Here is a 57671-nt window from a genome sequence, read left to right as displayed (position 1 = left end):
TTGTTGTGATGGCTGCACTACGTTGATAGGTAGAAAGCCTTTGAGCAACTAATGGGTCGGCTTGTTCCAAATCTTTAATAATCTCGACTTGATAGTTCTGTGTACGATGTTGTTGATAGGTCGAGAAAAAAGATGAGCCGACAAGGCCACCAAATGTTTGGGTTGCAGAGAATAAGACAATAAAAGTCACTACATACGAAGGACCTTTAGCCAAAGTTTGTGCAAATCCAATCAACAATAAAGGACCGATAAACAGGCCGCCGGCAAAGCCTACTAAAAACTGGCTTGCAAAGAAGTTTGAAGGCCGTACATCGCTCGTAAGGTGATAATCTAGTCCACAGGCAATGAGAATCAAAAACTCTGCAAAAAGTAAGTGAAAAATAATTCGTTCACGCGAGAAAGTAAGCGCACTGAATAAAGTTCCGCTTAAAATCCCCACCAATATGACCACATAGAGTGGAACAAATTGGTCTGGACCCATTCCCATAGTTTTTAGGAAGTTAACGGCTGCATAGCTTTGTTCTGACATTAAAAGACGAATGGCAAAAGCACCAAAGATAAAGCGTAGGGTTGAGGAGGCGCCTAACCAACGTGTCATAATTAATGGATTGGCACGATAATGTTCATAGAGCAAACCTAAAACAACTAAGCTAAAACCTGCAATTAATACATAAGCAAGCCATTCACTGTTAAACCACCATAAGATTGGGCCTTGTGTCAGCACAATACATAGACATGCAAAACCTGGTGCCAATAAAGCAAAGGTGAAGAAATCCTGTTTTTCGAAAACATAGATTCGTAAGCTACGTGGTAATTTCAACGAAACCACCATCGCTAAACAACAAAGTGCTAAGCCGAGTTCAAAGGTGTAAAGAACAGACCAACTATCTGTGCTCACAAGAAAAGGAGAAATAATCCAGGCGAGGGGTACACCTAACTGCTGAAAACCAAAGGCAATATATATACCTTTTGCCATGTCGGCTTTTTTAAAAGCTTGCATGGTGTAATACATACCTAAAGAGCTGAGTGGTGCACCAGCTAAACCTGCCACAACCCGAGCGAACAAGGCCATTTCATAGGTATGCACAAAAATGTGCAAAACCAGCACGGCAATAAAAATAACAAGTCCTATTTCTGAAAAGACTCTCAGACCATATTGTTGCCTAGCTTTAAACAAAATCAGATTAGAACTGACATTGGCCATTACATAAGCAGCAGGAAGCCAAGCGGCTTCAGAAGGCGTCAGGCCATACTCACCTTGTATTAAGGGTAAATTTGCCGTAATGAAACCATTACTTAAGCTTGCTGAAATAGCGACAAACAGACCAATAAAAAAATAAAGAAATCGCTTAGGTACAGAATGCGCAATCGCTGCTGGTGAACCAGGTAAAGTCGGTTGTTCTTCTGGCGTCCAGTCAGGTGGCGTTTCTAAATAACGAGGCGTTTTACTCATTCTATCCCTCGAATTTTTTGTACTTGAATACCATGAAATAGTAATTCAATTGCTCGTTTCGCTAAGCAGGTTTGTTCTTCAGGTTCATGTCCTTGAAATGAAGAACCCAACATTGCTGTGACCATTGCATAGTCATCAGCAGTTAGATCAGCTCGGCACAGTTTTTGTTCTATTGCATTTTCAATCAGTGGCTTAAGTGCATTATTCCGCCGTTCATAAATTTTTAGCATAATTGGATCTTGTCGATCAATCACTCTCCAAAAATCTTGCAAAATTGCGAGCTTGGGAAGTTGTGCAATATGTCCTTCAATTAAACGAAATAAACCATCTTCGAATTGTTGAAAATGAGCAGCTTTTTGCTCTAGCTGTGTAATCGCACGCTCTAAAAGGGCACTAATTAAAGCCTTTCGGTCACAAAAGTTGCGGTAGAACGTCGCTCTACCTACACCTGCATGATCAATCACGACTTGTAGGGGGACATTAATACCATGAATACGAAAGCATTCCTCGGCTGCATTGAGTAATTCATCCCGATTATGGGCTGCAATTTTTTGACGTTTACTCATGTGACTGATTTGGGAGGTTTAAAGATGATATATTTAACGGACATTTTTGTCCGTTGTGAATAGTTAAATTGTAAAAACATGAAAATTCAATTTTTATAATTTATCTCTTTTCCATTTTTATATGTGTCATAAAAAGCTGCTAGAATATCGCGCAATTGCATGATGCTAGGTCAATACAATGTTTGAGTCCCTTATTCCTCTTTTTTCAATTGCGATGGCATTGATGCTTGGAGCAATAAGTCCTGGGCCAAGCTTTATTTATGTAGCGCAAAATTCAATATCTAAATCACGTAAACATGGTTTGTTTACTGCTTTAGGGACGGGTACAGGTGCAGCTCTTTTTGGCTTTTTAGCGGTTATGGGGTTACAGGCAGTTTTATTGGCAGTGCCTTCAGCTTATCTAATTTTAAAAATTGGTGGTGGGCTGTATTTGCTTTGGCTTGCTTTTAAAATTATTAAACATGCCAAAGAACCAATTGCCATGGAAAATGATGCCAAATCGAAAATGACTTATAAACAAGCCTACCGATATGGTTTGATTACTCAGTTAAGTAATCCGAAAATTGCTGTTGTACTAGCGAGTGTTTTTACTGCTTTACTGCCAAAAGAAATTCCAAATTATTACTACGTCGCATTACCGCTCGTTTGTTTTATGATTGATGCAGGTTGGTACTCGTGTGTAGCAATGCTTTTATCTTCAGAGAAGCCTCGAAAAATGTATTTAAAAGCAAAAACAGGTGTTGACCGAGTGGCTGGAAGCATTGTTAGTGTATTGGGCTTAAAGTTAATCTTCTTCAAATGATAAATCTTTAATTAAAATATCTAAAAAATATAAAGCCAACTCTTTGTAGTCTGGCTTTATTTTTGCGCAAAATATATACAAATTGAAATATCTTTTTTAGCAATTAAATATTTAAAAAGTGGTAACTTAATTAATAAAACAAAAAGAAATGAGGATCACGTTATGAAAAAACTAATGGTGAGCATTTCGGTTGTTTTTTTCATCTTAACTACAGGATGTGAGATGAGAACAACAAGTAAACAGCAACCTTCAAATGAACGGGCGATGAGTATTGCTGGTTCTCCGGTTTATGAAAAAGACTACAAAATTCCCGATTTACAAGCCAATAATCATGAGCAATCTAATTATTAATTGATGGATAGAATGTCTCACATATAGCACTTTAAATGTACTCAGTACAGATAAGCCTGCTTATTTTAAAAAGTAGGTTAGAAATAAAAAAAGCTCCCAATTTAGGGAGCTTTTTTTATATGTAGGCGGATTAAGAAACTTTATCGCCAGGTTTTGCACCGCTATCTGGTGAAATAATGAAAATGCCTTCACCATTTCCGGCAGCAAGTACCATACCGTTTGAAACACCAAAACGCATTTTACGTGGTGCAAGGTTAGCCACCATCACGACCAATTTACCTTTTAGGTCTTCTGGCGCATATTGACTACGAATACCACTAAATACATTACGTGGTTCAGCTTCACCTACGTCTAAAGTAAGTTGAAGTAATTTATCTGAACCCTCAACTGTACCTGCCTCAACGACCTGAGCAACACGTAAGTCAACTTTTAAGAAATCTTCAATACCGATAATTTCAGCTTCACCAACTGCTGGAGTAGGAGCTGCTTTTTTCTCGGCAGATTTCTCTTTTTTCGCTGCTTTAGTTGCTTGTGGCGCAGGAGTACCTAAAGACTCTTTAGAAGCATCGACCATGGCTGCAACAGCTTTTGGATCAACACGTTGCATAAGAGGCTGGAACTGCGCAATCTCATGGCTTACAAGAATTTGTTTACGTGACTCGAAATCAAAGCTTTCAAGTTTTAAGAAATCTTGAACTTGCTGAGCTAAAGTTGGCAGAACTGGGGCTAAGTACACTGCTAATTGACGGAATAAGTTGATACCGACAGAGCATACATCAAGAACTTGTTGTTCTTGACCTTCTTGTTTAGCAAGAGCCCAAGGTTTTTTCTCATCAATATATTGGTTTGCGCGGTCAGCAAGCGCCATAATTTCACGGATTGCCGTAGAGAATTCACGCGCTTCATATGCAGCAGCAATTGAATCACCAGCATCAATAAAGCTTTGTACTAAGTCAGATTCAGCACATGTACTTGATAGCGTATTGTTAAAGCTGCTGTTAATGAACTTAGCACAGCGACTAGCAATATTAACTACTTTACCGACTAAATCTGAATTTACTTTCTGAACAAAGTCATCAAGGTTCAAGTCAGAGTCTTCAACTTTATCTGAAAGTTTAGAAGCAAAGTAATAGCGTAAATACTCTGGGTTTAGATGTTGTAAGTACGTCTCGGCTTTAATAAAAGTACCGCGAGACTTAGACATTTTTTGTCCATTTACAGTCAAGAAACCATTTACGAATAAGCCTGTTGGAGTGCGATAGTTCGCCCCTTCAAGCATCGCAGGCCAGAATAAAGCATGGAAGTAAACAATGTCTTTACCAATAAAGTGGTAAACCTCATTTTGACTATCTTTCTTCCAGAAATCATCAAAGTTCAAGTCTGGGCGCTTAGTTTTGATGTAGTTTTCAAAACTAGACATATAACCGATTGGGGCATCTACCCACACATAGAAATATTTATTCGGCGCTTCCGGAATTTCAAAACCAAAATAAGGAGCATCACGAGAAATATCCCAGTCTGCTAATCCTGCTTCAAACCATTCATCCAATTTGTTAGCAATTGAAAGAGGTAAGCGACCTTCATCGCGGGTCCATTTTTGCAAATATTCAGCAAAGTTTGGAAGCTTGAAGAAATAGTGATCTGATGATTTTTCAACTGGTGTTGCACCACTTAAAGTCGAACGCGGGTTGAGTAACTCAGTCGCATTATAAGTTGTACCACACACTTCACATGAGTCGCCGTATTGATCTTCTGACTTACATTTTGGACAGGTACCCTTAATGAAACGGTCAGACAAGAACATACCTTTTTCCGGATCAAATAATTGAGTTACAGGTCGAACTGCAATATTTCCGGCTTCACGGTTTTTAATATAGATATCTGTTGAACGAGCTTTGTTTGCATCACTATGAGTTGAATCATAATGATCGAAATGTACGCCAAAACCGTCAAAATCACGGATGTGTTCTTTTTGAACATTCGCGATTTGCTCTTCTGGGCTAATACCATTTGCTTCGGCACGTAGCATAATTGCTGTACCGTGAGCATCATCCGCACATACATAAGTCACGTCATGACCCATTGCCCGCATGGCACGAACCCAGATGTCTGCCTGGATATAACCGAGTAAATGACCCATATGAATTGGACCATTGGCATAAGGGAGGGCATTGGTGACTAAAATTTTACGCACGGATCTCATTCTCTCATTCGTATTTATAAGGTGGAAGATTTTAACTGATGCAGGAAGATAAGCAAAGATTAATAATCTTTGACTAAATATAAGAGGTATCTACAAAAATGGACTTAAAGCCAGAAGTTATTTCTCTTTAGAACAGATAAACAAATCAAAAAATATTTGAATCTTCCTGTATTGTCTTTGTTTCAAATTGCAGTTACGGTCAGAAAATAAGCCATAACGATGTATAACTAATAACTTATTCAGGTAATTTTTTTAATTAACGATGAGGATAACAACGATGACTACTGAAAATAAATTAGATGAATTAAAGGCAAAAGCGGCTGATGCAAAAGTACAAGGTGAAAAAGCTTTGGACGATTTAAAAGAAAATGTAAAAGAGAAACAAACTGCGGGTAAAGAAGCAGTTGCAGATAAAGTAGATGAGCTAAAGACCAAAGCGGCCGATGCAAAAGTACAAGGTGAAAAAGCCTTGGAAGATTTAAAGGAAAATGTAAAAGAAAAACAGGCTGCTGCAAAAGAGGCAGTTGAAGATAAAGCTAGTGATTTGAAAGGCAAACTTGATGATGCTCAGCATAGCCTGCAAGACAAGTTTGATCATTTACGTACTGAAGCAGCGCATAAACTTGATGATGCTAAAGCCAAAGCTGCAGAATTAAAGGAAGAGGCGGCTACAAAATTTGATGAGTTAAAAACTCAAGCAACTGCGAAATTTGATGAGTTGAAGAAAACAGCTACCGAAAAACTTAATAAATTGAAAAATCATGATTCTGCTGAATAAGCTGATTTAAACTAAAATCCGTACTCCTTACCTAAAAGATGAGTTCTGAAGATAGTAATTATTCATCCCAAGGTGAGCGAGTGCGGAGCAATACTGTTACACTATCTCCATTAAGCTGTAATGATCTGTTTTTGGAGTAAACAATATGTCTTGGCTTTCTTCATTAAAATCCGTTTTTTCACCCGCACAAGAAGTGAAAGAAGAGGAAATCCAAACCGTACTCCAAAATTATTTATTGCCAGATTCAAAAGATGCTTTAAAAGAGCGCATTAGTCAGCTTCAAGTGCAAGGTCGTGTTTTACAACTCACCATTAATACTTTCCCAGACGAAAAAGAATACTTGCAGCAAATTCATGATGATTTAGCTGGTGCTTTGCAAAAGTGTGGTATTGAAGAACTTAATTTACATGTAGTTCAACAAAAGCGCCCTACACAAGAGAGTTCGGGTCAAGGTTGTTCATCTAAAGCACCGAAAGAGAATTCGAATTTACCTCCTGTGCTTGATGCTTCACCTAAGTCTGAACTGGATCCAAATAACCCACCAATTCAGAAAGCGGCGCCGCAACAGAGAGATGTGCCACTTCATCCTCGAATCAAGAATGTTATTTTAGTTTCATCAGGTAAAGGTGGTGTTGGTAAATCGACAACTACGGTAAATTTAGCGCTTGCCTTACAAAAAATGGGACTTAAGGTTGGAGTATTAGATGCTGATATCTATGGGCCAAGTATCCCGACCATGCTAGGTAATGCTAGTAAAACTCCTCTGATTGAAAGTGAAAATTTTGTGCCTTTAGATGCTTACGGTATGGCAGTACTTTCTATTGGACATTTAACAGGTGATAACAACACACCTGTTGCATGGCGTGGACCGAAGGCTACAGGCGCTCTAATGCAATTATTTAACCAAACGCTTTGGCCAGATTTAGATGTACTCATGATTGATATGCCGCCGGGTACAGGCGATATTCAGCTGACGCTTGCTCAGCGTATTCCAGTGACTGGCTCAATCATTGTGACGACCCCACAAAATGTTGCTTTGCTTGATGCGACTAAAGGAATCGAGTTGTTTAATAAAGTTGGTATTCCGGTATTAGGTGTCGTTGAGAACATGTCGACCCACATTTGTTCAAACTGTGGTCATGAAGAGCAAATTTTTGGTATCGGTGGTGGTGATAAGCTTTCCGAGCAATATCATATACCATTGCTAGGTCGTTTGCCTTTAAATGCTCAAATACGTGAGCATGCTGATCAAGGTAAACCGAGTGTTATTGCAATGGATGATGCAGCTGATAGTTATATTGATATTGCGAAAGCAGTCTGGCAACAGATTGAAAAAATCCCTCAGCGCACACGAGATGACAAACGAATCTTTTGATTCATCTGACCCGACTTTAAGTCGGGTTTTTATTGGCTGGTTAAAAGAAAAATTTAAATTACTGAATCTAAATAACAAAGCTAAACTTGAAATTGGCATGCAGATTGCTACTTTACGCTTCTTTTTCAAAGAAACAGGTGGAAAATGCAATTTAAGTATAGTTTGGGTGTTATCAGTTTATGTAGCGCTTTATTTTTAGTTGGATGTAATGATGACAACTCATCAGTTTCACAAACACCAACAGTTCAGGAACAAAAACAGAAGTTACAGCCGATTATTATTCAGGGTGCTTTACCCGTAGAGTCGGAAAGAATGGCTTCAAAGTTAGAAAATAAAACTGTTGAAACAATAGGTGGCTGGACCTTTTGGAAAGGAACCTACAATGGCTATCCAATGATTATTTCTAAAACACGTATGGGAATGAGTAACTCTGCTGCCGCAACCGCTTTGGCAATTGAACGGTATAAACCGATTGCGATTATTAACCAAGGAACAGCAGGGGGGCACGATCCTGATCTCCATGTTTATGATATTGTTTTAGGAAAATATGCAACCAATATTGGCGCTTTTAGAACGCCTAAACAGCCATTAGGTGGCGGTTCAAACTCACTAACATGGGTTGAGGCTTTCGACGTTTTACCAACAAAAGAATCTGATCCTGAACCTATTGCAATTCGCAAATTTGAAGGTGACCAAGAGCTATTAATGGCGGCACATAAAGTACGTTATGACAAAGGTGAAGTGGTTGAAGGAACAATTGGCTCGGCAGATGTGTGGAATAATGAACTTGACCGAATTCAATTTTTCCATGAGCGTTATGGTACCTCAGTTGAAGAAATGGAAGCGGCTTCTGTTGCGCAAATCGCAAGCCAGTTTAATGTTCCGTTTTTAGGAATTCGAATTTTATCTAATAATATTACCAATAATGGAGCTTATGACCCTGGTACAGGAGAAGCTTGCCAAGACTACGTGCTTAACGTAGCTGAAGAATATATGAAATCTAAACTACCAAAATAACAATTTAATTTTAGGCAAGAAGATGAATTCTTATAGAGCGTCTTCTTGTTTTTTATGTCCTGTTCTATTTTTCCAGTTTCGAATGACCATCCAACGCCAAAAAACCTCAGTCACTATATATAGTATGGTTGCAAATACAAACGCTTCGACAATGAGACCTGATATTAAAATTTTAGCGAGGCTCAAATCGATATGACCATGACCAAAATGCGTAATCCAACGTGAAATCTGGTGAAGCACCCCTAAAAGCATTTTCTTATTTATCATATGCACATGATAAATATGGGCACCAAACCAGAAACCAATATACAAAATAGGCGCTAATGTAAGAGGATTGCTGAGCCAAGCAAGCATTAAGCTAATAGGTAAATTAACTTCAAACAGTAAAACTGCCATAACAATAAATACACTATGAAAGGGTATAGGCAGTAAACCGAAAAAAGTCCCTACAAAAATGGCGCGAGTAATAGATTTACGGTTGACATACCAAAGCACAGGATTAAGGGTTTTTTGCCCGAAAATCCTTAAAAATTTCATATTTGAAACTTTCTCTGGAGAAGGAAGCCAAGATTGAAAAAATTGCTTTGCCATAATCATAGGATAGTAGAGCTTAGGGGCTCATATAAACACAAAGAAACAATATATTAATTGAAACTTATTAAAAGCTTAAAAATTAAACTTACTGCGGTAATAATTTATTATAGGCCTTTTTAATGTAAAAATAGATTTAAAATAAAAATACTTATATTACTTAAATACAATTTGGTACGTAAAACGCTGTGACTGACTCTGTAGTTTTTTAGCTTAGAATTAATAAAAATTTAATAAATTATTGTTTATAAATAATTTTTAAATTTTATTTCTTAAGATGTTAAAAAATTGTCTTACAATTAGATTTTGCCTTCTAGAATAATATCTATTAATCTGAGATGACTACATTGTGAGGTCATTCAATGATTTCATGGCTTTTTATTGGCTTGGTTGCCACTATTTTACTTACCCCTGGCCCAACAAATACTTTACTTGCATCATCAGGAGTACAAGTAGGCCTTAAAAAATCTGCTAAATTAATTCCGGCAGAGGTTCTAGGGTATGTGATTTCGATTTCAGCTTGGGGAATGTTAATCGGGAAAGTTTCTGCAACGCTTCCTTTATTACCTCCTATACTTAAATTGCTCAGTGCTTGTTATATTATTTTTTTAGCAATTAAATTATGGCACACGGCAAATCAACAGTTTGAACTAGATCAGCCAACTATTCGCCCACGTGAATTATTTTGTGCAACTTTACTAAATCCTAAGGCATTACTTTTTGCTTCAGCGATTTTCCCTGTTGCAGCGTGGACTAATTTTCATATTTATCTCATTCATATGTTGGCTTATTTAGCTTTAATTACCCCAATTGCCTTATTCTGGATTTTTTTAGGGTCAGTCTTGGCTGCAAATAAAGTACGTTGGTTAAATCAATCAAATTTACAAAGAACGGCCTCGTTGGTTTTAGTTAGTTTCTCAATTCCAATTAGCTATTCTGCTTTATTAAATCTTTAAAAATTTATTCCGGGCTATTCTTAGCGATAAGAGTAGCCGCCATTGTTTTCATAATTGCTTTTTTACGTTAAAGTACGTCGCAATCAATGAAATTACCTTTTGGATAGAAAATACATGGCTATTAAGTCTGATCGTTGGATTCGCGAGATGAGCGAAAAACACGGCATGATTGAACCTTATGCAGAGAATCAAGTCCGTTTTGATAAGAATGGCGAAAAATTGATTTCCTACGGGGTCTCTAGCTATGGTTATGACGTACGCTGTGCCCGCGAATTTAAAGTTTTCACTAACGTACATTCTGCAATTGTTGATCCAAAAAATTTCGATGAAAAAAGTTTTATCGATATTGAGTCTGACGTTTGTATTATTCCGCCTAACTCATTTGCTCTAGCGCGTACAATTGAATATTTCCGTATTCCACGTAATGTTTTGACTGTGTGCCTTGGTAAATCAACTTATGCACGTTGCGGTATTATTGTAAATGTCACTCCTTTAGAGCCAGAATGGGAAGGGCACGTTACTTTAGAATTTTCTAATACCACGAACTTGCCTGCGCGTATTTATGCGGGTGAAGGTGTAGCACAAATGCTATTCTTCGAAAGTGATGAAGTATGCGAAACCTCTTATAAAGATCGTGGTGGTAAATACCAAGGTCAAACTGGGGTTACACTTCCTAAGACATAAGTTGTTATAAATAGATGAGCTTTAAAAATGGGTCACTTTAAGTGGCCTATTTTTTATATACACCTTAAAAAGTGACGTTTATCGGAATATTAATAAGGTACGTTTTCTTTTGTAGAAAATGATATAAAATGATCAAGAATTGATTTTTTTCTTTGATGTGGATCACACAAATTAAAAAGAAGCGAAATCGTAAATATCGGTATTTTTCTTATGTATTTAGTTTAAGAGTACACTAAAGAAAGAGAAGCCAAATAAAAAGAAATTAGATTATGCCCCCAAGGATACGGAGGTCGGTCATGCGACAGTTTACGTCTCTTCAGGTTGCGATATTAGCACTCGGAAGTTTATGCTTTTCTACAGCCTATGCTGATTCTACTTTAGTTCCAATGTCAGATGCTGAGCTGTCAGCTACTCGTGGTCAGGCATTAATGAGTATGTCTTATATCGCGCCTAATGATTCGGCAAATCTGGAAAAATTGCGTGATAGTAGTAGTAATGTAGGATTTTATAAATTAGGTTTAGAGGCCGAGTTAGAAATTAATGCCAATATTCGTAAGCTCCAACTAGGTTGTGGTGGGGTAAATGGTGCAGGCGGCTGTGATATAGATTTTGATAATGTTAGTTTAAGTGGTGTAGCAGATACACGCGAGGGCCGCGTAGCAAGCGATGCGAAGCTGACAAATCCTTTTCTTGAATTTGCCATAAAGAATCCAAATAGTGCTTCGACTCGTGAAGTAGCTGGTATTCGCTTGAGTGCTGAAGCAGTTGAGGGGCTTTTAACTATTGGTACAGAAAACTCAGCCACACCAAATGGTATTAATAGTTTAAGTGGTTATATGGTAGTAGCACCGCAAGTAGGTGAGGCGACTGTTGATGCTGCACGCATCACGCAAACGGGTAGTCCTGCTTGTGGCGTATATCCATCTCCTGCGGGTTGTGGTGTTAATCAAGCAATTACAGGTAAAGCTAGAGGCGAGATTGCATTAGGAGCTGGATTCAATCTTGATTTCCAGACCAAGTCCTATGATATAACATTGACTCCTACACAAAAAGCACAGTTATCATTACCACAATCAGTTGTATCCGGACAAAGGATGAGCAGTGTAAATTTATTAGCCTCTGCTATAGTTAATGGTATTGATTTGTCGGGTACACTGGCAGCTGATGTCGATATCCTTGGGGGAATTACGTTAAATGGTAATCTTCGTGGGACCATTAATAATTTGCCGGTAACAGTACCATTGTTAGAAAATTTAGGTTATATCCATAAAATTAATTTGAGTGGTAGTCCATTATCATTATCGATGCAGGGACAAGATATACGTTGGCCTGGAACAGTATCAACAGCAATGCGTGGTTGGTGGCTAGAGTTATCAAATCCAATCGATATTGGTCGAATTGACCCGACTAATAGTGTAGTTATTAAAACAGATACTATTAGAGATGCACTTACTGAGGTGAGTAAAGAATTAACCCAGAATCCATTAAATTGTGGTTTCTTGGCTGTCAATTGTATTGGTGGTGATTTTAATGTTGGGACAAGGGATTTATCAAATGCAAGACCAGCATTATTAGAATTACAGAATTTACAATTAGCTAATCAGTCTTTTGCTCCAAACTGCTATGGAAGTTTAAAGTTTTGCTAATTATGAATGTGTAGTTTTAAATTTTGCATTCATCGGAAAAGTAAGTTTTTAAGCTCTTTTTTTTGCATTTGTGCAAATATTGCGCATAATGGAAATGTGGAAGGGTTGGCAATATCTATTTAGATTTGCCTTCTAGTCTAGGGTGAAAAGGAAAAGTTCACCTAGCATCAAGGATTGTTAAAGAAAAATAAATATGGTGCGCGGCATCGTATAAACAGGAAGGTCAAGATGACTACACTTAATTATACGGTAAGGTTTCAAAAAACCGTTCTGGCAAGTTTAATTGGCTTTTGTATAAGCCAGCCAAGTTTTGCTCTTGAAGAACTTTCTGATGCAGGTTTAAGTGAAACTACTGGTGAAGGTATCGCTATTTTGCCTCAAAATACTTATATGGTATTTCGTGGAGCTGGAGCGAATGAAACCACCAACCAAATTTTAACCGATCGCACTAAAGATACGGGTTATATCAATTATGTACCTGTTGGTCCATTAAGTATGACTTCGGCAGACACCAATAAAAACGGTACAATTGATTCGGGTGACCGTGCAGTGGGTAAGGCTGATATTTATCTTTATGGCCTTGCTTTATCCAAATCTGATAATAATACCAATACACGTATAGCTCCCACTGAGGCTGCAGCAATATCAAGCTGGGGTACAGCTGTTAACCCGTGGATATTTAAAGTTGCAACTGAAAACTTAGTACCGAACTTCACTACAACAAATTGTACTGGAGCTACTGATCCAACTTGTCAGGTGACGTATTTAGCTTTAGAAGCTCCTTTATATGAGATGGGGACTAAAGATGCTGCAGGTCTGGATGCATATAAGCTTAAATTAGGCTTATGGTCAGATATTTTTGTTCGTAATCCTAATAAAATAAATGGAGCAGCAGATCAATTTAACTATGGTGACTCTAATGGTTTAATTGGTACAAGTACTGATGCGAGCCGTGCGAATCGTTTACGTTTGCAAGGTATTTGGAATAATTTTAGTTTAAACGGTAGTCGTCTACAGGTATTTCAAACTTTAGGTGGGGCGACGACTAGTGGGGGCATGAGTCCTTTTTATAATAATACATTGGGGATTGCCGGAGTTATACGTTTGAATAGCGGAGACAGCAAGGATGTTAAGGCTATTACTACAAGTTCTCTAACCGAGGGATCTACTACTTCTCCGTGGACTCTTATTCATGCGGGTGCTAATTCGACATTAAGTACAAGCACAACAGGTGATTGTAATAATGGAGGAACAGGAAGTTTTGGTACCTCAGCGGGATGCCGTTATTATGTAGAAAAACGTACACGTACAGATAGTAAAACCGCCACAAAAACGTGGGATGCCTCAGGCTTATCGAATGCTGGAGTTTTACGTTTGAGTACACGTGAAACGAGCGATACTGGAAATCTTATTACACCTGCAATTAATGGTGGTGTAGCACCGACTTTTGATGCTAATGAGGGAGTTTACCTTTATAACCCAAATATTAATCTTGTATTAGGTACTTTATACCAGCCTCTGGTGCTAGGTTCTGATGGTAAAAACTTTAGTTTAGAAATTGCCCGTATTGCGAATAAGCCAGAAATTTATAAACAAATTTATACTGACTATAGCGGTGCAGATACCTCTTACAAAGGCTCAACTTGTAATGTTTATCAATGTGGTAGCCAATTAACTTTAGGTGGTAAAAATTACCAAGGCTATAATGCAACACACAGTAGTATTTCTATTGGTACTGCCTATAGTGAGGATGGTGGAAAAACTCTAAGAGCTTCAACCGATGAAGGAGCAGTGGGTATTTCGTTTGGTAAGTTAAATTCAGGTACGATTTCACAAACAACTTATTCAAACCAGATGACTGAAGTACATTATAAACAACGTGGAGTAAATACTCAGACGTGGGTTCAGTCTTATAGTTGTACTCTATTTATTTGTGGCGCTGGTACAACAGGATATCTATATCAGTGGGAATATAATAATGGCTCTACACCTTGGGCAATTTTAGCCCCAACAACAAAGCCTGCAGATGCTACATGTTCTCCAACTATTGGTTGTAGTAGTACTTCTGGAACTACACCTATGTATGGTTCCATTGCAAACCGTGTTTGGGCGAACTCATCAGCTGTTTGGTTAACGGCAGCAAATAACGAAGTAAATAATTTAATTGGTGCCAATAATGGAATGACAGGTACAACTTTCCCAACATTAAATCAGGCACCTACACCTGTTATAAACTCTAGTCCAATAAATAACATGGGTTCAGCTGTTATTGATGGTGTTTTAATTCAGCATTTAAAACTGACAACGAAAGGTCTCTAAGGGGAGGGTAACGCGATGAAAAAAATAACTGCTTTACTCTTTGCTCTTTGTGCAACTGTGACTCATGCAGAGTTACAGACCTTGGATAATGATGCATTACAGGCAATCAATGGCCAAGCAGGTGCTGATTTATCACTCATGCTTAATTTAAACCAAACCAGTAACGGTATATTTGATAATGGCAGTGGTGGAGTTTGTGAAAACGTAGAGTTCTGTCACATTGGTTTAGCAATTAACAAACGTTTTGTGCAAGCAGACACGACTAAGCCAAGTGGTTGGGCTGAAAATAGTGATAGCGGTAATAAACTTTGGTTAGTATTTAAAGGCGTACAAGGCACTTTAAATATTCAAAAAATGGGTTTAGATGGTGCTGATTTAAAGTATCTTGATAAAAGTAATACTGAAATTATAAAACCGGCTATTCAACTTAGTTTTAGTGCAGCACAGCCAATTTTAATTCGTAATTTTGGTTTTAATGCTTTGTCAATTGAGCAAGATAACTTTACGAGCTCAACAACAACGCAAGGCTCGAGTGCAAATATGTATGATTATGCATATTTCAAAAAACCAACCTATGCAGCGACTGCTAATAGTGCGAACCAGCAAGTAGCTACTGCGACCCCATCGGCCTATGACTATGGTCGTGAAACAGGTTTTATGGGCTTAATGATGAACGGTAACATGGCAATTCAAGGAAAAGTCATGGTCTTTAGCTGTGATGGTAGCCATCCACGTTGTTAAAGGTTAATGTAGATTTCAAAGGAACTGAAGTGATGAACAAAAATAAAGAAAGTCACGGCTCAAAGTTTATTTTAAATACATTAACAGCCAGTATGTTGTTAGTGAGCGGACAGGTTTTTGCTTTAGAAGCGTTAACAGACGCTGATTTGAGTGCCGTGAATGGCCAAGATGGTATATCGATCCAGACGACTTATAATGAAATTAATATAGACAATGCCTATTGGGACGATCATGCAGGAACTTCAAATAGTGCAGATCAGGTTTTGAGAGCCCAAGCTGGTGGAATAAAAGTACAAAAGAGTAATGCTTCCACACAAACATTAGGAACAAACTACCGTTTGGATGTGGGCAGTAATCCAACGACAGGAAAAACTGGTCTAGATTTCTCCTTACAGAGTAATCCTTCTCTTATTACTGTGAATAGTTTTAAGGTCTGTAATAGTTCGTCAATTTGCTCACCTACAATGGGACAACTGGCTATTCAGACTTCTTCACCTTTGAGTTTGGCCCTTACTACACAAGATGGCTTATTTAATGCAAATAGCCAGTCAAGCATGAGACTTGGCCTAAATAATGCGAATATTTATTTAGGACAAGTAGATGCACGTACGCAACTTAACCAATTAATTTTAAAAAACTTTAATTTTAATTTTGTTGGTAAAGGCGCTATGTTAATTGACCCTAACCGAGGTCTGGTTTTACAAACCAATACGGGGTCTAATACTGCTGCGGTTGGGCAAACTCCAAATAGTACCTATGGCTATGTCGATTTTAATCGTGTCGCCGATTCTGCTTCTGGTTTAACTGCTGGTACATATGTAGACAGTAGTGGGAAAGTAACCAATTCAGGTCTAAATATTGAGGTAATGCTTAGCTCAAATGTTGATAAGTCAAATCCTTATGCCCTAGACACGACAAATAGCCCACAGAATTCTAAAGGCTTGATTCGTTTAGGTGCTAGCGGCCGTATGGTCAATAGTTACTTACAAGTCCGTGGTATGGATGGCTCTTCAGATAAAACAACATTAGGTACTGCCAATACGGCTTCAGGTACGGGATCAAGTAATAGTATTTTAGGTAACTCTGGAATTGCCTTTCGTATGAAAGGGGAGTTCACTAAAGATAATGATTCGATGTTAGGTTCAGATGGCAAAGCAACTACCTTGGAAATTGGTGGTGCAGGTCTGAATGCTTATGGTTTTGAATTCGGTAATTTAACGGGGCTGAACTCGGCTACACGCGGTTATTTTGACAGCGGAAATATTTATCTAAATCTTGCTGATACAAAAACTTTATTAATGCCAAATAACGCAACGTTAAATGCAATTCGTTTAGGATCCGGCACTTTAACCACTGCTGCCGATTATCAGCATAATATTCATCGTGATACGGTGACTAATCCATTTAGCTTAATTCTTGCCATGCGTGGAGCAGAGTTCCAGGCATTCTCAAGACGAGGTCGTTTTACCACCAGTGCAAATGTCGTTGCTGCTAATCAATTTGCAGATAATGGTTTAAATAACCAGTGGGGTTTGGCATTACCTTTTTATAATTTAAATGCGAATGCCGCTGTCTATGGTGTAGATGCGCCTGCAAATAGTGCTTATTACTATACAAAAGATGCCAACGGTAAACCGATTCAAAATTTAGTTGCAACATCTGGTACAACTTCACGTTTAGGTTTTGGTATAGCTGTCGGAACGACAGGTCGAGATGCAGGCGGTACTAAAACAACTTCAATTTTATTAATTGATGGTTCTCCAAATGCTAATAATGCGGGCAACCCTACCGATTATTATATGGGGTTACGTAATATTGATATGTTCCTCAAAGGCAATGGCACTATTGGTTTAGAAAATGGCAGTTTAAATATCGGTTTAAAAGATATGTTACTTGCTTTATCAACCGAAATTGCAGCAGGTTATTTACCAGGAGCTAAATATAAAACTTGTCCGGCAACCGGGTCTTGTACTTCGCCAATCGATAACTTTGCCAAAAATAATGATGTCTTATTTGGTTTAAAACTACGTTTAGGCGGCGATCTTAATTTATCGATAGTGCCGAATAGTTCAATTGCAGATGGTAGTGCTTTAACTGTACTAGGTGATTTTACAATGCCTGCGACAGCAACTGGTAATACTGTACAAATTAGCGACCCGATTGATGGTTCTGCAATTGGTTTTGACAATATTACTGGAAAGCTAGCGTTTAATACCGCTTTAGTTGTGGGCAAAGATACCGCAAGTGGTTTAGGTAAAGTTGGTGTAAATACCGCGGTTTATTTTAATCCTGATAAGAGTATTGACGGCGCATTACGTGTGAAAGATATTAATTTCTATCCACCTTCAACAGGTGCAGGAGCACGTTTAGGTGAGCTTGCAATTACGGGTGGACGTCTAAATAGCAGCTTTAGCATTGTGCCTAGAAATGGCGCCTTTAACTAATCAATAAAAGTGACGTTTAACGTCACTTTTTTATATAAATTTTAGTTTAGTGTGATTGGATTTGCATTCGTCGGGTTATAGAGATAATTGCTTTGTACTTGAATATTATTCTGATAGTCTGAACAAATAATAAACGTTTGTCTCTTAAGGATTAGAGCGACATGAAAAATAAAAATATAGGGTGCTGGCTGTTACTTGCCGGTAGTTCAAGTGTTTGCGCGATGCAACCTTTGGATGATCAAAGTCTTGCGGCTGCGACGGGTCAAAATGGTTTAACCCTAGGTATTCAGGCCGATCAAGTTAAATTTAATCAAGTTGCCTTGATTGATACGAATGGTATTGCATCTAAGTCTTACAACAGTAAAGCAGGTCTTGTCATTGCAGGAAACTCTACTAATCCGGTTCCTGGCATAGAGTTTATTAAAGCTGCTGTATCTACAAATCCTTCTTTTAATATTGCAATTGATACCGATGCTGGTGGTGGAAATCCTTTTTTAAATTTAGCTGTCACGATGGGGAGTGATGTAAATGGTATTCGGCTTTTACCATTTTCAGTTTATTTAGCTCCAAGTGCATCTTTATCTAGTCCATCCGATTACGCACTAACGAGCTATGCACCAAAATCAATTTTTAGTTCGGGCACAACAGTGAATACGGGTGTAAAAGAGCTGATTCGCTCTACTGGTAATCTTGATATTAACTTTGTACAAACCAATAAGCCCCGTTTAAATATTCAATTGGGACATGCTGCCCAGTCGGTTATGGTTAAATTCGGAGGAGCTATTCAATCGATTTGTTCTGCTGCATCTGGCTGCCCGATTACTTTAGTTTCCGATAACACAGGTGCTACATTTGGGTTTAAATTTGCAGGTACGAATGCGTCAACGGGTTTTGTTCTTGATGGATTTTATGCTGGAGTTGATCCGACAGGACTTACCATTGGAAATATAGGTGTATCTAGTAAATTTGATGCATCACTTAACAATGTGACTTTAGGAAATTTAGGTACACAAAGTACAACAACATTTAATAATTTACCCAATGGGTCTATGGGGAGTTTTGGAGTTACGGGTGCTTCGGTGACCGACTTTAAAATGAAAGTAAGTGGCTTTTAAAAAATAATTAATAATTACTTAACCTGAAATACCAAAAGAGGGCGGTTGTTTAAACAATCGCTCTCTTTTGTTTGAGTGATTAAATACGAGAAGAACTGGTTTGCTCTAGCTGCTGAACAATTTCATCTAAAGCTTTAATGCGTTTCACTTGGTCCCATAATTCTTTCGCTTGAGGATAGGCTTTGGTCATCATACCTAACCACTGCTTATAACGGCCAACCATCCCAATTTCTGTTTTTGCTTGACCATTTAAAAAACGTATTTGTAAGTCAACCAGTTGTTCCCAAGTAAACAGTGCTTCATCCATATTTTGGCGAATACATTGTGTTAAATCTGGAGTAGTCACTGCACCACGGCCAATCATTAAATCTTCACAGCCAGATTGTTGCTGGCAAGCTCTAGCATCAGCATTGGTCCAGATTTCGCCGTTAGCAATCACATTAATTTTTAAAGCTTCTTTAATAGGCAGAATTTTTTCCCAATAAGCTGGTGGCGTATAACCATCTGCTTTAGTACGAGCATGTACAGTTAACCAGCTTGCACCCGCATCTTCAACAGCATGGGCGTTTTCCATGGTGTGGTTTTCATCTAGATAACCTAAACGCATTTTTGCTGAAACAGGGATGTGCGCAGGTACTGCATCACGGACTGCTTTAATCAGCATATGTACTACGTCTGGTTCATCAAGAAGTACCGAACCACCTCGATGTCGATTAACGGTTTTTGCAGGACAACCAAAATTAAGGTCAATTGCAGGAGCACCCAGCTCAACGACTTTTGCCGCATTTGCTGCAAGCATCTCTGGATTATTGCCTAAGAACTGAACGTGTACAGGTGTTCCAGCAGCTGTTTTACCATCATTTTTAAGTTCAGGACAAAAACTATAGTAAATATGGTCTGGCAAAATACTGTCTGTAACGCGAATAAACTCGGTTACACACCAGTCGAAGTGACCAACAGATGTGAGTGTATCCCGCATGATCGGGTCAGTTAAACCTTCCATTGGAGCGAGTATGAGTTTCACAGTCTGAGTCACCTGAGCAAAACAAAAACAGCGTTATACGGGATATGTATAACGCTGTCTAGTAGTGCTGAAATTTTAATTGTTTTATCGGCCCAATATCATCTCAAGCACAAATTTACTGCCAATAAAACCGATCGCTAATAATGCAAAACCAATTAAGGTAAAACGAATCGCTTTTTGTCCGCGCCAGCCAAGTTTATAGTGGCCAATCAATAAAGAGCCATAAATAAACCATGAAATAATACTAAATACGGTTTTATGAGCGAGATGCTGGGCAAAGAAGCTATCAACTGTTAAGAAACCAAACGCGAGAGCAATGGTTAATAAAATAAAACCAGTAATGATGAGGTCAAATAATAAAGACTCCATGGCCTGAATGGATGGAAGTAAATTGACCCAAATACGTTTTTTTTGTTTCTTTTTGAGTTCACGGTTTTGGAACCATATCAAGATCGCATGTATGGTTGCCATCAGTAAAACAGCATAAGCAGAAAGTGAAAGAATAATATGAGTATCTAAACCTAATGAATGCTGTTCAATAAACTGATCGGGACGGCTAAATGCAAAACCTAAAATAAGACCAATCGCCGCTACAGGAATGCCGAGCAAGTTTAACGGTACAATCGGGCGGAAAGTACTAAAAACTAAGCTTAACAACAGCATAAGTCCTGATGTAAAAGACACCAGATTAAAAACATCGTAGTTAATTCCTGATGGCGTCAGCATGGCATGACATAAAACTGTGCCATGTAACAGCAGTGCTAAGGTCGTAACAAAAGCAAATAACCATGGGTTTGGTTCACGTTTTGACATTAAACGTATGAACAGATACCAGAAAGAAGTGGTATATGCGATGAGTGCCAAAATTGTGTAAACCAAGGGGAGGCTAATCATGTCAAACCTTTTTCAGGATTAATTCATCTAGATAAGATATAAATTCGCTGCGAACTAAAGTATCCTATAGCATTCTATGCATAAATTTTCTATTTCGAGAAAGATTTTTTTGCAACTAGCCATTTTAAGCGGATTTTGCAATGTTTGATACCTTAACAGAACGACTCACGCAGAGTTTAAGAAATGTTACTGGCTCAGGGCAGCTGACCGAAGACAATATTAAAGATACCTTACGTGAAGTACGTATGGCTCTTCTTGAAGCCGATGTCGCGTTACCTGTAACTCGTGAATTTATCGCGAAAGTTAAGGAAGAGGCATTGGGCCAAGAAGTGATGACTCAGTTATCTCCAGGCCAGGCATTTGTAAAAATTGTCTATGATGAACTCACCAAGATGATGGGTGAGGCTAATGAAACACTGGATTTAAGTGCTAAGCCTCCAGTTGTGGTATTACTTGCTGGTTTACAAGGTGCAGGTAAAACAACTACAGCAGCCAAGCTGGCACGTTTCTTAAAAGAACGTCAAAAGAAAAAAGTAATGACCGTTTCTGCCGACGTTTATCGTCCGGCAGCGATTAAACAGTTAGAAACTGTGTCAGCAGAAGTTGGTGCAGGCTTTATTCCATCAGATCCTTCTGAAAAACCAATTGATATTGTTAACCGTGCAATTGAACAGGCAAAAATCCAGTTTGCTGATGTGTTGATTGTCGATACAGCGGGTCGTTTACATGTCGATGAAGACATGATGGACGAAATTAAAGAGTTACATGCAGCAGTTAAGCCGACTGAGACCTTGTTTGTGGTTGATGCCATGACAGGTCAGGATGCTGCAAATACTGCTAAAGCATTTAACGATGCTTTAGCGCTTACAGGTGTGATTCTTACTAAAACTGATGGTGATGCGCGTGGTGGTGCGGCACTTTCTGTGCGTGCTATTACCGGTAAGCCAATTAAGTTCTTAGGTATGGGCGAAAAGCTTGATGCTTTAGAACCATTCCATCCGGACCGTGTTGCTCAACGTATTTTAGGTATGGGTGACGTACTTTCTTTAGTCGAAGAAGTTGAACGTAAAATCGACAAAGAAAAAGCCGAGAAAATGGCGAAAAAATTGCAAAAAGGTGGCAGCTTCAACTTTGAAGATATGCTGATGCAATTTGAGCAAATGAAGAAGATGGGCGGCATGATGGGCTTCTTAGACAAGTTGCCAGGCATGAGCAGTGCAGGAATTCAGCAAGCAATTGAGCAGGCAAATCCTGAAAAGCAGGTCAAGAAAATGGAAGCTATTATCCAGTCAATGACCATCAAGGAACGCCGTAATCCAGACCTGATGAACCCAAGCCGTAAAAAACGTATTGCAGCTGGGTGTGGTATGGATGTAGCTGAAGTGAATAAACTCATTAAGCAACAAGCACAAATGGCTAAAATGATGAAGAAGTTTGCGAATCCATCTGGTATGAGCAAAATGATGCGCTCATTAGGCAATATGCAAAAACAATTTGGCGGTGGTGGCGGTATGGGACCGCTGTTTGGTAACAACGACCAAAAGAAATAAAACCATAAAATAAAAGGCGCCTAGAGCGCCTTTTATTTTGGTCTGTATTCTAGTCTTTAGGATAATGGGCAATATATTGTTGTAACCCTTTAAGCAAAAGATCTGTTTCAACAGTAGGTTGGTACTTCTGTAGAAATTTTGCAAAAAGAGGAGCATCGCCACCTGTGAGGAGTAGTTTTTTAGGTGATTGTTGCATAATGCTTTCAATCGTACTAATGAGGCCCAGTAAAATACCATGATGTACTGCATCTACGGTGTTATTGCCCGGATTTAGATTATCAAAAGCCGAATCGGGAATTTTAATACCTTTGGTATTTTGAATCAGCGCATCACGCTGTAAATAAAGGTTTGGCAGAATATAACCGCCTAAATGCTGTTTGCCTTTGGTTAAATCAATCGTAAGCGCTGTTCCGCAACCAATAATGCAATAGTTTTCTTTTTCCTCAGCAACAGCAAGTACCTGTAGCCAGCGGTCAATCCCGAGCTGACTTGGAACTTCATAGCCACATTGTAAACCTGCATATTCAGCATGCACTTTGGCAAAAACAACAGGAATTTCTAGCCATTTTAGAATTTGCTGAATACGCTGATTATTTTCGGTATCGAGAACCGAAGAAATCCCAATACGATGCAAGCCTTGATGTTTAAAGTGTTGGATTAATCCCAGTAATAAATCGGCAGGAGACTGTAAATGTAACTCAGCTGCATGTTCAATAATTTGCTGATTTTCAGTAATCCAGTATTTTAAACGGGTGTTTCCGATATCAAGCCATAAACTTTTCATGGGAAAAATACCTGATTACTGAGTGGTTTGTGGTCTTAGACGACCTTGATAAAACTGCTGTGGTTCAGGAGTTTCAAGAATCACCGCACCTTCATTAGAGATACCAACGAAACGGCCATGTACCAGTCCTTGGCTATGCTCAAACTGAACTAACTGATTAAGCCATGCAGCATGGTGGTTAAAACGTCCTGCAAGGTTATAACAACCATGATCAAACCAGCGGGCTGCATTTTGAATTGCAACATAAAGCTCTGAAATTAACTCAAGACGACTCATTTGCTCTAGGCCTAAATCTTCTAGAGACGTGATCGATTGATCACTATCAGTGACTGGTGGTGTTTTTAAATTAATACCTACACCCACAATCGCCTGATGTTGGGAAAGAGGTTCAACCAAAATTCCGCCCCATTTTCCTTGTGTACTATACAAATCATTTGGCCATTTCACTTGTAGGCTCAAAGGTTGTAGCTGTGGAATTTGCAAAATATTCAACGCAACTTCAAGTGCTAAGCGACCATCTAAGGGTGTTCGAGTTTGCACCAATGTGCTTAAATAAATGTTTCCTTCAGGTGAAATCCATTGCCGTTGATGTTGACCTCGCCCTTGAGTTTGTTGAGCACTGCAAACCAAGCCTGTTGTAATGCCTTTTTGGGCAATTTCACGAATATCATCATTGGTCGAAGTTGTGGTTGCTTTTAATAAAACCACTTCTGGAAGCTGGTTTTTTGCGCTTAAAAGTTGTTGTAGTTGGCGAGTCTCTAAATCCATGTTGAATATGAGCAGAGTGGTAAAACATTTATGGAGTTAATCATATATTTACTCATTGGCGCAATTGCTGGTTTTACTGCCGGACTGTTTGGAGTTGGTGGTGGACTAATTATTGTACCAATTCTCTATGTCGTTTTTACCCAGTTGCACTATGATCCCGCGGTAATCATGCATATTGCAGTCGGAACCTCCCTAGCAACCATTATTGTGACTTCCTTTAGTTCAGTTTCGGCTCATCATAAAAAAGGTGCAGTCCTCTGGCCTGTTTTTCGTAATTTAGCACCGGGACTAGTGATTGGTTCCTTTTTAGGTGCAGGTATTGCCGATCTTTTGTCTGGACAGCATTTACAGCTTCTTATTGGTGTCTTTGCTGTTGTGATGGCTTATCGGATGTTCAAAGGAGCCCATGTTGTGGTTGACCCAACACGTCAGCTTCCTTCAACCCCTATGCAATTTATGGCAGGTGGTGGCATTGGTATTGCCTCTGCAATTTTTGGTATTGGTGGTGGGAGCTTAACCGTTCCATATTTAAACCGTCATGGCGTAGTCATGCAAAAAGCAGTTGCGACCTCTGCTGCTTGTGGTTTACCTATTGCTATTGCAGGTGCAATTGGTTTTATGTGGTTTGGTGCTAAAGAGCACATTTCTGTACCTAATACGATTGGATATATCCATATCTACGCTTTTATTGGTATTAGTGTCATGAGTTTTGTCACTGCTAAACTTGGGGCTAAGGTTGCCCACGCATTGTCACCACAAATGCTAAAAAAATGCTTTGCTTGCTTGTTAGTCGTGGTCGGCAGTTACTTTATTTATAAAGGTTTTATGAATTAAAAACGTTTTATTAAAAATATATAGAAAAGAAAGCTTAGACTCTCACGGTTTAAGCTTTTTTTATTTGAAGACTTGAAAAGATTAACGGTGAGTTTTTCATCCGATTTCTGTATGGATTTTGGGTGGGTTGGCTTAAAATGCAATAAAATTGTCAGACAATGACATAGTTTTTAATGGATGAGATCAGTTAAAAACAAGGATGCGAAAGAAAAGCATGGATTAATGCATATAAAAAGTAGCGGGTGATTTATGAATCTCGAAGAGACAGAAAGTCTTTCTGAGCAAATTGTCAAATATATTAGCGAACAGATTATTAGTGGCGAATTGGTTGAAGGCGAACGTATACAAGAGCTTCGTATCGCTAAAGAGCTTGACGTAAGTAGGGGGTCAGTTCGTGAGGCGCTATTATTACTCGAGCGTACGCATCTCATTGAAATTTTTCCGCGTCGTGGTGCAATTGTTTCGGAAATGTCGGCACAACAGGTCAAAGCGTTGTTTGATACAAATATGATGTTATTGGGGCATATTGTACAACGCATAAGCGAAACATGGCGTGCCCATGAAGCTGATCAATTACAACTCTTGTTAGAACAGCTTCTTGAGCATGTAAAAGCAGGCGATATTGAAAAATTCTACGATGCTATTTTCCAATATCTTGCTGAACAACAAGATATGGTCGGTAATCCTTATTTAATGAAATTTTATAAAGAATTATTACCATCATTACGTCGTAGTTATTTTTTGACGCTAAATACCTCTAAACGGGAACTACAAGAAGCGTTTGCATTATTTAAACTCGTGACTGATGCAATTTTGATCCGAAAATCACAACAAGCCGCTTTATTTATGGAAGATTTTTGTCGACACTTACGTAACCTTGTGTTGGAATCGCTGACACGAATGAAACAGATTGAATTGGCTTGGGCGAGACGCTCACGCCGCTAGTTAGGGCATTATGCGTTTAAGCAGTTTAAAACTTTCCGGCTTTAAATCTTTTGCAGATAGTACAACTTTAAATTTTAAGGCGAACCGCACAGCAGTGGTTGGTCCAAATGGTTGTGGCAAATCCAATGTTATTGATGCGATCCGCTGGGTGATGGGGGAGTCAAACGCTCGTCAGCTGCGTGGTGGTAGCATGCAAGATGTTATTTTTACCGGAACATCCAAGCGTAAGCCAGTTGGTGTTGCCAGTGTAGAACTGCGTTTTGACAATACCTATGGCAAATTAGGTGGAGCTTATAATGCTTATAATGAGCTCGCAGTTCGTCGTCAGGTAACTCGCGAAGGTAAATCTGAGTATTTCTTAAATGGTACACGTTGTCGCCGCCGTGATATTACTGACATTTTCTTGGGAACAGGGTTAGGGCCACGCTCTTACGCAGTCATTGAACAAGGCATGATCAACCGCTTGGTTGATGCCAAGCCTGAAGAAATGCGTATTTTCATTGAAGAAGCGGCAGGTGTTTCACGCTATCAAGCGCGTCGACGCGAAACCTTGCAACATCTTGAACATACGGAGCAAAACCTTTCACGCTTGGAAGATATTGCGCTTGAGTTAAAATCGCAGCTTAAAACGCTTAAACGCCAGTCAGAAGCAGCAGTTCAATATAAAACATTAGAAAGCCAGATTCGTACACTCAAAATTGAAATTTTGTCTTTTCAGGCAGAGAAAAGTATACGTCTACAAGAAGAATATACCGTTCAAATGAATGAACTGGGGGAAACATTTAAGTTAGTTCGTTCAGAATTAAGTACGATTGAACATGATTTAGAATCTACCAGTGCTTTATTTCAGCGACTTATTCAGCAATCTTCACCACTACAACAAGAATGGCAACAAGCTGAAAAAAAATTATCTGAGCTGAAAATGACTCTGGAACAAAAACAGAGTTTATTTCATCAAAACAGTACAACCCTTGTTCAATTAGAACAACAAAAAGCTCAGACGAAAGAGCGTTTACAGCTTTCTGAATTGCAACTCGAAACACTGAATAGCCAGTTAGAAGAGCAAACCGAAGCTTTAACTGCAATTGAGCATACAGCAGCTGAAGCAGAGCAAAGTTTTGCCGGTTTACAATCACAGCAACGGCAAGCGCAGCAACAATTTGAGCAAGTAAAAGCTCAGGTTGAAAAACAACAACAGCAAAAAATGCAAATGTCTGCTCAAATCGAGCAATTAGGCAAAAATGTTCAGCGCATTGAACAGCAAAAAGAAACGCTGCAACATCAAGCAAACCAGATCCAATCGCAAGTACACGAAGATGAACAAGGCGAGCTTGAGCAATTACAGCAGCAGCTTTGTCGTGAAATTTCAACGTTAGAAGCGGAAATTGAGCAGTATGTGCAGCGTATTGAACAAGCTCAACAAGCGCATCAGACAAATAAAAACCAGCAGCAAACGTTAAAAACAGAAATACAGGTTCTATTATCAGAGCAGAAAAACTTAAGCCAGCTTGTTGCTAAACAAAGTCCAAAGCAAAACCAAGATACGCTACGTTTAATGCAGGCTCTAGAGTTAACAGAGCAGGGCAAACCACACGCACAAATTATTGAAAAGTTTTTAGCAAAATGGTTACAGGCACATATTGTTGAAACTGAACAAGCCTTTCAGGAAGGAATTGCTCGCCAGTTAAAGCCTTCAGAGCAATCAAGCAAATTTAAGGGGAACCTGACTTGCTTGAATGATTGGATTGCATCGCCACAGCTATCAATATTCTCGAATGTAGCGATTGCACAAGATTTATCTCATGCTTTAAATGAACAAAAGCAACTGCAATATGGCCAGTCTATTTTGACTTTAGATGGTTATCATGTCGGGCAAGATTGGGTAATTGCTCTTATGTATGATGACGAAAGTCAAAGTGCGCAAGGTATGCTCAGTCATCGTATTCGTCTAGACGAAATTGAACAAGTTCTTCAAAAGCAGCAACCAGAATTACAAGCATTAGATCAAATTATAGTTCAGCAAAAAGATGAGCTAGGACAGTTACAAGTTGACCTACAGCAAAAACAACAAGTCATTAAACAAAAACAAAAAGACTTGCAACAGCTTGATGTACAAATTGCCAAGCAACAAACCGCAGCACAAGCATTTTTATTGCAAAAACAGCAATTGAAAGATCAACTCGCTCAATTAGATACGCAGCTTGAAGAAGATGCGATGCAAAAAGATGATCTTGAAATTGATTTGCATGCATTGGCAATGAAGCTCGAAACTATTTTACCTGACTATAAAACTTTGCAATTTCAGGTAGAAGAATTAACAGAGCAGCTTGAGGAACAGCAACAAGTCTTACAACAGCAGCAGCAAGAGCGCGAGATTTTACGCCGTAATAGTACGCAGACAACTCAACAAATTGAGCTGCTTGAAAAAGATATTTCGTTCTTGCAGAGCCAATATCAACAAATTACAGCGCAAATGGAACAGGCGAAAAAGTTTGTTGACCCTATTCAGTTAGAGTTGCCAAACCTTGAGTCAGAGTTTCAACAACAGTTTGCTCAAACCGAAAAGCTGCAAAAGACATGGAATGAATGGCAGATTGAGCTTAATAGTGTCCAAGAGAAGCAACAAACGCTTACAGATCAACGCCATCAATACCAACAGCAAGATGAAAAGCTTAGAGAGCAGCTTGAAGCCAAACGTTTAGCATGGCAAGCCGCCAAGTCGGATCGTGAGCACTATCAAGAACAGCTCAAAGAGTTAAATGCCGAGCTTCAAACGGGTTTGAAAATAGATTTAACTGAACACCAGCAAAAACTAGAAAAAGTACAGAAACAGTTTGAAAAAATCGGTGCAGTTAACTTAGCTGCTTCACAAGAGTTTGAAGAAGTTTCTCAGCGTTTTGATGAGTTGAGCCACCAGATTCAAGACTTGGAAAATACGGTAACTCAGTTAAAAGATGCGATGAAGAGCATTGACCAAGAAACCCGTAAGTTGTTTATGTCGACTTTTGATCAGATTAATCAAGAGTTACAAAATCTATTTCCAAAAGTTTTTAATGGTGGTGAAGCCAGTTTAAGTCTTGAGGATGATTGGCAATCTGGGGTTAAGCTCATGGCGAGACCACCGGGTAAGAAAAACAGTTCTCTAGCATTACTTTCCGGTGGAGAAAAAGCGTTAACAGCGTTAGCATTAGTATTTGCTATTTTCAGGTTAAATCCGGCACCGTTTTGTGTACTCGATGAAGTGGACGCTCCACTCGACGATGCGAATGTACAGAGATATTGTAATTTGGTAAAAGAGCTTTCTGAACATGTACAATTCATTTACATTACACATAATAAGCTGGCGATGACCATGGCAACTGACTTGTTGGGTGTAACCATGCCTGAACCGGGTACATCAAAATTAGTCACTGTCAATTTAGAACAGGCAAAAGAATACGGGTTAGTTTCGGAGTCATAGAATGGAAATCAATACGATTATTGGCATCGTTGTTGCCATTATTATCATGCTAATTGGCTTAAGAATGATTTTAAAAAAGCCGAACCATGCTGAACCCTCGCTAGACAGTGATTTGCATATTAATCCTGAAAGTAATCAACCGGTTATCCCTCGTCATGTACGAGATCAACTTGAACAGCCAGAAGTTACTGTTGCGTCAGCAGCCGTTGCTGAACGAGTGGAACCAACTTTAAGCGAGCCAGCCCAGTCAGAAGAAAAGGGAACAAAAGAACTAGAACAGGCTTCACAAGCTCAAACAGTCCAGACACAAGTACCCGTTGAAAATACGCCAGTAGAAGTAGAAGAAGTTAAAGCTGAAGAAAATACTGTTAGCCCAACTGTAAGTGAAAATAGTTCAGTTGAGTTAGTTGATACCGTTTCTGCTGAACCAGAAGTTGTTAGCTCATCAGAACCAAAAGTTGCAGAAGGGCAACCGAAAACTGAGCCGGAATTAAGCTTAAATCCAAATATCGAAACTGCTGAAATTGCTGAGTTTGAAGGTGAAAGCAACATTCTTGATGTACATTTACATGAGCAGCAGCGTTTTGATGACGAAAGTGCGTTAGCAATGGCTGAGCAGATTATCGCATTAAATGTATATCCAAATCCGCGCCGTGCGTTATCGGGTGATAAAGCACTGAAAGTGCTTTTAAAATATGGTCTACGTTACGGTGAAATGTCTTGTTTCCACCGCTATGAAAATACCGATGAGCCAAGTGCACTGATGTTCTCTGTATTGCGTATGACTGATAATGGTCCTGCTGGTTTCGATTTAGAAACTTTATCGACTGAACAAGTTCAAGGCTTAGCATTTTTCCTTGCACTTCCAAACAGCAAAGCTGTTACCGGTTTTGACATGATGACCAGTATTGCAGGCCTTATTGCTCGTGAAATTGATGGTAAGGTTTATGATGAAAATAACCTTGAATTTACGCCACAGTTAAAAGAACATTGGCGCCATCATGTGATTGATTATCGTCCAGCACAGGCAACAGCCTAGTTTAAATTTTTGGTATAGGTTGCGATAATTGCAATATATCTAGTCGCAGCTCAGGGTGGAGAAATTTCCACCCTTTTTTATGGTGAATAAAATAATGGCAATAACTTCCGTGATCGAACAGATGCGTCAGCTTATTCAACTGATTGCAAAGCATAACCATGCCTACTATGTCATGGATCAGCCGACAATCTCGGACAGTGAATATGATCATTTATTTCATCAGTTAAAAGCTTTAGAAGAACAATATCCGGAACTTGTACAAGCCGACTCACCAACAACGAAAGTAGGTGGTCAGGCGCTTTCAAAATTTGAGAGTGTGACGCATGTGGTGCCAATGCTTTCACTTGGTAATGTATTTAACAAAGAAGACTTATTTGCATTTGCACGCCGTGTAGAAGAGCGACTTCCGAACCAGAAAGTACAATATGAAGTTGAGTTAAAACTCGATGGCCTTGCGATTTCACTATGGTATGAAAATGGTGTACTCGTTCGCGGTGTAACCCGTGGGGATGGCGAAACGGGTGAAGATATTACTCAAAATGTTAAAACCATTCGTAACTTACCTAAAGTTCTGCATTCAGAAAAATATGAAATACCTCGTCTACTTGAAGTACGTGGCGAAGTATTGATGCCAAAGTCTGGTTTTGAAAAACTCAATGCTGATCAAGAAGCAAAGGGAGAAAAAACCTTCGCTAACCCTCGAAATGCAGCCGCAGGAAGTTTAAGACAACTTGATCCAAATATTGCTGCTGCTCGACCTTTGGCATTTTATGCGTATGGGATTGCACAGTGTGAACCGAATCATGGCCTGACAACCATGCATGATAGCTTGCAATGGTTAACGGAACTTGGGTTCCAAATTGCTGAGCGTCAGTACTTGTGTAATTCAATTCAAGAAGTACAGCAGCGCTATGAGCAAATTCAACAAGAGCGTCCAAACTTGCAAGTTGAAATTGATGGCATGGTGGTGAAGGTTGATGACCTAAAACAGCAACAGCAGCTTGGTTTCTTAAGTCGTGAACCACGCTGGGCAACTGCTTATAAATTCCCGGCACAAGCTGCATTAACTACAGTTGAGCAGATTGACTGGCAAGTAGGGCGTACAGGGACTTTGACCCCTGTAGCACGCTTAAACCCTGTTTTTGTGGGTGGTGTGACTGTTTCTAACGTAACGTTGCATAATATTGGGGAAATTCATCGTCTGGATGTACGCATTGGCGATACGGTAAGTGTATATCGTACGGGTGACGTGATCCCTAAAGTAGAAAAAGTTTGGCCGGAGTTCCGTCCTGCTGAAGCAGAAGTTGTTCATTTACCAGAGTCCTGCCCAGTATGTGCTTCGCCTGTAGTGATGCCTGAAGGTGAGGCTCTCGCACGTTGTTCAGGCGGTTTATATTGTGCCGCACAGCGTATTGAAGCCATTCGTCACTTTGTATCGCGTAAAGCGATGGATATCGAGGGCTTGGGAGATCGTTGGGTAGAATCTTTATTACGTCTCGATTTACTTAAAGATGTTGCTGATATTTACCATTTGCATGAGCACAGAGAAACTCTGTTGGGCATCGAAAAAATGGGAGAAAAGTCAGTACAGAACTTAATAGATGCGATTGAAGCAAGTAAGAAAACAACTCTAGCACGTTTTATTTATGCATTAGGTATCCGTGGAGTAGGTGAAACAACGGCTAGAATGTTAGCAAATACATTCCAGACGCTTGAGGCTCTTAAAGCTGCGAATGTAGAAGCTTTAAAGAAAACCCCAGACGTAGGGGATATTACAGCAGAGTGGATTGCTGACTTTTTCTTAGCACCGCATAACATTGAAGTACTCGATCGTTTAATTGCCGCAGGAATTCATTGGGATGCGCCAACAGCACCAACGCGTCAGCCTTTAAATGGTGAAAGCTGGGTACTTACAGGTACATTAGAGCAAATGACCCGTGATCAGGCCACTCAAATGCTACAAGCATTAGGTGCACGAGTAAGTGGGAGTGTTTCTAGCAAAACGAAATGTGTAGTTGCTGGTGAGAAGGCGGGTTCAAAATTAGAAAAAGCTGCAAAGTTAGGTATTCCTGTCATGAATGAAACAGATTTCTTATCACTCATGGCAGGCTATGGGCAAACTTTGAGCTAAAAGGTTAGCGAAATAAGAACCATTGATTTTAGTTACAAATTTATAAATTGATGGTTTTTGCCATATTTGAACGCTTGTCTGAGCTTATAAATCGGACAAGCGTTTCTTTTTGCAAAGGAAATTTAAATAACTTAAACTGCAAATGCGTATGTTTCTCATTTTAATTTGATAAAAATCATAAACTTAACTATTTTTTGTTTTGCAATCATTTTTAAGTTTGCCCATAATAGACTCATACGATAGGAGATTTATTATGCGTGGCAATCCAGAAGTCATAGACTATTTAAATATGCTCATTGGCGGAGAGTTGGCTGCCCGTGATCAATATTTAATCCATTCTCGTATGTATGAAGATTGGGGCTTAAACAAGATTTATGAACGTATTGACCATGAGATGCAAGAAGAAGCGTCTCACGCCGATGCGATTATTCGTCGTGTATTATTTTTAGGTGCCAAACCAAACATGCATCGTGAAGATATCAATGTTGGTACAGACGTTGTATCTTGCTTAAAAGCCGATTTAGCACTTGAATATCATGTGCGTGAAAAATTAGCGACAGGTATTAAACTTTGTGAAGAAAAAGGCGACTACATCAGTCGTGACATGTTACGTCAACAATTATCAGATACTGAAGAAGACCATACTTATTGGCTTGAAAAACAGTTGCGTTTAATTGAACTGATTGGCCTACAAAATTATATCCAGTCTCAAATTTAATGACTTGAAAAACCCAGCTTAGGCTGGGTTTTTTATTGGCTCATTTTAATAAAATGAAGTCACCGTTTAAATGTTAATTCTGCCAAATTGAATATATTCAAAGCCTTACTACATAAGGCTTTGGCAGTTACAAAAAAGTCAGAAAATTTGTATCAGACCCCATGTTTTTTTTGTGGAATTGGATATAATTTCGCCAACAAAAACCCTTGCCTAGAAATTTAATGAGGCAAGGGTTTTTCTATGGGGAATCGGTTGGTATGGATCGCCAATGGTTTTATGGTGAGCTTCGCGTATATGTTATTTTCCAAACCTGCTGTTTTAGATACAGCTACTCTCTTAAGTACACAACGATTAGCAACTCGTCTTAGCTTTTTTAGCTTGGGCTTTGCGATATCTGCATGGGCACCACTTATTCCGTATGCTCAGCAACGTTTAAACCTAAATCATGCAAATTTTGGTTTATTGCTGCTTTGTATGGGAATCGGCTCAATGATTGCTATGCCTGCGACTGGGGCATTAGTTAAGCGTTGGGGATGTCGTCCATTAATTGCTGTGGCGACCATACTCTTGATGGTATTACTACCAAGTTTAACGATCTGGCATAGTCTTGTATCTATGGCTGTAGCGTTATTCATTTTTGGTACGGCAGCAGGTAGTCTTGGCGTTGCTATTAATTTACAAGCAGTTGTGGTGGAAAAGCACAGCTTACGTGCGCTCATGTCTAGTTTTCATGGTATGTGTAGCCTTGGCGGTTTAATCGGTGCCATGCTTGTCACTGCACTATTAGCAATTGGCCTTTCACCACTCATGAGTACATTGTCTGTAGTCATGGTTTTATTGGTGGTGAGCTTTGTTGCCATTCCATCTGCCTTAACAACATTTGAGCAAGATGAACAAGGTGCAGCGGAAATAACTGACGCGCCTAAAAAATCTTCACGTCCGAATGGTACGATCCTTTTGATTGGGATGATGTGTTTTATTGCCTTTTTGTCAGAAGGTGCGGCAATGGACTGGGGTGGTATTTATTTAACTAGTAAATACCAGCTTAATCCTGCCTTTGCTGGGCTGGCTTATACTTTCTTCGCGCTTAGTATGACAAGTGGTCGTTTTGCAGGGCATATCTTGTTAAAACAGTGGGGTGAGAAAACTATTGTGACTTATAGTGCAATTGTCGCTGCTCTTGCTATGGTCACTATTGTGATGGCACCTGTTTGGCAAGTTGTCGTATTGGGTTATGCACTTTTAGGTTTAGGCTGTTCTAATATTGTACCAGTCATGTTCTCTCGTGTTGGACGCCAAAATGATATGCCTAAAGCAGCGGCACTGTCTTTAGTGTCAACGATTGCTTATACAGGTTCATTAAGTGGCCCAGCCTTAATTGGTTTGATTGGCCAGTGGACTAGCCTAACCACCGTCTTATCAGGAGTGGCGGTTTTATTAACCATGATTGCTATACTCAATCGCTTTACTCTTGTGAAGGCAAAGTAATCTAAGCTTGCTTACCAACCGCGGAACATCGAGTAAAACATCCTCGATGTTCCATAAGCTTAAATTATTATAAGACATGGTAAGTGGGTTGATACTTTTCTTGTAAGGACAACTTAGACTTTGTGAATGTCGGAGAATTTTCTAAATCCTTCAAGAAATTATTTCGCCAATCGCTCAGGTCAGTAGCTGCTAAACCTTCTATTAACTGTTCATAACGATTAATACGTTCAGCTTTGGACATCTCTAGAGCGGTTTTTAAAGAATCCATCATGGCTGCTCTATCTAATGGATCAACAATCAATGCTTGAGTCATTTGTTCAGCAGCACCAGCATATTTAGATAAAATCAGCACACCTGGGTTCTCTGGATCTTGAGCTGCAATATATTCTTTTGCGACCAAATTCATACCATCACGTAATGAGCTAATCCAGCAAATGTCAGAACGACGATAAATATGCATCAAACTGTCATGTTGAACTGTGTCGAAGCAACAATCGATAGGTCGCCAATCTTCATGAGCAAACTCTTCATTAATCAGTTCTAATTTGGCCTTAAAGCGTTGGTATAAGCGTTGATAGGCTGGAATATCTGTACGTGAAGGCGTTGCAACTTGAAGGTGACGTACCAATCCATGATATTCAGGATTAGTTTCAAGGAAAGTTGCAAATGCATTGAAACGTTCAAGTAAACCTTTTGAATAATCAATCCGGTCAACCCCAATAATTGTTTTTTGACGTGGTATATCTTCAAAGTTAAATACGTATGGGGTATGAAAGGCCTGTTGTGCTTGGCGCTGAATAAGTTCTGGTTGAACCCCAATAGGATAGGACTTAATCAAGATTTGACGTTTTTTATAACTGATTCTATCGCTTAGTATTTTTTGAGCTTCAAGTAAGCCCATACAAGTTTGCATACAGGTGTTCTGATCGGTTTGAGTTTGTAAACCAATCACATCATATTGGCAAAGATCTTGGACTAACTGTAGGGCAACTGGGATCTTGCGCCAGATATTTAAGCTTGCGAAAGGAATATGCAAAAAGAAACCGATTTTATTTTGCATACCTAATTCACGGCAATGACGAGCTACGCTGAAAAAGTGATAGTCATGCACCCAAATAAGATCATCGGGCTGAGCAATCTGCTGTAATTTTTCAGCAAATAAACGATTGACCTTTTGGTAGGTATTATATTCTTCTGCATTATATTCGATCAGGTCATCCCGATCATGCATGGCAGGCCATAGTACTTTATTAGCAAAACCACAGTAGTACTGTGCATATTGCTGATGTGTAAGAGGGCAGGTAATGTAGTCGATCCCATGAGAATATGCCTGATCGAATTCAGGCGCTTCAGTATCGGTAATTTGCTGACCATTCCAGCCTAACCAAATGCCGTTACTATCATTTAATGCGTCTTGTACAGCTACTGCAAGGCCGCCTGCTGAAGCCTTACCCGATGGCATACTGATTCGATTCGATAACACGATTAATTTAGACATATTTGTTCTCCATTCTGATCTTGACTATTTTTGACGTATAACTTTTTTATTTTTTCTAGGAAGAAAAAAAGAAAATTAGAAACACTATTAATATCTTTTAATCTATATTGAGCTTCTGTTTCACCAGAACCTACTTTAATTGAAGTGCCAAACTGTTGATTAATAAAAGTGAAACCTGTTTCATCCGTTAAATCATCTCCTATAAATATGGGATGAATTAACGGTAAATTAAGATGATTTAATACTGTTTGTATTGCTTTGCCTTTATCTGCCTGCTTAGGTAATAATTCAACGACAAATTTTCCTCTATTTAATTTTAATTGAGGATAAAAATATTTAATCTGTTGCATAATATAAATTGCATTATCTTCTAATTCCGGGTTTTTTCGATAATGTAAAGCAATAGAATGTCCTTTATCCTCAATTAATAAATCGGGATATTTTTCACAAGAATTTATAATATCTTCTTTTAATTTTCGAAAATTAATATCGCTTAAATCCGGGCGAATATAAGTATCAGAATCAAAATAAATATCTAAACCATGTAAGCCCGCTATAGGTAATTCAATAGACTGAAGTAGCTTACTCGCTGTTTCAACATCACGTCCTGTTACAGCAATCACAGGTATATTTAATTCAATAATTTTTTTAATAACTTCTAAGGTAGTATTTGGAATAAAACTATGCTCAGGATGAATTTTAAATGGAGCTAATGTTCCATCAATATCCAAAAATAAACAATAATTTTTATCTGTAGGTAAGTTATTTATAATATCATTGGGTGTAACAAAATATGTATATTTTTCTCTCCCATCAGATATTATACTTTGATTGTTCATATTTGCCTGCCCATATTTTTGATCAATATTTAATCTTCTAACATTAAAATGAATTGATGAGTCATTTTTTTTAATAAAAAAACATAAGTATTAACATTAATTACATTGCATGATGGATTTATGGGTGAAGTGTGGATTATGTTGTTTTTTGATTTGCTTCAATGTTTAGATAATTAAATTTTTGTATATTTCATATAAATATTTTAGGCCTTATTTATCAATATATTTCAGAATATTTAACAGCCCTAAATAGTTGATTTTAATTTTTTGAATTCAATTTTTATATTGATTTTAAAAGATATTTTAAATTGATATTAATATATAATTTCCATAAATTTGTCTTTGAGCGTGCATATGAAGTTACAAAATAAAATTTTATTGATTACAGGTTGGGGAGTAGGAATAGAACCTTTGCAATCGTTAAAATTAGGTTTAACGAAAGCTGGGTATGACACGCAACTTATTAATATTTTTAATGTTATAGATAGTGACTTTCACGAGCAGCTTGATTTTTTAACTGATATTGATGTGGTTGTAGGTTGGTCTTTAGGTGGACAGTTAGCAACATACCTGGTTGACTTTTTTTATAAACAAACGGGCCAAACTAAAACGTTAATTACGCTTGCCTCTAATCCTTGTTTTGTGGCTAATATCTCGTGGCATACTGCTATGCCTGCTGATGTATTTAGTCAATTTAAAGCGTCCTTTTTACAAAATCCCCAAGCTACTTTAAAACGTTTTTATTATTTAATTACACTTGGCTCATCTCAGGCAAAACAAGATTGGTTTAGTGTACAAAACATAGCAAATCCGCCCTCAAATAAACTGTTGTTAGAAGGTTTGCAAATGCTTGAGCAGCTAAATTTGGTAGATAACTTGAAAACCTATTCAGGTCGACAGCTTCACTTGTTTGCTGAACAGGATAATGTCATTCCTTGCAAGATTGTTGAAAATTTTAAAGATATAGCGACAGAAAACATGAGTTATAAGCTAATAAAAGATGCTACACATGCTTTTCCTTACTTACAGGTAGAAAGAACAATTGAAGAAATCTGCCAATTTTTAACAATTCATCAGCAAAGTTCATAAGCTTTGATTGATCTCGCAATTTTCTTTCATTCTTAACAGGTTTAACATGTGCTAAATGAAAGATTTGATTGCTGTAAAAGGGTATAGAGGATGACCGATAATTTTGATTTGGAACATATTTGGCATCCATATACTTCAATGACCCAACCTTTACCCACATTTAAAGTGAAGCGTGCCTATGGGGCAACGATTGAACTTGATGATGGTAGAACTTTAATTGATGGCATGTCATCTTGGTGGTGTGCAATTCATGGCTATAACCACCCTGAACTTAATCAGGCAGTGACCGACCAACTACAAAATATGTCTCATATCATGTTTGGCGGTTTAACTCATGATCCTGCTATTGAACTTGGCAAAATTCTTTTAAAAATTACACCACCGAGTCTCGATAAAATTTTTTATGCAGATTCAGGTTCGGTTGCTGTTGAAGTTGCTTTGAAAATGGCTGTGCAATTCTGGACAGCACAAGGTGAACCACAAAAAACAAATTTTATTACTACACGTTCTGGTTATCACGGTGATACATGGAATGCGATGTCTGTTTGTGATCCAGTGACAGGCATGCATCAGATTTTTGGTACAAGTTTACCGAACCGTCTTTTTGTAGCAGCTCCGCAAACCAAATTTCATGAGGAGTGGAACCAAGAAGATATTGCCGAGTTAGAGCAAGCTATTCAGCAAAATCATGAAAACCTTGCTGCACTGATTATTGAGCCGATTGTCCAAGGTGCAGGGGGCATGCGCTTTTATCATCCTGAATATTTGCGTCAGGCTAAAGCGCTTTGTGAAAAATATCATCTGTTATTAATTTTTGATGAAATTGCCACTGGTTTTGGTCGTACCGGTAAGCTTTTCGCTTGGGAACATGCACAAGTTGAGCCAGATATTATGTGCCTAGGTAAAGGGTTAACAGGCGGTTATATGACTTTGTCTGCGACCTTAACGACAAAGTATGTAGCAGAAACCATTAGTCGCGGTGAGGCTGGGGTATTTATGCACGGCCCAACTTTTATGGCCAATCCACTCTCTTGTGCCGTTGCTTTAAAAAGTACGCAATTATTAATTGAGCAAGATTGGCAGGCCAATATTAAGCGAATTGAGCAACAGCTTAGCCAATATTTAATGCCTTTAAGCCAGCTTGATTATGTTGCCGATGTAAGAGTGCTCGGGGCGATTGGTGTAGTAGAACTCACCTTTAATGTCGATATGAAAACTTTACAGCAACAATTTGTAGAGCGTGGAATCTGGATTCGTCCTTTTGGAAAATTAGTTTATGTCATGCCGCCTTATGTCATCACTCAACAAGAGTTAAGTGGCTTGCTCGAACAATTGGTTGAAGTAGTTAAAACGATGCAGGGGGCACATTAAGATGTCATTGCTCGATCATTTTGCTACAGAGTTAGATGAGTTAAAACGACAAGGTAATTTCAGACAATTTACCCAAAATGTGCAGCATGGCCGTTTTATTACGATTCAAAATAAAACGATGCTCAACTTAGCTTCAAATGACTATCTTGGGTTGGCAGCTGATATTGATCTTCGCCAAGAATTTTTAGATTGCTATCCATTAGAACGCAGCTATTTTAGTTCTTCATCTTCACGTTTATTAACGGGCAATTTTGATGAATATGAACAGTTGGAAAATAGCCTAAGCCAAGCATTTGGTGGTCGGGCGGCTCTATTATTTAATAGTGGCTACCATATGAATATTGGTATTTTGCCCGCTGTTGCTGATAGTAAAACTTTAATTCTGGCAGATAAGTTAGTTCATGCCAGTATGATTGATGGGATCCGTTTGTCTGGTGCCCAGTATGTGAGGTATCGACATAATGATTTACAGCATTTAGAGCAACTTCTACAAAAGTATCATGATGATGACCAGATTGAACGAATTATTGTGGTCACGGAAAGTATTTTTAGTATGGATGGCGATGAAACAGATTTAACCGCTTTAGTCCAGCTTAAAAAACGCTTTGCTAAAACCATGTTATATGTCGATGAAGCTCATTCAATTGGCGTACGTGGACAGCAAGGTTTAGGATGTGCCGAACAATATAATGTAATTCAGGAAATTGATTTTCTAGTTGGTACCTTGGGTAAAGCGCTAGCAGCAGTCGGTGGTTATATTATTTGCCATCCAATTATTAAAGATTATCTCATTAATAAAATGCGTCCGCTTATTTTTAGTACCGCTCAACCTCCGATTGTTATGGCATGGGCAAATTTTATTTTTAAAAAAGTATTAATGGCTCAATCTCAACGTGAACATTTAAAAAATATTAGCCAATATCTTCAACAAGCAGTGGTGCAAAAGGGGTATGTGAGTCCATCGACCAGCCATATTATTCCAGTGATTGTGGGAGAAAGTCAGGCTGCTATCGATAAGGCGAAACAGGTTCAGGAAAGCGGTTTTTATGCCATGCCTGTACGTCCACCAACAGTACCTAAAAATAGTTCGCGTTTGCGCATTTCCTTAACATCAATGGTTGAGCAACATGAACTTGAAGCATTGGTGAGTTTCCTGTGAGTTTGAATAAAAATTTGGTTGCCCAACGTTTTGCTAAAGCAGGGCAAAGCTATTCAAAGCATGCAATTGTCCAAAAACAAATTTGCCAAAACTTAACGAACTTACTAAAGCAATTTTGTCCAAGCGCAATGTCACGTGTCTTTGAAATTGGTTGTGGTTCTGGCAATTTAACTCGTCTGCTTGTTGAATCTTTTCAAATTGAAAATTTAGTTTTAAATGATTTATATGCAGAGGTGCAACAGCACTTTAATCATGAAGAACATGTGAAATGGTTAATTGGAGACGTTGAAACCTTAGAATTCCCTCAGCAGCTTGATATGATTGTTTCCGGTTCAGCTTTGCAATGGATGCAAGATTTACCACGGCTACTTCAACATTGCTATGCTGCTTTAAATGAGCAAGGCTGGCTATGCTTTTCAACATTTGGTCCTAAAAACCTCATTGAAATTAAAGAGCTAACCGGACAAGGTTTAAATTATTGGAATCTTGAAAATTGGAATAGTGCCTTAACTCAGGCTGGTTTTGAGATTTTGCATTTGGCACAGTCAGAAACTCAGCTTTATTTCGATTCGCCTAAAGCCGTGTTGCAGCATTTAAAAGCAACAGGTGTAACGGCAACTGCTCAGCATCGTTGGACTAAGCAATCTTTACAGCAGTTTTATCAAGATTATGACCGGTTTAAGCACGCCGAGGGGTACTCCCTAACATATCACCCGATTTATTGTATTGCCCGGAGAATGAAGTAAATGAGTGGCCAGATCTATTTTGTGAGTGGGATTGATACCGAAATTGGTAAAACCTACGCGACAGGTTTCTTAGCAAAATTATGGACTGAGCAGGGTAAAAAAGTAATTACCCAAAAACTTATTCAAACAGGTAATGCTGATATCTCAGAGGATATCCAGAAGCATCGTGAAATTATGGGGCAAGGTTGGTTTCAGGAAGATCATGACAAGCTGACTATGCCGGAAATCTTTAGTTATCCTGCTTCACCTCATTTAGCAACGCGTCTTGATAACCGAGAGATCGATTTTCAAAAAATTGAAAATGCGACTAAAACATTGGCTGAGCGTTTTGAAATTGTATTGTTAGAAGGTGCAGGTGGCTTAATGGTACCTTTAACCACCAGTTTACTTACTATTGATTACGTTGCTCAGCATCAGTTTCCTGTTATTTTGGTGACGTCTGGTCGTTTGGGGAGTATTAACCATACATTGCTTAGTCTCGAGGCACTTAAGTCACGTGGTCTGAAATTAAAAGCTTTGGTTTACAACCTAAAAGATGAATCAAAAGATCCATTAATCTCTCAAGATACTTCAAATTATTTGAAAGACCATTTAGCCATTCATTTCCCTGAAGCTGAGTGGATTGAACTAGCAAAAATGAATGAATTAAAAAAGTAGGCCATAAAAAACCGCTCTAAATTGAGCGGTTTTTTGATTTAAAAGCTTTACTTAGAACTTTTTAAATCCACGATTAAAACCAGTCGATTTGCGCTGATTACCTGTGTTAGCTGGCGCTTCTTTTTCATCATCACGACGTTGCTGACGTAAGTAACCACCACGGCGTGCTGCCATTGGCTTTTCTGTCATACGTTCGGTGCGACGTTTTGCCATGCCAAATAAGCCTGTACCTTGACGTGGTTTTAACTCAACAGATTTTGCCAAGTTATCGATGTCAGTTTTGTCGAGTTCCATCCAGCGACCAGTACGTAATTCGCGTGGTAAAATGACAGTACCGTAGCGAGTACGCAATAAGCGGCTTACTTTAAGGCCTTGTGATTCAAAAATACGGCGTACTTCACGGTTACGGCCTTCTTTCACTACAACTTGATACCAGCGGTTAATACCTTCACCACCAATTTCAGAGAAAGATTCGAATTTGGCAGGTCCATCTTCAAGCTCTACACCATTGACCATGTTTTGACGTAATTGTGGTGTTACTTCACCCATTACACGTACAGCGTATTCACGTTCAATTTCATTAGATGGGTGCATTAAGCGGTTAGCAAGCTCGCCATCGTTTGTAAAAAGTAATAAACCTGTACTGTTAATATCTAGACGGCCTACCATTACCCAACGGTCATTTGCAATTTGTGGCAAATGATCAAATACGGTTGGACGCTTTTCAGGGTCATTACGTGAACAGATTTCACCCTCTGGTTTATAATAAATCAGTACACGACGACGAATTTCATCTTCGATCTGGAACTGAACTTTACGGCCATCAATGCGTAATTCATCGCCTGGTTCAATGCGCTCGCCAACTTGGGCAACGCGGCCGTTCACACTCACGCGTCCTGCGGCAATAACCTCTTCCATATATCGGCGAGAACCTAATCCGATTCGCGCTAATACTTTTTGCAATTTTTCACTCATGACAGCACAACCTTAGACATAATGATCAACAGTCCACCTATTTATGACTTCGGTGCATTTGCATCGAGAGCCATAAATGCTTCCTTGGCGTTCTGCAGGGGAGGCAATTGGCCTAGAGAGGCTAGACCAAAAGCATTCAGAAATTGAGGCGTTGTAATTAGCAACGCAGGTCTTCCGGGTAAATCTCTAAAACCGGCTTCTTTAATCCAGTTCCAGTCAAATAGCGTTCTGAGAATCTGACTATTATTAGATACACCACGAATTTGTTCAATATCAGCACGTGTGACCGGTTGATGATACGCAATGACAGCCAACGTTTCTAGTAATGATGGCGACAGTTTTGTTGGTCGCTCTGGCCAAATCTGCGCAATGATATTGCGATATTTGGATCTTACCTGAAAACGAAAGCCCTGCGCAGTTTCAATCAACTCAATGGAACGGCCATGTTGTAAAAGGGCAAGCTGTTGTAAAAGCTGACGAAGCTGTTGTTTGTTATATTGATTATTAAATGCTTCTTTTAAACGGGCAATTGAGACAGGCGCTTCACTCGCAAAAATAATGGCTTCAAGCTGTAATAAAACTTCATGATGAATATCAGCTAATGACAAATCATTATTATTTTGTTCAAAACTGCTCATATTGAAGACCCTTGAATAGCTAGTGGAGCTTCAACTCCTGTAGCAATAATCTTAATCTTTTGTTGTCGGGTCAATTCTAAAACAGCCATAAAAGTTACAACCATTCCCATACGGCCTTGTTGGGGATTAAGTAATTCTTTAAAACTTAACACGTCGCCTGACTCTAATTTCTCTTCAATATAAGCAATACGTTCTTCTAACAGTACAGGCTCTTGCGCAATTGTGTGTGTTACAGGTTCCGGACGGTTAAATACACAGAACAAAGCATCGTGTAATGCTGAAACATCATAACCTTCATAAACAGGTGCAATATGACCTAAGCTTACATTGGCACTGAATGTATCACGGTCAAGAACTGGCATTTGGCCTAAACGTTCAGCGGCTTGTTTAATGCGTAAATAAGTTTCGAGTCGATCAATAAGATCCTGTTTAGGATCTTTTTCGATGCTTACTACAGTAGGCTTAGGTAAAAGTAAGCGAGATTTCAAATCAGCCAATAAAGCAGCCATGACCATATAGTCGGCAGTCAGCTCAATGTTTAAGGATTTCATACTATCCATATAAGCCAAATATTGAGTTGCAATAGGAGCAATATCAAGCTGGATGAGATCAAAACCGTTTTTTTGAATCAGATAAATTAAAAAGTCGAGTGGTCCTTCAAACTGTTCGAGCAAAATCTCAAAGGCAGCTGGAGGAATATAAAGATCCTCAGGAATCGTATCGTGCCACTCATCTAAAACACGGATGTGTGGAACGTCTTCCATGGATTGATGAAGTGATTGGTTCATTACGATTATAAGCCACGCGAATTTTCAAAAGCATGAGACTTGTTTTTCAAGTCAATAAGAGCTGTAGCAGAAGAACAGCAGATAGTGAGAAGCATTCTAAAGGAATTGTGACTTTTAATAAATTGCTTAACGACTAAAGTGTAAAAAAAATCCAAACTAAATAAAGAGTATTTTTTTTCTTGATAATGCTTTTTTTTAAACTATTGGTAAAAAATGAAAAGTAAGTGCTTATTCAAAAGCACTTACATCACCGACACCACGACGAATAATTTCAGGATGCTCACCTGATAAATCGACAATACTCGTGGTTGTTAAAGTACCAAAACCGCCATCAATAAAGACATCAATACGCTTAGCTAATTGATTTTCAATATCGTAAGGATCATCTAGTGGATCTTCTTGCCCCGGTAAAATTAATGTACTGGTGAGTAAAGGTTCACCCAGCTCTTTTAATAAAGCCTGACAAATTGGATTGCTTGGAATACGTAGACCAATCGTTTTCTTTTTAGGGTGCATTAACCTACGTGGAACTTCACTAGTTGCCGGTAAAATGAAAGTAGTGATGGCTGGTGTATTTGCCTTTAATAAACGGTACGTCGCATTATCAACTTTGGCATAAGTCGCGATATCTGATAAATCGCAACACATAATTGCATATTGATGCTTAGGACCTAAACCACGAATCTGGGCAATCCGTTCCATCGCATTTTTATTACCAATCTGGCATCCGATTGCATAGGCAGCATCGGTCGGGTAGACCACAACGTCTCCAGCACGAATACGCTCAACCGCTTGCTCAATGAGGCGTTGCTGTGGATTTTCAGGATGTACATGTAAATGCAGCATATTTTAGAGACTCCATCACGCCATTATTAAAAATAGTATTAGACCTTTCAAACTTGTGAAGCAAGTAACTTACGTAGTTTTTTTGTCATTTAATCAAGAAGTTCACGTTTAAATTCATTTAATTGTAATGCTGCACCTGCTCGCGTACATTGGCAAATACATTCAATGAATCTTGCTGCATCGGCAGGCAGCTTTGCTTCACCAGAAAAGTAACGTTGAACTTGGGCATAAACATTATCTTTAAACTTTCTGCCATCTCCACCTTCGCCCGTAAGGTTATCTAGCGAGACTCTGAATTTTCTGCCAAAAGACTGTGCAAATAACCATTCAATGGCTTGAGGTTTGATTTCTACTTGTTCAAATAAATCTTGCTGTTCTTTAGTTCTGCCATCTGGCGCATACCAATAACCTAAATCGGGTAATAGACGACGTTTTGCACCTGCAATCGTCCAATGGCTAATTTCGTGAAGAGCACTATTGAAAAAACCATGAGCAAATTGAATTTTCGCTGGCTCATGCTCATTCGCTGGGAAATATTCTGGTTCAAATTCTCCACGAACTAATGTCACATTATGGTGGGAAAACCAGTGATTAAAGTGTAAAATAAGCCAATCAACTTGCTCAGACTCTAATTTTGAGCTTGGCCATGGTGAGAGTTGCACCACGTCAGGTAAAAGAGGGTTCTGGTGGGTTGAATGGGTGCAAACGAGTAATGAAGTGTTAACTTCAGGTTGCGGCTGCAACAGGTGCATTGCTTAATTTACCCCGAGTTCTGTCTAAAGAAGTACAAAATTGTATCTTAATCTTTGACAGAGTACCGATGAATTTGTAGAATTGCCGCCTTAATTATGTCAGCAAATACCTTTCCGGCACAGATTGAGCCGTTTAAATGGGCTGAACAAGGCTTTACATGGTCAGGTCAACTGCCATTGTCTCGCTTTGCTCGTATTGCTCGTGAAGCTGTTGGGTCAATTGATAACCAATTGATCAACATAGACTGTAAGCTATCAATGGATGCCTATCATCGCATTGTGTGGTTAGATGGTCACATGGAAACGAAAGTTCCAATGGAGTGCCAACGTTGTTTGGAACCTGTTGAAATGCCAATTGTTTCTGACTTTCATATTGCACTTGTAGATGATGAGTCACTGATAGAGCGCTTGGATGAGGATGCTGATTTCATCGTTTTAGGTGAAAGTGAGTCTTCGACAAAAGGTGATTTTGATACACCTGCCTCGATCAACTTACTCGCATTACTAGAAGATGAACTGTTATTGTTGATGCCTTTATCTCCCAAGCATGATGCTTGTGAACATAAACATCAACCTACCATTCAGAACGTTGTCGAAGAGAAACGGGATAATCCGTTTGATGTTTTGGCAGGTTTGAAGGGTAAACTTAACTCATAATTTGTGTTATGATTATGGGATAAGACAACTGAATTTGTTCTGATCCATTTTTTCGATCTTTGTAAGGAGCCATCATGGCCGTTCAGCAAAACCGTAAAAGTCGCTCTCGCCGTGACATGCGCCGTTCACATGACGCTTTAACCGAGAATGCATTAACAGTAGACCAAGCAACTGGTGAAACTCATCGTCGTCACCACGTGACTAAAGACGGTTTCTACCGTGGTCGCCAATTATTCGCTAAAGCAGCTGATGCTGAATAATTGCATGATATGCATTAAGCGTGATGCTTAAGTATAGAAAAAATGGGAGCGAAAGCTCCCTTTTTTTGTTGTTTTTCGCAATTATAAATATACAAATTAAATGTTAAATTTCCGCTCCAGAGAAATGAGTGAAAACCCAAAAAGGATTTCTTATGTCTGCTAAACGTCTTGAACAAGTAGCTTTAGCCACAAAAACTGCATTTGTGTTTCCAGGTCAAGGTTCACAAAAAGTTGGTATGCTCGCTGAACTCGCAGAACAGTTTAGTGGAGTTGGGCAAACTTTTGCCGAAGCTTCAGACGCGCTAGGATTTGATCTTTGGCACATTGCACAAAGTGGTGAAGGTTTAGACCAAACAGAAAATACCCAGCCTGTATTATTAACTGCCAGTATTGCTTTATGGCGTTTATGGTTAGATTTAGGTGGTTTAGCCCCTAAATACCTTGCAGGTCACTCTTTAGGTGAATACAGCGCTTTAGTTGCAGCAGGTTCAATGAGTTTGGCGGATGCAGTTAAGTTAGTTAATTTGCGTGGAAAACTCATGCAAAATGCTGTTCCTCAAGGGGAAGGCGCTATGGCTGCTATTCTTGGTTTAGCTGATGATAAAGTAGTTGAATTGTGCCAGAGTGTGTCTGCATCAGGCCAAGGTTCAGTTGAAGCAGCAAACTATAATTCACAAGGTCAAGTTGTGATTGCTGGTAGTACTGCATCTGTACAGCAAGTTATGGCATTGGCAAAAGAACAATCTGCTAAAGCAATTGCTTTACCGGTTTCTGTTCCATCACATTGTTCATTGATGAAGCCGGCAGCAGAAAAATTTGCAGAAGCTTTGGAACAAACTGCCATTGAGCTACCTACCATTCCTGTAATACAAAATGTCAACGCGGAAATTGCTACCGATGTTGCTCAATTACGTCAGGCTTTAACAGCACAATTGTACCAGTCTGTACAATGGACACGTACCATGCAGTCTCTACAAGACCAAGGTATTCAGTACATTGTTGAGTGTGGTCCAGGTACAGTATTGAGTAATCTCGCAAAGCGTTTACCAAATATTGAAAAAGCTTTTTCTATTGATAGTAAGAGCAAAATGGAAGATGCCCTAAATGCTGTTTTAGTGGCAGAAGGAAAAATTGCATGACACAAGAACGCAAAGTTGCATTAGTAACGGGCGCGAGTCGGGGCATTGGCGCTGCAATTGCCCAGCAACTTATTCAAGACGGTTATTTTGTCGTAGGTACTGCGACTTCTGAATCTGGTGCACAAAAGCTAACTGATAGCTTTGGTGAACAAGGTGCAGGTTTGGCTCTCGATGTGCGTAATCTCGATGAGATTGAAGCAGTCGTGTCTCATATTGAACAGAACTATGGTCCTGTACTTGTTCTCGTTAACAATGCAGGTATTACGAAAGACAATTTGTTGCTTCGTATGTCGGAAGATGATTGGGATGACATCCTCAATATCCACCTTAAAGCCGTTTATCGTTTATCTAAACGTGTACTTAAGGGTATGACGAAAGCACGTTTTGGTCGCATTATTAATATCAGTTCTGTTGTAGCTCACTTTGCAAACCCAGGCCAAGCGAACTATTCTGCTGCTAAAGCAGGTATTGAAGCATTTAGCCGTAGTCTTGCAAAAGAGATGGGTAGCCGCCAAATCACTGTAAATAGTGTGGCACCAGGTTTTATTGCAACAGAAATGACAGATGCACTTAGTGAAGACATTCGCAAAAAAATGAGTGATCAAGTGGCTTTAAATCGCTTAGGCGAGCCACAAGATATCGCAAATGCGGTGAGTTTCCTTGCAAGTGATAAAGCAGGTTACATTACCGGTACGGTATTACATGTAAATGGTGGTTTATACATGGCCTAACGCCGATGTATAAACTTTTAAAAATTTTTATATTCAATTAAACTAGTGGCAAATCAAACGCCACAAGCAATGAGGAGAATTCCTGTGAGCGATATCGAACAACGCGTTAAACAAGCGGTTGCAGAACAACTTGGTCTTAAAGCTGAAGAGATTAAAAACGAAGCATCTTTCATGGATGACTTGGGTGCTGACTCTTTAGATTTAGTTGAACTTGTTATGTCTTTCGAAAATGACTTCGACATCACTATCCCTGATGAAGATTCAAACGAAATCACTACAGTTCAATCTGCAATTGACTATGTAACTAAAAAACTTGGTTAATTCGCATATTGCTGATTAAAAAAGAAGGCCACCGTAAGGTGGCTTTTTTTATACGAGTAAGATAATTGATGAGATACATATTTTTACAAGATCAACCTCAATTGATAGCAGAGGTGTCTCTTTTTTCAAGTATAACAATAAGGGTCAGTTTAATGACTTTACTATAAACAATAATATGAGGACTAAATAATGGGTCTTTTTGATTTTGTAAAAGGTATTGGTAAGAAAAATACCGCACCAGCAGAACCACAAGCAGCTCCAGCAGCACCAGCAGAACCTTCTGCACAAGAAATTGCGAATAAATTATTGGGATTGATTAAAAGCTTAGGCCTTGGGGTGGAAGGCTTATCTGTAACATATAATGGCTCAACTGACACTGCTATTATTAAAGGGCAAGTCCAAAGCCAAGCAGATAAAGAAAAAATCATTCTTATTGTGGGTAATGTAGATCATGTGGCACAAGTAGATGACCAGATGACTGTTGCAACTCCTGAGCCAGAAAGCAAATTTTATACAGTGAAATCTGGTGATAATCTTTCAAAAATTGCAAAAGAATTTTATGGTGATGCCAATCAATATCAAAAAATCTTTGAAGCGAATAAACCAATGCTGAAAGATCCAGATGAGATTTTTCCAGGACAAGTTTTACGTATTCCTCAATAATAGGAATATAAAAAAAGGCGCTTAAAGCGCCTTTTTTATTTATTGGTTAAAACCGTTTTGGAATCTTTTGTCCATTGGGTACAGGTGTTTCAGCATTTTTTAACACACCAAATAACCATGTTTCTGCATGTTGAACTGCAATTTTTAAAGAGTCACCTAAAGCTAAGCGACCTGCAATAAAACTCGCTAATGAACAACCTGAGCCATGATATTCACCTTCAAGGCGCGGACATGTACTACTTGCTGCAAGCTCACCATCAATATATAAACTATTTTTAATAAAGTCAGGTGTGTCTTCATGTCCACCTTTCACCAATACGGCCTTGGCACCCATTTCAAATAACTTTTGGGTTGCTTGATCTAAGTCGGTAACGCCTGTTAAAGCGCGTAATTCAACTGTATTTGGAGTAATAAGTGTCGCTAGGGGAATCAGTTCAACAAATGCTTTAACTAAAGTTGCTTGGTCTCCTAAAGAACCGCCACTGTTTGCAACTAAGACAGGATCAAGTACATATTGATAGTCAGGATGAGCACGTAAAAATTCGGCTAGAGCCGCAATATTATCGGTAGTGCCTAGCATGCCAGACTTAACACATTTAATGGGTAAATCGCCTACAACAGCATTTGCTTGGGCTAATAATAGTTCTTTTGAGGTTGCTTCAAAGCCAAATACTTGTTGAGAATTCTGAATGGTGAGGGCTGTACATGCAATTGCTGCATGTGCACCACTTTGTCCAATCGCTTCAATATCGGCTTGTAAACCTGCACCACCTGAAGGGTCTAAACCCGAGAAACAAAGTACGGTTGGACGCACGGTTATTTCCTTTTCAATTTAAATTTACGTTAGTATAAGAGAGTTTAATTAAACTCTCGACCAATTGAATTAAATACTTTACTGGGTTAGTGATTGAATGGCTATAAAACATATTTTGATTGATTTAGATGGAACCTTAACAGACCCTAAAGTTGGTATCCATACATCAATTCGTTATGCAATGGATAAGTTAGGTTATCCATTAGCTGCCGATTTAAATATTGATTGGACGATTGGCCCACCTTTAAAAGCGTCATTAGCAAAATTATTAGCTACTCAAGATGATGCACTAGCTGAGCAAGCTTTACTTGCTTACCGTGAGCGTTTCTCGGTGATTGGTTTATTTGAAAATGAAGTATATCCATCTGTTGCGGAAACACTTAAGGCCTTAAAAGCAGAAGGGTATCGTTTGTTCGTTGCTACTGCTAAACCAACGATTTATGCAAAACGAATTTTAGATCATTTTGATTTAAGCCAATATTTTGTACAAATTTATGGTAGTGAATTAACGGGTGAGCGGACCAATAAAGCTGAGCTTATCCATTATATTCTTGAACGTGAGCAATTAAACCCAGAAGAATGCTTGATGGTGGGTGATCGTCAATATGATGTTTTAGGTGCCCGTCATAATGGTATTGAAGCGGTAGCGGTGACTTATGGTTATGGGACACCAGAAGAACTTACTCAAGCACAACCTAAAGCAAAGATTACAAAATTTTCTGAACTTTTAGATTATGTTGAAGAACAGGCCGCACAAAAGAAAGTTTCTTAAATTTCAAGAATTATAATTTAGAGGTTTGACCTGCAAGTGAACAAGTCAAACCTTTTTATTTATTTTTAAATACCGTGTTGTTGACGATATTGTACAAGCTCTTCAATTGTAATCACGGTTAAATGATGAGTTTGAGCATATGCTAAAACTTGAATTCCTGATGCCATTGTCCCATCCGGATTGGTTAATTCACATAATACTCCAGCAGGTTTTAAACCAGCTAATCTTGCTAGATCAATAGTCCCCTCCGTATGACCTCGACGGGTAAGCACGCCACCATTACGTGCGCGTAATGGGAAAACATGGCCTGGACGGTTAAGATCACTTGCAACAGCACCATCTTTAATAGCAGTTTTAATCGTTGTTACACGGTCTTTAGCAGAAACGCCAGTGGTAACGCCTTGAGCAGCTTCAATAGTCACTGTAAATGCAGTATGAAACTGACTTGAGTTTTGAGAAACCATTGGTGGAAGTTCAAGATGATCAGCTAACTCTTCAGTAAGGCATAAACATACAATACCTGAGCCATCACGAATCATACGTGCCATGGTCTCAACAGTTAGGGTTTCCGCTGCAACAATTAAATCTGCTTCATTTTCACGGTCGAAGTCATCCATCACCAAGACAGGTTTGCCTTGACGGATATCTTCTAATGCTTGTTGGATGCGTTGCTCAGCAGGAGAGAGGGCTGAGAAAAAAAGTTCTGGTTGAATTAAACTAGACATAATGAAACGCTCTCGTAAGAATACGGTTGAACATTTCAGGACTGATGCAAAAACAGGCTGGTACTGAAATAAAACGGATTTATTCCAGTTCGTCGTCTTCTTTCATCCGGACTATACCGTCGGCTTTGGAGTTTCACCAAATCTGCTCAAATTACATAATTTAAGCTCGTGGGCTTGTTAATCTAACAATAAAAATTAACTTTACCACCGGTGGGGAATTACACCCCGCCCTGAAGCGATGGGTTTTATTATAGCGCGCTTGGCAAAATTGGCTAGATGCTTTTGTAGAATGCTAAGTCTCTTTATGAATAAGTATTTTCATAAATTGAAATAGGCTTTTTAACAAGAGCTTACTTGTTGAGCTTAAAAGTGAATGTTATGTTTTTTCTAGAAAATTATAAATAAAACAGGTGTTTCATGCAGATAAGAGATTATTATCCTTTTAGGAATACTTTATTTATTCAGCATCTCCATATTTTCAGTTATGTATTTATGGCGCTCAGTATTCTGTACTTAATTGCTGCTAATTGGTTGATGCTTCCAGATAGCATTCAACTCATTATTCCACCTGTTATATTACTTATGACAGCTTGGGTGAGTATCAAAAAGACTTTAAGTGAGGGAGTAAGGCAAACTTTACATGGCATCTGCGGCTTAATGGTCGGTTTGAGTTTGGCTGTAATTGGGCAAGTTTATCAAACTGGTGCAGACAGTTATTTACTTTTCTTGATTTGGACTTTGCTTTTATTGCCGTGGCTATATCGACCAAATATTGGAATCTTTGCTTTAATTTGTATTACAAGCCAACTCACCCTATTTTTATTTTTTAAACAGACTTTCTGGGCAGAAAAATTTCCCTATCTTTATCTTTTTGCTCTAAATCTATTAAGTCTTGTGCAGTTTTGGATCTGTCAAAAGAAATATACGGCTTTACGTTTTATTTTTATTGCTTGGTTTGCTGTTATTTCAATAACAGGAATGATTCAATTCCTATCAAGTGAAAATTTACCTTATCTGATCTCGGCTTTTTTTCTAGGAATCATCGCTTTTTATTATTTTTTTAATAAAGATGATCAGTTGTGTGCCAGTTTAATGGCTGCTGTTCTTGGTGTGACGGCTACCATATGGCTTGTGGATGGTATTAATCAACTATTTAAAGATTCTAATGAGTTCATCTTTTTATTGATCGCGGGGATTATTTTTACTTGGTTTGCACTCATTAGTTATTTCTTAATCAAGATTTTCCGTCAAAGCCGTTTTTATATCATTCCTTTGGCAATTGGTGCTTGGCTTGCTGGTCTAGCGCTTGCAGCATTTACTTTGGTGTTTTGGGAGACTATTTCCTTAATTATTGGAATCATCTTTGTTGCTGTAGCTATAACTTTACTAACAAAATCGCAAAGTTATTTCATCCGGCAGTTTGCATATTGTTTATTTGTGAGTGGACAGACTGCTTTTTTATTCCATCTTGGTTCTGAAACAGATCAAGTTTTATGGGTATTGATTGCCCAGATCTTTATTTTATGTATTAGTTATTTTCTTAAGCCTCACTGGTTCTTTATTTTAATTCAAATGCTTGCAACTTATGGTATAGCAGTAATCTATCTACTACAAATGGATCATTCATTATGGTCCTTAAACTCTACTCAGACTTATTTAAATTTAGTCTTACTTAACTATTTGGTTTTTAGTTCGGTACTACTGATAGGAAGTAAAGCGGTCGTATCGTATAAGCGGAGTATCTTCTTATGTACGCTCGTTGTAATTTGGGTGAGTTCATTCTTTGATACCTTTATAGGATTAGCACTTGTTGATTCGGCTGATCAGTCACTATGGTTCCTTTATGCATTGCCGTGCGTATGGTTATTATGCTTTAGTTTTTTCTATCTCTATCGGCAACTTCACGGTATAACTTTTTTTGCCTTTTTAGTTTTTGGCATATTACTTATTGCACTCGGCTATTTTGAAGTATTCATCTTATTTGTTATTTTGACATGGGCTTTAAAAAATAAAGATCGCATTGTTTATGGTGTTACGCTCGTAGTATTTGCCTTTGTGCTTTGGCAACTTTATTACAGTTTACAATTAAGTTTTTTAGCTAAAAGTGCCTCAATCTTGGTGTCAGGCATTATATTGCTGGCTCTATATGGGCTACTTATGAAAGAAGCTAAAATTAATTTTATTGAGGGAGGAAAGTAATGAAAAAGCATTTCTCTCTTATGCTTGCAGTAGTCACTGTATTATTTTTTGCAGGTTTAGTCATGAAAAATGAATGGCACTTGCATCAAAGTAAAAGTATTTTTATTAAGCTGAAACCAGTTGATCCTCGTTCTATTTTACAAGGGGACTACATGGCGCTGGCTTATGAATTAAATTTACAATCTCTCAAAGCTCTGACAGGAAGTGAAAGTGAAGCTTTAGATCAGGTGATTTTTAATCATGCTTCTGTTCCAGCAAAAGTTATTTTAGATTCACGAAATCGAGTGATCCGTACTATTTTAGACCCTAACTCTTTATCTAATGAGCAGAATTTAATTTTAAAAAATCCGGAAAATCACTATCAATCTTTGTACCCAGCTTCTCGCAGTTTCTTATTTGCCGAAGGCTTAGCTTATTGCTATGAGAAAGCGAAATATGCTGAATTTAAGGTAAATACAAAAGGAGAGGCGATTTTATTGGATTTACGTGGAGAAGAGCTACAGCCTCTAAATTGTAAACAGCAACAGAGCTGGTGGAAGGGAACTGCCAGAAGTTTATAAAGTCTTATAAAAAAAGCCCGTATTACGGGCTTTTTATTCTTTTTAAATCTTTAATTAGGCAACTTGCACCGGAATACAGTTCGCTGTGTGATTGACTGTATTATCTGGGTTTGCATATACCAAGCGTGGTTTATGGGCATTTGCTTCAGCTTCTGTGAAATCACCAAAAGTAGCAATAATAACTAAATCGCCCACATCTGCTTGGTGAGCAGCGCCACCATTTACTGAAATAATGCCAGAGTTATCTTCACCACGAATTGCGTAAGTTGTGAAGCGCTTGCCATTAGTTACGTTCCAAACGTGGATTTCTTCGTATTCACGAATACCAGCTAAGTCCATCAATACGCCATCAATTGCACAAGAACCTTCATAGTGAAGTTCAGCATGGGTTACAACTGCACGGTGAATTTTGCATTTTAATAAACGAGATAGCATGGCTAGCGTCTCCTGAGTAGATCTAAGATGAAGATCTTATGGTGAAATCTTTCGCCTTTGCCGCCGGCTAGGTGGCTGATGCGCATTTTGCTCCTAAAAAAGCAAGATAGCAAGCTTGATTGTTCAACAATTTAAGCTGGTTTATACGCATTAATTTGATTCATGGCCTGTGGTACTTGCCCTTGAACAAGTAACTTTACTTTAGAGAGAGCATGATCAATTGCTCCATCCATCAGGCTTTGTTCACTACTTGGTGCTTTCCCGAGCACATGTCCAGAAACTCTTTCTTTTGAGCCAGGATGTCCAATACCAATACGTAAACGATGAAAATTTGGGCCAATATGCGGGACAATATCACGTAAACCGTTATGACCGCCGTGTCCACCGCCTGTTTTGAGGCGAATTACACCAGGGTTCATATCAAGTTCATCATGAGCAATCAGAATTGCTTCAGGAGCAATTTGATAGAACTTTGAGAAAGGAACAACACTTTGTCCGGAACGATTCATATAAGTCATAGGTAGAAGTAAGCGAACATCGTGCCCTTCTATATTACCACGACCACTGATTCCGTGAAATTTTGGATCATTTTTTAATGTAATGCCATATTTATCTGCAAGCTGTTCGACGAACCAGAAACCTGCATTATGGCGGGTTTGGGCATATTCTGAACCAGGATTGCCCAAACCAACAATTAGCGAAATATTTGACACTAATCTACGCCTTTAAACACTTATGCGCGTTTGAAGTCAGCGTGCATAGGAGTGTTTTTAGCTGGGTGACGTTGTAACGCTTGGATTTTAACGTTTTCAACTTTGTCACCTACTTTGATTTCAACAACTTCTTCAAAGAAAGCGTTGCTTTCTAAAGCTTTTACAAGCTCACGAAGTTCTAAAGTAACTGCTACAGGCTCAGCGTTACCACCGTAGATGATAGCTGGAACTAAAGATTCGCGACGAAGGCGGCGGCTCGCACCTTTCCCTTGTTTGTCTTCAGCACGCGCTTGAGCGTTTAATACGAAGTTTGCCATGAGATAAATCCTCATTAAAGATTAAATAAACTAAACTTGCGACCAGTTTAGTGATAGAAAACCCCAGCCAAAGCTAGGGTTAAGAAAAAAGCTGCAATATTATAAACTATCGAACATCGCGCTGATAGACTCTTCGTTATTAATACGACGAATCGTTTCAGCAACCATGCTAGCAACAGAAACTTGGCGAATTTTACCTAAGTTTAATGCTTCTTCAGAAAGAGGAATTGTGTCAGTTACAACTAACTCATCAATAACAGAGTTACGTAAGTTCTCAATTGCTTTACCTGAAAGTACAGGGTGAGTTGCGTAAGCAACAACACGACGTGCACCGAATTGTTTAAGCGCATCAGCTGCTTTACACAATGTACCAGCTGTATCAACCATGTCGTCTACGATAACGCAATCACGATCTTTTACGTCACCAATCAAGTGCATAACTTGCGACTCGTTGGCTTTTTGACGACGTTTGTCGATGATTGCTAAATCGATATCACCCATCTGTTTAGCAACGGCACGAGCACGTACAACACCGCCAACGTCAGGAGAAACCACCATAAGGTTGTCATGTTGTTGTTGACGTAAGTCAGCAAGCAAAGCAGGAGTACCGTAGATGTTGTCGACTGGAATATCGAAGAAGCCCTGGATTTGGTCAGCATGTAAGTCAATCATTACGACACGGTCAATACCAACAGTGGTAAGCATGTCTGCAACAACTTTCGCTGTGATCGGCACACGTGCAGAACGTGGACGACGGTCTTGGCGAGCATAACCAAAATAAGGGATAACAGCAGTAATACGACCAGCACTTGCACGACGCAAAGCATCTGCCATAACCAAGATTTCCATAAGGTTGTCATTGGTTGGAGCACAAGTAGGCTGAACGATAAATACGTCTTTACCACGAACATTTTCAGTAATTTCTACTGAAATTTCACCATCAGAGAACTGACCGACTGATGCAGCACCTAGAGGGATATGTAAGTGACTTACGACTTTTTGAGCGAACTGTGGATGAGCATTTCCACTAAAAACGACAAGATTGGGCATGAAGCACCCTTGGCGGTTGGTATGTAATGAAGTAGATGGCAGGGGCGGCTGGATTCGAACCAACGGATGGCGGGATCAAAACCCGCTGCCTTACCACTTGGCGACGCCCCTAATGCGGCAGAACTTTAATATTTTTGCAATGCAATGTCAAGGTTAATCAACAAAAAGCAAGGCAATTAAGTCTGTCTTTTAAATAAGAGAATGGCAGGGGCGGCTGGATTCGAACCAACGGATGGCGGGATCAAAACCCGCTGCCTTACCACTTGGCGACGCCCCTAATT

General features: G+C 38.9%; 55 protein-coding genes, 2 tRNA genes and 1 riboswitch (1 of these 58 cut by a window edge). Of the genes, 34 read left to right on the top strand and 23 right to left on the bottom strand.

The annotated features are described in order from the left end of the window. Window positions 1-1453, bottom strand: partial view of an MFS transporter gene (locus G9371_RS11040; RefSeq protein ID WP_000047791.1) — the 5' portion only. 191 nt of this gene lie to the left of the window's left edge; only the first 1453 of its 1644 coding nucleotides appear in the window; its start codon is at window positions 1451-1453; its stop codon lies off the left edge, out of view. Further along, the gene (locus G9371_RS11035; protein ID WP_029423893.1) at window positions 1450-2019 is read right to left on the bottom strand and encodes a TetR/AcrR family transcriptional regulator; all 570 of its coding nucleotides are present in this window, start codon (window positions 2017-2019) and stop codon (window positions 1450-1452) included. Before G9371_RS11035 ends, G9371_RS11040 begins: the two co-directional genes overlap by 4 nt. Before the next feature lie 178 nt (window positions 2020-2197). Between G9371_RS11035 and G9371_RS11030 the strand changes: the two genes are divergently transcribed. Together G9371_RS11030 and G9371_RS11025 are read left to right on the top strand one after the other, a co-directional pair. Continuing rightward, on the top strand, window positions 2198-2821 hold the full coding sequence (locus G9371_RS11030) for a LysE family translocator (RefSeq protein ID WP_029423892.1): 624 nt from the start codon (window positions 2198-2200) through the stop codon (window positions 2819-2821). Between the two features lie 162 nt (window positions 2822-2983). After that, window positions 2984-3172, top strand: a complete 189-nt coding sequence (locus G9371_RS11025) for an NF038215 family lipoprotein (RefSeq protein WP_000735804.1) — start codon at window positions 2984-2986, stop codon at window positions 3170-3172. A gap of 130 nt (window positions 3173-3302) precedes the next feature. On the opposite strand, the gene metG is transcribed toward G9371_RS11025, so the two are convergent. After that, window positions 3303-5366 (bottom strand): methionine--tRNA ligase, encoded by a 2064-nt coding sequence (gene metG, locus G9371_RS11020; protein ID WP_029423891.1) that lies wholly within the window; start codon window positions 5364-5366, stop codon window positions 3303-3305. A 286-nt stretch (window positions 5367-5652) separates the two neighbouring features. Here metG and G9371_RS11015 point away from each other — a divergent pair, with 286 nt between their 5' ends. The 3 genes from G9371_RS11015 to G9371_RS11005 all read left to right on the top strand — a co-directional run bounded on the left by G9371_RS11015 (window position 5653) and on the right by G9371_RS11005 (window position 8545). Continuing rightward, a complete protein-coding gene (locus G9371_RS11015) occupies window positions 5653-6153 on the top strand; it encodes a hypothetical protein (RefSeq protein WP_000206127.1) in 501 nt (166 codons plus the stop codon). A gap of 145 nt (window positions 6154-6298) precedes the next feature. After that, window positions 6299-7528 carry an iron-sulfur cluster carrier protein ApbC gene (gene apbC / locus G9371_RS11010; protein WP_029423890.1) on the top strand — a complete coding sequence of 410 codons (1230 nt, stop codon included), beginning with the start codon at window positions 6299-6301 and terminating at the stop codon, window positions 7526-7528. Window positions 7529-7672: 144 nt separating this feature from the next. Continuing rightward, window positions 7673-8545: a 5'-methylthioadenosine/S-adenosylhomocysteine nucleosidase gene (locus G9371_RS11005; RefSeq protein WP_001159887.1), complete on the top strand. Its 873-nt coding sequence runs from the start codon at window positions 7673-7675 to the stop codon at window positions 8543-8545. A gap of 30 nt (window positions 8546-8575) precedes the next feature. On the opposite strand, the gene G9371_RS11000 is transcribed toward G9371_RS11005, so the two are convergent. Beyond that, window positions 8576-9142: a DUF2062 domain-containing protein gene (locus tag G9371_RS11000; RefSeq protein ID WP_000605097.1), complete on the bottom strand. Its 567-nt coding sequence runs from the start codon at window positions 9140-9142 to the stop codon at window positions 8576-8578. A 356-nt stretch (window positions 9143-9498) separates the two neighbouring features. Between G9371_RS11000 and G9371_RS10995 the strand changes: the two genes are divergently transcribed. The 7 genes from G9371_RS10995 (at window position 9499) to G9371_RS10965 (ending at window position 19041) form a co-directional block, all read left to right on the top strand. Beyond that, window positions 9499-10092, top strand: coding sequence for a LysE family translocator (locus tag G9371_RS10995; protein ID WP_000626772.1), 594 nt, complete (start codon window positions 9499-9501; stop codon window positions 10090-10092). A 114-nt stretch (window positions 10093-10206) separates the two neighbouring features. After that, the gene (gene dcd / locus G9371_RS10990; protein ID WP_000985728.1) at window positions 10207-10776 is read left to right on the top strand and encodes a dCTP deaminase; all 570 of its coding nucleotides are present in this window, start codon (window positions 10207-10209) and stop codon (window positions 10774-10776) included. Window positions 10777-11072: 296 nt separating this feature from the next. Next, window positions 11073-12422 (top strand): hypothetical protein, encoded by a 1350-nt coding sequence (locus G9371_RS10985; protein ID WP_001248745.1) that lies wholly within the window; start codon window positions 11073-11075, stop codon window positions 12420-12422. Window positions 12423-12650: 228 nt separating this feature from the next. Further along, window positions 12651-14741, top strand: a complete 2091-nt coding sequence (locus tag G9371_RS10980; protein WP_029423888.1) for a hypothetical protein — start codon at window positions 12651-12653, stop codon at window positions 14739-14741. A 15-nt stretch (window positions 14742-14756) separates the two neighbouring features. Further along, a complete protein-coding gene (locus G9371_RS10975; protein ID WP_000724344.1) occupies window positions 14757-15482 on the top strand; it encodes a DUF6160 family protein in 726 nt (241 codons plus the stop codon). Window positions 15483-15514: 32 nt separating this feature from the next. Continuing rightward, complete coding sequence (locus G9371_RS10970) at window positions 15515-17926, top strand: DUF6160 family protein (RefSeq protein ID WP_029423887.1); 2412 nt, start codon at window positions 15515-15517, stop codon at window positions 17924-17926. A gap of 161 nt (window positions 17927-18087) precedes the next feature. Further along, window positions 18088-19041 carry a DUF6160 family protein gene (locus G9371_RS10965; protein ID WP_165471270.1) on the top strand — a complete coding sequence of 318 codons (954 nt, stop codon included), beginning with the start codon at window positions 18088-18090 and terminating at the stop codon, window positions 19039-19041. Window positions 19042-19120: 79 nt separating this feature from the next. Here G9371_RS10965 and G9371_RS10960 read toward each other — a convergent pair whose 3' ends face one another. After that, entirely contained in the window at window positions 19121-20065 is a 945-nt protein-coding gene (locus G9371_RS10960) for a tRNA dihydrouridine synthase (protein WP_001984199.1), read from the bottom strand. An 84-nt stretch (window positions 20066-20149) separates the two neighbouring features. Then, window positions 20150-20959 carry an inner membrane protein YpjD gene (locus tag G9371_RS10955; RefSeq protein ID WP_000624642.1) on the bottom strand — a complete coding sequence of 270 codons (810 nt, stop codon included), beginning with the start codon at window positions 20957-20959 and terminating at the stop codon, window positions 20150-20152. Between the two features lie 140 nt (window positions 20960-21099). Between G9371_RS10955 and ffh the strand changes: the two genes are divergently transcribed. Beyond that, window positions 21100-22509 (top strand): signal recognition particle protein, encoded by a 1410-nt coding sequence (gene ffh, locus G9371_RS10950; protein ID WP_000460625.1) that lies wholly within the window; start codon window positions 21100-21102, stop codon window positions 22507-22509. A 49-nt stretch (window positions 22510-22558) separates the two neighbouring features. On the opposite strand, the gene G9371_RS10945 is transcribed toward ffh, so the two are convergent. Then, the gene (locus tag G9371_RS10945) at window positions 22559-23293 is read right to left on the bottom strand and encodes a pantothenate kinase (RefSeq protein WP_000839416.1); all 735 of its coding nucleotides are present in this window, start codon (window positions 23291-23293) and stop codon (window positions 22559-22561) included. Window positions 23294-23308: 15 nt separating this feature from the next. Beyond that, window positions 23309-24061 carry a biotin--[acetyl-CoA-carboxylase] ligase gene (locus G9371_RS10940; RefSeq protein WP_000362831.1) on the bottom strand — a complete coding sequence of 251 codons (753 nt, stop codon included), beginning with the start codon at window positions 24059-24061 and terminating at the stop codon, window positions 23309-23311. A gap of 30 nt (window positions 24062-24091) precedes the next feature. Here G9371_RS10940 and G9371_RS10935 point away from each other — a divergent pair, with 30 nt between their 5' ends. The 7 genes from G9371_RS10935 (at window position 24092) to G9371_RS10905 (ending at window position 34676) form a co-directional block, all read left to right on the top strand. Further along, window positions 24092-24895, top strand: coding sequence for a sulfite exporter TauE/SafE family protein (locus G9371_RS10935; RefSeq protein ID WP_000420176.1), 804 nt, complete (start codon window positions 24092-24094; stop codon window positions 24893-24895). 249 nt (window positions 24896-25144) lie between these two features. Further along, complete coding sequence (locus G9371_RS10930; RefSeq protein ID WP_001047228.1) at window positions 25145-25840, top strand: GntR family transcriptional regulator; 696 nt, start codon at window positions 25145-25147, stop codon at window positions 25838-25840. Window positions 25841-25850: 10 nt separating this feature from the next. Continuing rightward, window positions 25851-29300 (top strand): chromosome segregation protein SMC, encoded by a 3450-nt coding sequence (gene smc, locus G9371_RS10925; RefSeq protein ID WP_029423886.1) that lies wholly within the window; start codon window positions 25851-25853, stop codon window positions 29298-29300. Between the two features lies 1 nt (window position 29301). Then, window positions 29302-30339 carry a cell division protein ZipA C-terminal FtsZ-binding domain-containing protein gene (locus G9371_RS10920; protein ID WP_000405211.1) on the top strand — a complete coding sequence of 346 codons (1038 nt, stop codon included), beginning with the start codon at window positions 29302-29304 and terminating at the stop codon, window positions 30337-30339. A gap of 94 nt (window positions 30340-30433) precedes the next feature. Beyond that, window positions 30434-32470, top strand: a complete 2037-nt coding sequence (ligA, locus tag G9371_RS10915; protein WP_001018840.1) for an NAD-dependent DNA ligase LigA — start codon at window positions 30434-30436, stop codon at window positions 32468-32470. Window positions 32471-32723: 253 nt separating this feature from the next. Then, a complete protein-coding gene (ftn, locus tag G9371_RS10910; RefSeq protein ID WP_001214863.1) occupies window positions 32724-33188 on the top strand; it encodes a heteropolymeric bacterioferritin subunit Ftn in 465 nt (154 codons plus the stop codon). Between the two features lie 294 nt (window positions 33189-33482). Continuing rightward, window positions 33483-34676 (top strand): MFS transporter, encoded by a 1194-nt coding sequence (locus G9371_RS10905; protein WP_001992131.1) that lies wholly within the window; start codon window positions 33483-33485, stop codon window positions 34674-34676. 67 nt (window positions 34677-34743) lie between these two features. Here G9371_RS10905 and G9371_RS10900 read toward each other — a convergent pair whose 3' ends face one another. Together G9371_RS10900 and otsB are read right to left on the bottom strand one after the other, a co-directional pair. Beyond that, complete coding sequence (locus tag G9371_RS10900) at window positions 34744-36174, bottom strand: alpha,alpha-trehalose-phosphate synthase (UDP-forming) (protein ID WP_000040106.1); 1431 nt, start codon at window positions 36172-36174, stop codon at window positions 34744-34746. Beyond that, window positions 36162-37013 (bottom strand): trehalose-phosphatase, encoded by an 852-nt coding sequence (gene otsB, locus G9371_RS10895; protein WP_029423885.1) that lies wholly within the window; start codon window positions 37011-37013, stop codon window positions 36162-36164. Before otsB ends, G9371_RS10900 begins: the two co-directional genes overlap by 13 nt. 354 nt (window positions 37014-37367) lie before the next feature. Here otsB and G9371_RS10890 point away from each other — a divergent pair, with 354 nt between their 5' ends. From G9371_RS10890 to bioD, 5 genes are all read left to right on the top strand, one after another. After that, window positions 37368-38102 carry a hypothetical protein gene (locus G9371_RS10890; RefSeq protein WP_000776139.1) on the top strand — a complete coding sequence of 245 codons (735 nt, stop codon included), beginning with the start codon at window positions 37368-37370 and terminating at the stop codon, window positions 38100-38102. Window positions 38103-38192: 90 nt separating this feature from the next. Next, on the top strand, window positions 38193-39473 hold the full coding sequence (gene bioA, locus G9371_RS10885; protein ID WP_029423884.1) for an adenosylmethionine--8-amino-7-oxononanoate transaminase: 1281 nt from the start codon (window positions 38193-38195) through the stop codon (window positions 39471-39473). A 1-nt stretch (window position 39474) separates the two neighbouring features. Beyond that, window positions 39475-40632 (top strand): 8-amino-7-oxononanoate synthase, encoded by a 1158-nt coding sequence (locus G9371_RS10880; RefSeq protein ID WP_000054324.1) that lies wholly within the window; start codon window positions 39475-39477, stop codon window positions 40630-40632. After that, window positions 40629-41378 (top strand): malonyl-ACP O-methyltransferase BioC, encoded by a 750-nt coding sequence (bioC, locus tag G9371_RS10875; protein ID WP_000055871.1) that lies wholly within the window; start codon window positions 40629-40631, stop codon window positions 41376-41378. The genes G9371_RS10880 and bioC overlap by 4 nt, the downstream gene beginning before the upstream one ends. Beyond that, entirely contained in the window at window positions 41379-42035 is a 657-nt protein-coding gene (gene bioD / locus G9371_RS10870; protein ID WP_029423883.1) for a dethiobiotin synthase, read from the top strand. It begins immediately after the preceding gene. A 51-nt stretch (window positions 42036-42086) separates the two neighbouring features. Here bioD and rluB read toward each other — a convergent pair whose 3' ends face one another. The 5 genes from rluB to G9371_RS10845 all read right to left on the bottom strand — a co-directional run bounded on the left by rluB (window position 42087) and on the right by G9371_RS10845 (window position 46034). Then, a complete protein-coding gene (rluB, locus tag G9371_RS10865) occupies window positions 42087-43010 on the bottom strand; it encodes a 23S rRNA pseudouridine(2605) synthase RluB (protein ID WP_001291249.1) in 924 nt (307 codons plus the stop codon). Window positions 43011-43051: 41 nt separating this feature from the next. Continuing rightward, window positions 43052-43648, bottom strand: a complete 597-nt coding sequence (gene scpB / locus G9371_RS10860; protein ID WP_000093856.1) for an SMC-Scp complex subunit ScpB — start codon at window positions 43646-43648, stop codon at window positions 43052-43054. After that, window positions 43645-44436 carry a segregation and condensation protein A gene (locus G9371_RS10855; protein WP_001076479.1) on the bottom strand — a complete coding sequence of 264 codons (792 nt, stop codon included), beginning with the start codon at window positions 44434-44436 and terminating at the stop codon, window positions 43645-43647. The genes scpB and G9371_RS10855 overlap by 4 nt, the downstream gene beginning before the upstream one ends. A gap of 228 nt (window positions 44437-44664) precedes the next feature. Further along, complete coding sequence (locus G9371_RS10850) at window positions 44665-45282, bottom strand: L-threonylcarbamoyladenylate synthase (protein WP_000902820.1); 618 nt, start codon at window positions 45280-45282, stop codon at window positions 44665-44667. A gap of 89 nt (window positions 45283-45371) precedes the next feature. Beyond that, a complete protein-coding gene (locus tag G9371_RS10845; protein ID WP_029423882.1) occupies window positions 45372-46034 on the bottom strand; it encodes an elongation factor P hydroxylase in 663 nt (220 codons plus the stop codon). A gap of 96 nt (window positions 46035-46130) precedes the next feature. Between G9371_RS10845 and G9371_RS10840 the strand changes: the two genes are divergently transcribed. The 6 genes from G9371_RS10840 (at window position 46131) to lysM (ending at window position 49805) form a co-directional block, all read left to right on the top strand. Next, window positions 46131-46691, top strand: a complete 561-nt coding sequence (locus tag G9371_RS10840) for a YceD family protein (RefSeq protein ID WP_001275712.1) — start codon at window positions 46131-46133, stop codon at window positions 46689-46691. A gap of 74 nt (window positions 46692-46765) precedes the next feature. Next, window positions 46766-46951, top strand: a complete 186-nt coding sequence (gene rpmF, locus G9371_RS10835) for a 50S ribosomal protein L32 (RefSeq protein ID WP_000290730.1) — start codon at window positions 46766-46768, stop codon at window positions 46949-46951. Between the two features lie 152 nt (window positions 46952-47103). Beyond that, window positions 47104-48090: an ACP S-malonyltransferase gene (gene fabD, locus G9371_RS10830; protein ID WP_001274817.1), complete on the top strand. Its 987-nt coding sequence runs from the start codon at window positions 47104-47106 to the stop codon at window positions 48088-48090. Continuing rightward, on the top strand, window positions 48087-48821 hold the full coding sequence (fabG, locus tag G9371_RS10825) for a 3-oxoacyl-ACP reductase FabG (RefSeq protein ID WP_000191300.1): 735 nt from the start codon (window positions 48087-48089) through the stop codon (window positions 48819-48821). The genes fabD and fabG overlap by 4 nt, the downstream gene beginning before the upstream one ends. A gap of 84 nt (window positions 48822-48905) precedes the next feature. Then, window positions 48906-49142 (top strand): acyl carrier protein, encoded by a 237-nt coding sequence (gene acpP / locus G9371_RS10820; RefSeq protein WP_001279871.1) that lies wholly within the window; start codon window positions 48906-48908, stop codon window positions 49140-49142. 189 nt (window positions 49143-49331) lie between these two features. Continuing rightward, the gene (gene lysM / locus G9371_RS10815; protein WP_029423881.1) at window positions 49332-49805 is read left to right on the top strand and encodes a peptidoglycan-binding protein LysM; all 474 of its coding nucleotides are present in this window, start codon (window positions 49332-49334) and stop codon (window positions 49803-49805) included. A gap of 46 nt (window positions 49806-49851) precedes the next feature. On the opposite strand, the gene G9371_RS10810 is transcribed toward lysM, so the two are convergent. After that, window positions 49852-50619 (bottom strand): hydroxymethylpyrimidine/phosphomethylpyrimidine kinase, encoded by a 768-nt coding sequence (locus G9371_RS10810; RefSeq protein WP_001247940.1) that lies wholly within the window; start codon window positions 50617-50619, stop codon window positions 49852-49854. Window positions 50620-50716: 97 nt separating this feature from the next. Here G9371_RS10810 and G9371_RS10805 point away from each other — a divergent pair, with 97 nt between their 5' ends. Beyond that, window positions 50717-51391, top strand: a complete 675-nt coding sequence (locus G9371_RS10805) for an HAD-IA family hydrolase (protein WP_000985172.1) — start codon at window positions 50717-50719, stop codon at window positions 51389-51391. A 65-nt stretch (window positions 51392-51456) separates the two neighbouring features. Here G9371_RS10805 and ribB read toward each other — a convergent pair whose 3' ends face one another. Then, the gene (gene ribB / locus G9371_RS10800; protein WP_000096537.1) at window positions 51457-52116 is read right to left on the bottom strand and encodes a 3,4-dihydroxy-2-butanone-4-phosphate synthase; all 660 of its coding nucleotides are present in this window, start codon (window positions 52114-52116) and stop codon (window positions 51457-51459) included. Window positions 52117-52206: 90 nt separating this feature from the next. Then, window positions 52207-52357, bottom strand: a riboswitch (FMN riboswitch). A gap of 176 nt (window positions 52358-52533) precedes the next feature. On the opposite strand from ribB, the gene G9371_RS10795 reads away from it, so the two are divergent. Together G9371_RS10795 and G9371_RS10790 are read left to right on the top strand one after the other, a co-directional pair. Further along, window positions 52534-54315, top strand: coding sequence for a DUF2157 domain-containing protein (locus tag G9371_RS10795; RefSeq protein ID WP_005111928.1), 1782 nt, complete (start codon window positions 52534-52536; stop codon window positions 54313-54315). Beyond that, window positions 54315-54875, top strand: a complete 561-nt coding sequence (locus G9371_RS10790) for a GDYXXLXY domain-containing protein (protein WP_029423880.1) — start codon at window positions 54315-54317, stop codon at window positions 54873-54875. Before G9371_RS10795 ends, G9371_RS10790 begins: the two co-directional genes overlap by 1 nt. A gap of 54 nt (window positions 54876-54929) precedes the next feature. Here the strand turns inward: G9371_RS10790 and panD are convergent, their stop codons facing one another. The 6 genes from panD to G9371_RS10760 all read right to left on the bottom strand — a co-directional run bounded on the left by panD (window position 54930) and on the right by G9371_RS10760 (window position 57667). Continuing rightward, complete coding sequence (gene panD, locus G9371_RS10785; protein WP_000952664.1) at window positions 54930-55310, bottom strand: aspartate 1-decarboxylase; 381 nt, start codon at window positions 55308-55310, stop codon at window positions 54930-54932. Window positions 55311-55441: 131 nt separating this feature from the next. Continuing rightward, a complete protein-coding gene (gene pth, locus G9371_RS10780; RefSeq protein WP_000065594.1) occupies window positions 55442-56023 on the bottom strand; it encodes an aminoacyl-tRNA hydrolase in 582 nt (193 codons plus the stop codon). A 20-nt stretch (window positions 56024-56043) separates the two neighbouring features. Then, window positions 56044-56340 carry a 50S ribosomal protein L25 gene (gene rplY, locus G9371_RS10775; protein WP_001273421.1) on the bottom strand — a complete coding sequence of 99 codons (297 nt, stop codon included), beginning with the start codon at window positions 56338-56340 and terminating at the stop codon, window positions 56044-56046. Between the two features lie 99 nt (window positions 56341-56439). Continuing rightward, window positions 56440-57390 carry a ribose-phosphate pyrophosphokinase gene (locus G9371_RS10770; protein ID WP_001133287.1) on the bottom strand — a complete coding sequence of 317 codons (951 nt, stop codon included), beginning with the start codon at window positions 57388-57390 and terminating at the stop codon, window positions 56440-56442. Window positions 57391-57426: 36 nt separating this feature from the next. Continuing rightward, window positions 57427-57501, bottom strand: a tRNA-Gln gene (locus G9371_RS10765). 91 nt (window positions 57502-57592) lie between these two features. Next, window positions 57593-57667: transfer RNA gene (locus tag G9371_RS10760), tRNA-Gln, on the bottom strand. Between the last annotated feature and the right edge of the window lie 4 nt (window positions 57668-57671).

This window comes from Acinetobacter sp. EKM10A (assembly GCF_011075215.1).
GTDB lineage: Bacteria > Pseudomonadota > Gammaproteobacteria > Pseudomonadales > Moraxellaceae > Acinetobacter > Acinetobacter baumannii.
The sequence above is the reverse complement of the archived record's forward strand: the minus strand, read 5'-3'. Positions and strand labels throughout refer to the sequence as shown.

What these genes read in the sequence shown, in the direction of transcription:
- G9371_RS11035 (WP_029423893.1), bottom strand. Translation starts at nt 2,019, where the DNA reads ATGAGTAAACGTCAAAAAATTGCAGCCCATAATCGGGATGAATTACTC.
- G9371_RS11030 (WP_029423892.1), top strand. Translation starts at nt 2,198, where the DNA reads ATGTTTGAGTCCCTTATTCCTCTTTTTTCAATTGCGATGGCATTGATG.
- G9371_RS11025 (WP_000735804.1), top strand. Translation starts at nt 2,984, where the DNA reads ATGAAAAAACTAATGGTGAGCATTTCGGTTGTTTTTTTCATCTTAACT.
- G9371_RS11015 (WP_000206127.1), top strand. Translation starts at nt 5,653, where the DNA reads ATGACTACTGAAAATAAATTAGATGAATTAAAGGCAAAAGCGGCTGAT.
- apbC (WP_029423890.1), top strand. Translation starts at nt 6,299, where the DNA reads ATGTCTTGGCTTTCTTCATTAAAATCCGTTTTTTCACCCGCACAAGAA.
- G9371_RS11005 (WP_001159887.1), top strand. Translation starts at nt 7,673, where the DNA reads ATGCAATTTAAGTATAGTTTGGGTGTTATCAGTTTATGTAGCGCTTTA.
- G9371_RS11000 (WP_000605097.1), bottom strand. Translation starts at nt 9,142, where the DNA reads ATGATTATGGCAAAGCAATTTTTTCAATCTTGGCTTCCTTCTCCAGAG.
- G9371_RS10995 (WP_000626772.1), top strand. Translation starts at nt 9,499, where the DNA reads ATGATTTCATGGCTTTTTATTGGCTTGGTTGCCACTATTTTACTTACC.
- dcd (WP_000985728.1), top strand. Translation starts at nt 10,207, where the DNA reads ATGGCTATTAAGTCTGATCGTTGGATTCGCGAGATGAGCGAAAAACAC.
- G9371_RS10985 (WP_001248745.1), top strand. Translation starts at nt 11,073, where the DNA reads ATGCGACAGTTTACGTCTCTTCAGGTTGCGATATTAGCACTCGGAAGT.
- G9371_RS10980 (WP_029423888.1), top strand. Translation starts at nt 12,651, where the DNA reads ATGACTACACTTAATTATACGGTAAGGTTTCAAAAAACCGTTCTGGCA.
- G9371_RS10975 (WP_000724344.1), top strand. Translation starts at nt 14,757, where the DNA reads ATGAAAAAAATAACTGCTTTACTCTTTGCTCTTTGTGCAACTGTGACT.
- G9371_RS10970 (WP_029423887.1), top strand. Translation starts at nt 15,515, where the DNA reads ATGAACAAAAATAAAGAAAGTCACGGCTCAAAGTTTATTTTAAATACA.
- G9371_RS10965 (WP_165471270.1), top strand. Translation starts at nt 18,088, where the DNA reads ATGAAAAATAAAAATATAGGGTGCTGGCTGTTACTTGCCGGTAGTTCA.
- G9371_RS10955 (WP_000624642.1), bottom strand. Translation starts at nt 20,959, where the DNA reads ATGATTAGCCTCCCCTTGGTTTACACAATTTTGGCACTCATCGCATAT.
- ffh (WP_000460625.1), top strand. Translation starts at nt 21,100, where the DNA reads ATGTTTGATACCTTAACAGAACGACTCACGCAGAGTTTAAGAAATGTT.
- G9371_RS10945 (WP_000839416.1), bottom strand. Translation starts at nt 23,293, where the DNA reads ATGAAAAGTTTATGGCTTGATATCGGAAACACCCGTTTAAAATACTGG.
- G9371_RS10940 (WP_000362831.1), bottom strand. Translation starts at nt 24,061, where the DNA reads ATGGATTTAGAGACTCGCCAACTACAACAACTTTTAAGCGCAAAAAAC.
- G9371_RS10935 (WP_000420176.1), top strand. Translation starts at nt 24,092, where the DNA reads ATGGAGTTAATCATATATTTACTCATTGGCGCAATTGCTGGTTTTACT.
- G9371_RS10930 (WP_001047228.1), top strand. Translation starts at nt 25,145, where the DNA reads ATGAATCTCGAAGAGACAGAAAGTCTTTCTGAGCAAATTGTCAAATAT.
- smc (WP_029423886.1), top strand. Translation starts at nt 25,851, where the DNA reads ATGCGTTTAAGCAGTTTAAAACTTTCCGGCTTTAAATCTTTTGCAGAT.
- G9371_RS10920 (WP_000405211.1), top strand. Translation starts at nt 29,302, where the DNA reads ATGGAAATCAATACGATTATTGGCATCGTTGTTGCCATTATTATCATG.
- ligA (WP_001018840.1), top strand. Translation starts at nt 30,434, where the DNA reads ATGGCAATAACTTCCGTGATCGAACAGATGCGTCAGCTTATTCAACTG.
- ftn (WP_001214863.1), top strand. Translation starts at nt 32,724, where the DNA reads ATGCGTGGCAATCCAGAAGTCATAGACTATTTAAATATGCTCATTGGC.
- G9371_RS10905 (WP_001992131.1), top strand. Translation starts at nt 33,483, where the DNA reads ATGTTATTTTCCAAACCTGCTGTTTTAGATACAGCTACTCTCTTAAGT.
- G9371_RS10900 (WP_000040106.1), bottom strand. Translation starts at nt 36,174, where the DNA reads ATGTCTAAATTAATCGTGTTATCGAATCGAATCAGTATGCCATCGGGT.
- otsB (WP_029423885.1), bottom strand. Translation starts at nt 37,013, where the DNA reads ATGAACAATCAAAGTATAATATCTGATGGGAGAGAAAAATATACATAT.
- G9371_RS10890 (WP_000776139.1), top strand. Translation starts at nt 37,368, where the DNA reads ATGAAGTTACAAAATAAAATTTTATTGATTACAGGTTGGGGAGTAGGA.
- bioA (WP_029423884.1), top strand. Translation starts at nt 38,193, where the DNA reads ATGACCGATAATTTTGATTTGGAACATATTTGGCATCCATATACTTCA.
- G9371_RS10880 (WP_000054324.1), top strand. Translation starts at nt 39,475, where the DNA reads ATGTCATTGCTCGATCATTTTGCTACAGAGTTAGATGAGTTAAAACGA.
- bioD (WP_029423883.1), top strand. Translation starts at nt 41,379, where the DNA reads ATGAGTGGCCAGATCTATTTTGTGAGTGGGATTGATACCGAAATTGGT.
- rluB (WP_001291249.1), bottom strand. Translation starts at nt 43,010, where the DNA reads ATGAGTGAAAAATTGCAAAAAGTATTAGCGCGAATCGGATTAGGTTCT.
- scpB (WP_000093856.1), bottom strand. Translation starts at nt 43,648, where the DNA reads ATGAGCAGTTTTGAACAAAATAATAATGATTTGTCATTAGCTGATATT.
- G9371_RS10855 (WP_001076479.1), bottom strand. Translation starts at nt 44,436, where the DNA reads ATGAACCAATCACTTCATCAATCCATGGAAGACGTTCCACACATCCGT.
- G9371_RS10850 (WP_000902820.1), bottom strand. Translation starts at nt 45,282, where the DNA reads ATGCTGCATTTACATGTACATCCTGAAAATCCACAGCAACGCCTCATT.
- G9371_RS10845 (WP_029423882.1), bottom strand. Translation starts at nt 46,034, where the DNA reads ATGCACCTGTTGCAGCCGCAACCTGAAGTTAACACTTCATTACTCGTT.
- G9371_RS10840 (WP_001275712.1), top strand. Translation starts at nt 46,131, where the DNA reads ATGTCAGCAAATACCTTTCCGGCACAGATTGAGCCGTTTAAATGGGCT.
- rpmF (WP_000290730.1), top strand. Translation starts at nt 46,766, where the DNA reads ATGGCCGTTCAGCAAAACCGTAAAAGTCGCTCTCGCCGTGACATGCGC.
- fabD (WP_001274817.1), top strand. Translation starts at nt 47,104, where the DNA reads ATGTCTGCTAAACGTCTTGAACAAGTAGCTTTAGCCACAAAAACTGCA.
- fabG (WP_000191300.1), top strand. Translation starts at nt 48,087, where the DNA reads ATGACACAAGAACGCAAAGTTGCATTAGTAACGGGCGCGAGTCGGGGC.
- lysM (WP_029423881.1), top strand. Translation starts at nt 49,332, where the DNA reads ATGGGTCTTTTTGATTTTGTAAAAGGTATTGGTAAGAAAAATACCGCA.
- G9371_RS10805 (WP_000985172.1), top strand. Translation starts at nt 50,717, where the DNA reads ATGGCTATAAAACATATTTTGATTGATTTAGATGGAACCTTAACAGAC.
- ribB (WP_000096537.1), bottom strand. Translation starts at nt 52,116, where the DNA reads ATGTCTAGTTTAATTCAACCAGAACTTTTTTTCTCAGCCCTCTCTCCT.
- G9371_RS10795 (WP_005111928.1), top strand. Translation starts at nt 52,534, where the DNA reads ATGCAGATAAGAGATTATTATCCTTTTAGGAATACTTTATTTATTCAG.
- G9371_RS10790 (WP_029423880.1), top strand. Translation starts at nt 54,315, where the DNA reads ATGAAAAAGCATTTCTCTCTTATGCTTGCAGTAGTCACTGTATTATTT.
- panD (WP_000952664.1), bottom strand. Translation starts at nt 55,310, where the DNA reads ATGCTATCTCGTTTATTAAAATGCAAAATTCACCGTGCAGTTGTAACC.
- rplY (WP_001273421.1), bottom strand. Translation starts at nt 56,340, where the DNA reads ATGGCAAACTTCGTATTAAACGCTCAAGCGCGTGCTGAAGACAAACAA.
- G9371_RS10770 (WP_001133287.1), bottom strand. Translation starts at nt 57,390, where the DNA reads ATGCCCAATCTTGTCGTTTTTAGTGGAAATGCTCATCCACAGTTCGCT.